40 protein-coding genes (1 of these 40 cut by a window edge) are annotated in these 42704 nt (G+C 61.9%); 31 read left to right on the forward strand and 9 right to left on the reverse strand.

The window, feature by feature from the left end; genetic code table 11:
- From IAE40_RS05850 to IAE40_RS05885, 8 genes are all read left to right on the forward strand, one after another.
- A protein-coding gene (locus tag IAE40_RS05850; protein ID WP_054894265.1) for an electron transfer flavoprotein subunit alpha/FixB family protein crosses the window boundary here: on the forward strand, positions 1–189 show its 3' end. The gene continues 741 nt to the left of window position 1, outside the view; 189 of the gene's 930 nt are visible here — the last part of the coding sequence; the start codon falls outside the window, past its left edge; its stop codon occupies positions 187–189.
- A gap of 83 nt (positions 190–272) precedes the next feature.
- On the forward strand, positions 273–1094 hold the full coding sequence (locus tag IAE40_RS05855; RefSeq protein ID WP_200602823.1) for a substrate-binding periplasmic protein: 822 nt from the start codon (positions 273–275) through the stop codon (positions 1092–1094).
- A gap of 9 nt (positions 1095–1103) precedes the next feature.
- Positions 1104–1457, forward strand: a complete 354-nt coding sequence (locus IAE40_RS05860) for a DUF4398 domain-containing protein (protein WP_054894263.1) — start codon at positions 1104–1106, stop codon at positions 1455–1457.
- Entirely contained in the window at positions 1454–2269 is an 816-nt protein-coding gene (locus IAE40_RS05865; RefSeq protein WP_054894262.1) for an OmpA family protein, read from the forward strand. The genes IAE40_RS05860 and IAE40_RS05865 overlap by 4 nt, the downstream gene beginning before the upstream one ends.
- 179 nt (positions 2270–2448) lie before the next feature.
- The gene (locus tag IAE40_RS05870; RefSeq protein WP_054894261.1) at positions 2449–3891 is read left to right on the forward strand and encodes an aminotransferase-like domain-containing protein; all 1443 of its coding nucleotides are present in this window, start codon (positions 2449–2451) and stop codon (positions 3889–3891) included.
- A gap of 60 nt (positions 3892–3951) precedes the next feature.
- The gene (locus tag IAE40_RS05875; RefSeq protein ID WP_200602824.1) at positions 3952–4422 is read left to right on the forward strand and encodes a hypothetical protein; all 471 of its coding nucleotides are present in this window, start codon (positions 3952–3954) and stop codon (positions 4420–4422) included.
- A gap of 107 nt (positions 4423–4529) precedes the next feature.
- Positions 4530–4784: a YkgJ family cysteine cluster protein gene (locus tag IAE40_RS05880; protein WP_054894259.1), complete on the forward strand. Its 255-nt coding sequence runs from the start codon at positions 4530–4532 to the stop codon at positions 4782–4784.
- Positions 4785–4812: 28 nt separating this feature from the next.
- Positions 4813–5421, forward strand: a complete 609-nt coding sequence (locus tag IAE40_RS05885) for an START domain-containing protein (RefSeq protein ID WP_372822373.1) — start codon at positions 4813–4815, stop codon at positions 5419–5421.
- A gap of 71 nt (positions 5422–5492) precedes the next feature.
- Here IAE40_RS05885 and gltA read toward each other — a convergent pair whose 3' ends face one another.
- Positions 5493–6782, reverse strand: coding sequence for a citrate synthase (gene gltA / locus IAE40_RS05890; protein WP_054894257.1), 1290 nt, complete (start codon positions 6780–6782; stop codon positions 5493–5495).
- Positions 6783–7133: 351 nt separating this feature from the next.
- Here gltA and sdhC point away from each other — a divergent pair, with 351 nt between their 5' ends.
- The 11 genes from sdhC (at position 7134) to IAE40_RS05945 (ending at position 21119) form a co-directional block, all read left to right on the forward strand.
- The gene (gene sdhC, locus IAE40_RS05895; RefSeq protein WP_023628897.1) at positions 7134–7520 is read left to right on the forward strand and encodes a succinate dehydrogenase, cytochrome b556 subunit; all 387 of its coding nucleotides are present in this window, start codon (positions 7134–7136) and stop codon (positions 7518–7520) included.
- Complete coding sequence (sdhD, locus tag IAE40_RS05900) at positions 7514–7882, forward strand: succinate dehydrogenase, hydrophobic membrane anchor protein (RefSeq protein WP_054894255.1); 369 nt, start codon at positions 7514–7516, stop codon at positions 7880–7882. Before sdhC ends, sdhD begins: the two co-directional genes overlap by 7 nt.
- 3 nt (positions 7883–7885) lie before the next feature.
- The gene (gene sdhA, locus IAE40_RS05905; protein WP_054894254.1) at positions 7886–9658 is read left to right on the forward strand and encodes a succinate dehydrogenase flavoprotein subunit; all 1773 of its coding nucleotides are present in this window, start codon (positions 7886–7888) and stop codon (positions 9656–9658) included.
- Between the two features lie 11 nt (positions 9659–9669).
- Positions 9670–10374 carry a succinate dehydrogenase iron-sulfur subunit gene (locus tag IAE40_RS05910; RefSeq protein WP_012315348.1) on the forward strand — a complete coding sequence of 235 codons (705 nt, stop codon included), beginning with the start codon at positions 9670–9672 and terminating at the stop codon, positions 10372–10374.
- Between the two features lie 244 nt (positions 10375–10618).
- Positions 10619–13450, forward strand: coding sequence for a 2-oxoglutarate dehydrogenase E1 component (locus IAE40_RS05915; RefSeq protein ID WP_063545586.1), 2832 nt, complete (start codon positions 10619–10621; stop codon positions 13448–13450).
- Between the two features lie 42 nt (positions 13451–13492).
- The gene (gene odhB, locus IAE40_RS05920) at positions 13493–14716 is read left to right on the forward strand and encodes a 2-oxoglutarate dehydrogenase complex dihydrolipoyllysine-residue succinyltransferase (protein ID WP_200602825.1); all 1224 of its coding nucleotides are present in this window, start codon (positions 13493–13495) and stop codon (positions 14714–14716) included.
- A gap of 95 nt (positions 14717–14811) precedes the next feature.
- The gene (gene lpdA, locus IAE40_RS05925; protein ID WP_054894251.1) at positions 14812–16248 is read left to right on the forward strand and encodes a dihydrolipoyl dehydrogenase; all 1437 of its coding nucleotides are present in this window, start codon (positions 14812–14814) and stop codon (positions 16246–16248) included.
- A 170-nt stretch (positions 16249–16418) separates the two neighbouring features.
- Positions 16419–17585 carry an ADP-forming succinate--CoA ligase subunit beta gene (gene sucC / locus IAE40_RS05930; RefSeq protein ID WP_011534748.1) on the forward strand — a complete coding sequence of 389 codons (1167 nt, stop codon included), beginning with the start codon at positions 16419–16421 and terminating at the stop codon, positions 17583–17585.
- The gene (gene sucD, locus IAE40_RS05935; RefSeq protein ID WP_016393102.1) at positions 17585–18469 is read left to right on the forward strand and encodes a succinate--CoA ligase subunit alpha; all 885 of its coding nucleotides are present in this window, start codon (positions 17585–17587) and stop codon (positions 18467–18469) included. Before sucC ends, sucD begins: the two co-directional genes overlap by 1 nt.
- A 388-nt stretch (positions 18470–18857) precedes the next feature.
- The gene (brnQ, locus tag IAE40_RS05940; RefSeq protein ID WP_054894250.1) at positions 18858–20171 is read left to right on the forward strand and encodes a branched-chain amino acid transport system II carrier protein; all 1314 of its coding nucleotides are present in this window, start codon (positions 18858–18860) and stop codon (positions 20169–20171) included.
- Positions 20172–20369: 198 nt separating this feature from the next.
- Positions 20370–21119, forward strand: coding sequence for a DUF599 domain-containing protein (locus IAE40_RS05945; RefSeq protein WP_200602826.1), 750 nt, complete (start codon positions 20370–20372; stop codon positions 21117–21119).
- An 82-nt stretch (positions 21120–21201) separates the two neighbouring features.
- Here IAE40_RS05945 and IAE40_RS05950 read toward each other — a convergent pair whose 3' ends face one another.
- Positions 21202–21477, reverse strand: a complete 276-nt coding sequence (locus IAE40_RS05950; protein WP_054894248.1) for a hypothetical protein — start codon at positions 21475–21477, stop codon at positions 21202–21204.
- A 155-nt stretch (positions 21478–21632) separates the two neighbouring features.
- On the opposite strand from IAE40_RS05950, the gene IAE40_RS05955 reads away from it, so the two are divergent.
- The 4 genes from IAE40_RS05955 to IAE40_RS05970 all read left to right on the forward strand — a co-directional run bounded on the left by IAE40_RS05955 (position 21633) and on the right by IAE40_RS05970 (position 25482).
- Complete coding sequence (locus IAE40_RS05955) at positions 21633–22109, forward strand: PaaI family thioesterase (RefSeq protein ID WP_200602827.1); 477 nt, start codon at positions 21633–21635, stop codon at positions 22107–22109.
- A complete protein-coding gene (locus tag IAE40_RS05960; RefSeq protein WP_054894246.1) occupies positions 22106–22564 on the forward strand; it encodes a PaaI family thioesterase in 459 nt (152 codons plus the stop codon). The genes IAE40_RS05955 and IAE40_RS05960 overlap by 4 nt, the downstream gene beginning before the upstream one ends.
- An 88-nt stretch (positions 22565–22652) precedes the next feature.
- Positions 22653–24560, forward strand: coding sequence for a molecular chaperone HtpG (htpG, locus tag IAE40_RS05965; protein WP_200602828.1), 1908 nt, complete (start codon positions 22653–22655; stop codon positions 24558–24560).
- 196 nt (positions 24561–24756) lie between these two features.
- Complete coding sequence (locus tag IAE40_RS05970; RefSeq protein ID WP_200602829.1) at positions 24757–25482, forward strand: dienelactone hydrolase family protein; 726 nt, start codon at positions 24757–24759, stop codon at positions 25480–25482.
- A gap of 129 nt (positions 25483–25611) precedes the next feature.
- Here IAE40_RS05970 and IAE40_RS05975 read toward each other — a convergent pair whose 3' ends face one another.
- On the reverse strand, positions 25612–26475 hold the full coding sequence (locus tag IAE40_RS05975) for a pirin family protein (RefSeq protein WP_200602830.1): 864 nt from the start codon (positions 26473–26475) through the stop codon (positions 25612–25614).
- 118 nt (positions 26476–26593) lie between these two features.
- Between IAE40_RS05975 and IAE40_RS05980 the strand changes: the two genes are divergently transcribed.
- A complete protein-coding gene (locus tag IAE40_RS05980; protein ID WP_197891662.1) occupies positions 26594–27598 on the forward strand; it encodes an amidohydrolase family protein in 1005 nt (334 codons plus the stop codon).
- Between the two features lie 78 nt (positions 27599–27676).
- On the opposite strand, the gene fabB is transcribed toward IAE40_RS05980, so the two are convergent.
- The 5 genes from fabB to IAE40_RS06005 form a co-directional block, all read right to left on the reverse strand.
- A complete protein-coding gene (gene fabB / locus IAE40_RS05985) occupies positions 27677–28897 on the reverse strand; it encodes a beta-ketoacyl-ACP synthase I (RefSeq protein WP_054894239.1) in 1221 nt (406 codons plus the stop codon).
- 11 nt (positions 28898–28908) lie between these two features.
- A complete protein-coding gene (gene fabA / locus IAE40_RS05990) occupies positions 28909–29424 on the reverse strand; it encodes a 3-hydroxyacyl-[acyl-carrier-protein] dehydratase FabA (RefSeq protein WP_054894238.1) in 516 nt (171 codons plus the stop codon).
- A gap of 213 nt (positions 29425–29637) precedes the next feature.
- Positions 29638–31554: a response regulator gene (locus tag IAE40_RS05995; protein WP_200602831.1), complete on the reverse strand. Its 1917-nt coding sequence runs from the start codon at positions 31552–31554 to the stop codon at positions 29638–29640.
- Positions 31551–32441, reverse strand: coding sequence for an ABC transporter substrate-binding protein (locus tag IAE40_RS06000; protein WP_153774959.1), 891 nt, complete (start codon positions 32439–32441; stop codon positions 31551–31553). Before IAE40_RS06000 ends, IAE40_RS05995 begins: the two co-directional genes overlap by 4 nt.
- A complete protein-coding gene (locus IAE40_RS06005) occupies positions 32441–34552 on the reverse strand; it encodes a TonB-dependent receptor plug domain-containing protein (RefSeq protein WP_153774979.1) in 2112 nt (703 codons plus the stop codon). The genes IAE40_RS06000 and IAE40_RS06005 overlap by 1 nt, the downstream gene beginning before the upstream one ends.
- A gap of 238 nt (positions 34553–34790) precedes the next feature.
- Here IAE40_RS06005 and IAE40_RS06010 point away from each other — a divergent pair, with 238 nt between their 5' ends.
- Genes IAE40_RS06010 through sixA form a run of 3 tightly spaced genes read left to right on the forward strand, consistent with a single transcriptional unit; the run spans position 34791 to position 36656 of the window.
- Positions 34791–35816 (forward strand): NAD(P)H-dependent glycerol-3-phosphate dehydrogenase, encoded by a 1026-nt coding sequence (locus IAE40_RS06010; RefSeq protein WP_112898747.1) that lies wholly within the window; start codon positions 34791–34793, stop codon positions 35814–35816.
- Positions 35817–35853: 37 nt separating this feature from the next.
- Positions 35854–36201, forward strand: a complete 348-nt coding sequence (locus IAE40_RS06015) for a DUF4389 domain-containing protein (protein ID WP_054894233.1) — start codon at positions 35854–35856, stop codon at positions 36199–36201.
- A complete protein-coding gene (gene sixA, locus IAE40_RS06020) occupies positions 36198–36656 on the forward strand; it encodes a phosphohistidine phosphatase SixA (protein WP_153774957.1) in 459 nt (152 codons plus the stop codon). The genes IAE40_RS06015 and sixA overlap by 4 nt, the downstream gene beginning before the upstream one ends.
- 91 nt (positions 36657–36747) lie before the next feature.
- Here sixA and IAE40_RS06025 read toward each other — a convergent pair whose 3' ends face one another.
- Positions 36748–38700, reverse strand: coding sequence for a hypothetical protein (locus IAE40_RS06025; RefSeq protein WP_200602832.1), 1953 nt, complete (start codon positions 38698–38700; stop codon positions 36748–36750).
- Positions 38701–38925: 225 nt separating this feature from the next.
- Between IAE40_RS06025 and IAE40_RS06030 the strand changes: the two genes are divergently transcribed.
- From IAE40_RS06030 to IAE40_RS06045, 4 genes are all read left to right on the forward strand, one after another.
- Positions 38926–39714 carry an alpha/beta fold hydrolase gene (locus IAE40_RS06030; RefSeq protein WP_153774955.1) on the forward strand — a complete coding sequence of 263 codons (789 nt, stop codon included), beginning with the start codon at positions 38926–38928 and terminating at the stop codon, positions 39712–39714.
- Positions 39711–40565: an alpha/beta hydrolase gene (locus IAE40_RS06035; protein ID WP_200602833.1), complete on the forward strand. Its 855-nt coding sequence runs from the start codon at positions 39711–39713 to the stop codon at positions 40563–40565. The genes IAE40_RS06030 and IAE40_RS06035 overlap by 4 nt, the downstream gene beginning before the upstream one ends.
- Before the next feature lie 107 nt (positions 40566–40672).
- Positions 40673–41467 (forward strand): DUF4892 domain-containing protein, encoded by a 795-nt coding sequence (locus IAE40_RS06040; RefSeq protein ID WP_153774953.1) that lies wholly within the window; start codon positions 40673–40675, stop codon positions 41465–41467.
- A 12-nt stretch (positions 41468–41479) separates the two neighbouring features.
- Complete coding sequence (locus IAE40_RS06045; RefSeq protein WP_200602834.1) at positions 41480–42526, forward strand: AI-2E family transporter; 1047 nt, start codon at positions 41480–41482, stop codon at positions 42524–42526.
- Positions 42527–42704 lie beyond the last annotated feature (178 nt).

Genomic DNA, 42704 nt, shown 5'->3' on the forward strand with positions numbered 1-42704 from the left:
ATCGTCGCGCCGCAGCTGTACATCGCCGTCGGTATCTCCGGCGCGATCCAGCACCTGGCGGGCATGAAGGACTCCAAGGTGATCGTCGCGATCAACAAGGACGAAGAAGCCCCGATCTTCCAGGTTGCCGACTACGGCCTGGTTGCCGACCTCTTCGAGGCGGTGCCGGAGCTGGAAAAGCTGGTCTGATCCGAGCGCTTCACTTATAAAGAAGCCCGACCCTCGTTACAGGGGTCGGGCTTTTTTTTGCATGGCTGGCAAGGAGCAAGGTAATGGCGTTTGGCAGAACGGGTCGGTTGCTGACCTGCATGGTGGCCTTGATATCCTCGCAGGCGATGGCCGCCGGCAAGTGTGAAAAGCTGGTGGCCACTGGCAGCCCGGATGCGCCGCCGTACTCCTGGCAGGACCCGAAAGACCCCCGGCACCTGATCGGTGCCAATGTCGACCTGTTGCGCCAGGTGGCGGGCGAGTTGGGGGTGAGGGTCGAGGTGCTGCATGCCGGGCGCCGCGAGCAGGCGCTGGAAGAGGTGCGCAGCGGGCGCATGGACCTGTTGTTGGACACGCCGATGCAAGTCGGCCAGTTGACCGCGCTGGACTACATCCATCCCCCCCTGCAGCTCAACGAATACCTGGTCTGGACCCGCCATGATTCGGCATTGGATTTCGACGGTCCGGCGGATCTGGCCCGCTATCAGGGCAGTCTTTCGGAGAAAGCCCGGTTGACCCCGGCGTTCGAAGCGTTCGCCAAGTCCCAGCTCAAGCTGGTGTCTGCGCAGAATCTCACCCAGGCCTTCCAGAAGCTGGTGCTCGGCCAGGTCGACTACGTATTGGCGGGGCGCTATTCGGGGATGGCCATGACCCAGAGCCTGGGCATGAGTAACGACCTCGTCGCACGCGGCCTGCCGGTGGATCGTCCGGGGCTGTACCTGGCGGTGTCGCACAATTCGGCCTGTAACGATGCCTGGCTGCGTGGGCAACTGGCGAAAAAGCTGACAGAATTGCCGATCTCTGGCGCCTCCGAGGCGGTGCTGCAGCGGAATGTGGAGCGCTGGAAAGCGCAGATGCAGATGACCGGGGACGCCCCCAAACAGTAGGAAGAATGCGTGAGAATCCAACCACTGATCCTGGTCCTGGCTGTTGCAGCCCTGGCCGGTTGTGCCAACGATCCGGCTCCTCATGAGCAGATGCGCCTGTCCGAGCAGGCGCTGGAGCAGGCCAAGGCTGTCGGCGCGACTGAGCAGGTCGAGGCGTTCAAGCTGGCCGAAGACAAGTTCGCCCGAGCCAAGACCAACATGGTCAGCGAAGACTTTCGTGATGCGCGCATGCGCGCCGAGCAGGCCGAGCTGGATGCACGCCTGGCCGAGGCTCAGGTGTTGACCCAGAAAAGCGAAGAACAGTTGAAGGTGACCGAGTCGCGTATCAAGCGCCTGCGCAAGCAGCTGGAGGTGCAGCCATGAGCCGTACATTCAAGCCCGGCGCTGCCCTGGTCGTGTTGGCGTTGGCCGTCGGTCTGCAGGGTTGCGCGAGCCAGCGCAGCGAGTCGGCGTTGGACGATGCCACGGCTGCGTTCCAGAAGGTCAAGGACAACTCCGACGTGCTGCGCAGTGCACCGCGCGATGTGATCCGTGCCGGTGAGTCGCTGGCGCGTGCAGAGCGCCTGGCCAGCTATGTCGGCAGCGGCACCGATGTGCGTCACTATGCCTACCTCAGCCAGCGCTACAGCGAGATCGCCCGCGAGCACGCCAATCTGGCACTGAACCAGGAGCGCCTGGCCAAGCTCGATCTGGAGCGCCAGCGTCTGCAACTGGCGCTGCGTGAGGCGAAGCTGGCCAGCGTCCAGCAGCAGGGCAAGTGGGTCGAATCGCAGATCGCCGCCCTGGCATCGGAGCAGGCCGATCGCGGCCTTGTAATGACGCTGGGGGACGTGCTGTTTGACACCGGCGAGGCTGAGCTCAAGAACTCCGCCAGTCGCACGGTGCTCAAGCTGGTGCAGTTCCTGCAGCTCAACCCTCGCCGCGTGGTGCGGATCGAGGGCTACACCGACAGCACCGGGGCGTCCGAAGACAACCTGAAGCTGTCCCGTGACCGTGCGCAGTCCGTGGCGGACATGCTGGTCGACCTGGGCATCGATGAAAAGCGCATCGAGGTCGAGGGGTATGGCGATCAGTACCCGGTCGAGGTCAACGCCTCGGAGCGGGGCAGGGCGCAGAACCGCCGTGTGGAGATCGTGTTCTCCGATGAGAAGGGCAAGCTCGCGCCGCCGCGCTGAGTGCTGTTCGGGTGCTGCCTGGCACCCGCGCTGACGGTTCGTCTGTTCGCCGCTGTCAAGCAAGTGTAATGTCGACTATTCTCGGAACTGTCCCAGTACACTTTGCAACTGTTACGGTATTCTGTCTCGACTGTGAGTCGTACAAGAACAACGAACCCGTCCGCGCTTCGAGAATCACCATGACCAACCTGCTGTTGTACCAGCGCATTGCCCAGCAACTGGCCGATGACATCCGTCGCGGTGTCTACCAGCCAGGCGAGCGCGTGCCTTCCGTGCGCAAGATGAGCGCCCAGCTCAATGTCAGTCATGCCACGGTGCTGCAGGCCTACGCCAACCTCGAGGATCAGGGGCTGATCCGTGCCCGCCCGCAGTCTGGCTACTATGTCCACCAGACGCCCGCCCTGACCGCGCAGACGCCGGATATCGCCCGGGTCGAGCGCCCTGGGTTGGTCACCCGGGCCAGTATCATCCAGCAAGTGCTCACTGAAGCGCGCCGCGATGGCGTGTTCCCGTTTGGCGCTGCTGTTCCCCATGTGGACTACCTGCCGGTTCGGGCCCTGCACCAGCAGATCGCCAAGGTGACGCGGTTCCACAGCCCGCGTGCCTTCAGCTACATGTTCAGCCCGGGGTTCGAGCCGCTGCGCCGGCAGATCGCCATTCGCATGCGTGACGCTGGCGTGCTGGTCGACCCGCGCGAGGTGATTGTCACCCATGGCTGTGTCGATGCCTTGCAAATGGCGCTGCGCGTGTTGACGCGTCCTGGCGACCTGATCGCCGCCGAGTCGCCGACCTACTATGGGCTGCTGCAGTTGGCGGACTTGCTGGGCCTGAAGGTGATCGAGATTCCCAGCGACCCGTCCACCGGCATCAGCCTCGAAGCGCTGCAATTGGCTGCCAACCAGTGGTCGATCAAGGCCCTGGTGCTGACGGCGCGCCTGAGCAACCCTCTGGGCGGGACCATTCCGGAAGAGCGGCAGAAACAGTTGCTGCGCCTGGCGTCAGACTTCGATATCCAGATCGTCGAGGACGATATCTATGGCGAACTGATGTTCGAGCAGGGGCGAACCAAGGCGCTGAAGGCGTTCGACCGGCTGGATCGAGTGATTTACTGTTCGAGCTTCTCCAAGACGCTGTCGCCAGGGGTTCGGGTCGGCTGGATGATTCCTGGGCGCTACCAGGACGAGATCCAGCGCTTGCAGACCTTCACCACGCATTCGGCCTGCAGTGTCACCCAGATGGGTGTGGCGGCCTATCTCGAGAATGGCGGCTACGACCGCCACCTGCGCTTCATTCGCCAGGAGTACCGCAAAAATCTCAGTGCCTATCAGCTGGCGGTGCAGCAGCACTTCCCGGACGGCACGCAGATGACTCGGCCTACGGGTGGGTTCATTCTCTGGGTCAGCCTGCCGGGGCGAGTCAATACCCAGGAGTTGCATGTGCGGGCGCTGGAGCAGGGCATCAGCATCGCGCCTGGTCTGATCTTCAGCAACACCGAGCAATTCAACCACTGCATCCGCCTCAATTGCGGGATTCCCTGGAGCAAGGAGGCAGAGCGGGCGGTGATGACCTTGGGGCTGCTGGCCCAACAATTGTGTCGAGAGTCCGCTGTCTCGATTTTGTAGCTTGTCATAAGGGCGGGGAACAGGGAGCATAGGCATTTTGATGCCATGCTCTTGATGCCCATGAATGCGTTTCGCCCGATTGCCCTGATCCTGTGTCTTGCGCTGCCCTGGTTGCCGGGTGCGTCGGTGCAGGCTGCGCAGGTGCAGGCCAAGAGCGAAGTCTCCCAGAGCAAGACCGCCAAACCGGCGGTCAAGACCCCGGCGAAGACGGCCAGTAAACCTGCAAGCAAGCCTAAGCCAAAGCCGAAGAGCAAGCCGGTCAGCAAGGCGGCGAGCAAGCCACTGCCCAATCCCAAGCTCGATCTGAGCCTGCCGACCGAGATGGTGAAGAACCTCAAGCCGGATGTCGGCAATGCCTCGTCGACGCGCAAACCCCTGCTGCCATCGATGTTCCCCGAAAAGCCCGCGTCCGATGACAGTCCGTTCCAGCTCAACGGCCGGCTGATCAGCAACGAAATGCAGTTGCAGTTGCGCAACGACAGTCGCCGTGATGTCGAGGGTGCCGCCATCGATTTCGAATTTCGCAACTGACTGCCGAGTCACCGCGGATTTCATCGGTTCGGTAATTTCAAACATATGTTTGAGCGGTTAGTATCCAGGGATGTCCGTCCCGTTCAGTTCCAGGGAGTCCAGTTGTCATGAAATGCCGCGAGGGCTGCGGTGCCTGCTGCATTGCCCCGTCCATCAGTTCGCCGATCCCCGGTATGCCTCAGGGCAAGCCGGCGGGCGAGCGTTGCCTGCACCTGTCCGTGGACTATCTCTGCGCCTTGTTCGGCAAGCCCGAACGGCCAAAGGTCTGTGGCGGGTTCAAGGCCGAGGTGGATGTCTGCGGCAGTGATCGCGACGATGCGATCAGGATCATTGGCTGGCTGGAGCAGATGACGGCGGCGTGACGTTTGGATCTTCGACAAAAGGAACAAGATGATGAGATCGATCAAGCGCGTTGTACTGCTGTGTGGCATGGGTGTCTTGCTGGCGCCGGCGGCCTGGGCCGAGAGCTGGCAGGTGGCCAAGGACGAGGAGGGCATCAAGGTGTCCCTCAGCGAGGTGTCGGGTTCCAAGTACAAGGCCTACCGTGGGGTGACCGTCATCAAGGCGCCGCTGGCCAAGGTCAAGGCGCTGCAGGAGGATGTAGCCGGCGCCTGCGCCTGGGTGCATGAGTGCAAGTCGCAAAAGCTGCTCAAGCATGAGGGCGACCAGAGCTGGACCTACACCCAGTTCAATACGCCCTGGCCGGTGACGCCGCGCGATTCGATCCTGCACGTGACCACGGTGCAGGAAGCCGACGGTAGCCTGACCCGCAAGCTCGAGGGCGATCCGAAGTACCTGCCGGAGGAGAAGGGCTTCGTGCGCGTGGCGCAGGTCGAGGGCTTCTGGAAGCTGGTGCCCAAGGGCGACAGCACCGAGGTGACTTATCAGGTGCACACCGAGCCAGGTGGTAGCGTGCCTTCGTGGTTGGCCAACAAGTTCGTGGTGGATGCGCCGTTCAATACGCTGAAAGGCTTGCGTGAGCGGGCCGAGAAGAACTGAGGTTCTCTCGTCGAATGGCCCAATGAAAAAGGCTGCCCGAGGGCAGCCTTTTTGCGTTCAGCCTGGGCGGCTTACTTGCGGTCTTTCAGTGCGGTGATGTCGCGCTGCGGCTCGCCGGTGTACAGCTGGCGCGGACGACCAATCTTGTACGGGCCGGAGAGCATTTCCTTCCAGTGCGAGATCCAGCCCACGGTACGTGCCAGGGCGAAGATCACGGTGAACATGCTGGTTGGAATGCCGATCGCCTTGAGGATGATCCCCGAGTAGAAGTCGACGTTCGGGTACAGCGAGCGCTCGATGAAGTACGGATCGGTCAGGGCGATCTCTTCCAGGCGCATCGCCAGTTCCAGCTGTGGATCGTCCTTGATGCCCAGCTCGCGCAGGACTTCGTCGCAGGTCTGCTTCATCACGGTGGCGCGCGGGTCGCGGTTCTTGTAGACGCGGTGGCCGAAGCCCATCAGCTTGAACGGATCGTTCTTGTCCTTGGCCTTGGCGATGAACTTGTCGATGTTCGAGACATCGCCGATTTCATCGAGCATGGTCAGGACTGCTTCGTTCGCACCGCCGTGGGCAGGGCCCCACAGTGCGGCGATACCGGCGGCGATACAGGCGAACGGGTTGGCACCCGAGGAGCCGGCCAGGCGCACGGTGGAGGTGGAAGCGTTCTGCTCGTGGTCGGCGTGGAGGATGAAGATCCGGTCCATCGCCTTGGCCAGCACCGGGCTGATCGGTTTGATCTCGCACGGGGTGTTGAACATCATGTGCAGGAAGTTTTCTGCGTACGACAGGTCGTTGCGCGGGTACATCATGGGTTGGCCCATGGAGTACTTGTACACCATCGCTGCAAGCGTCGGCATCTTCGCGACCAGGCGCACGGCGGAGATCTCGCGGTGCTGCGGGTTATTGATGTCCAGCGAGTCGTGATAGAACGCCGAGAGGGCGCCGACCACGCCGCACATGACGGCCATCGGGTGGGCGTCGCGGCGGAAACCGTTGAAGAAGGATTTCAGCTGCTCGTGGACCATGGTGTGGTTCTTCACGGTGCTGACGAACTGGGCCTTCTGCTCTGCGTTCGGCAGTTCGCCGTTGAGCAGCAGGTAGCAGGTTTCCAGGTAGTCCGATTGCTCGGCGAGCTGTTCGATCGGGTAGCCGCGGTGCAGCAGCACGCCCTTGTCGCCGTCGATGTAGGTGATCTTCGACTCGCACGAGGCGGTCGCCATGAAACCGGGGTCGAAGGTGAAGTGACCGGATGCCCCCAACCCGCGGACGTCGATAACATCGGGACCAACGGTGCCGGTTAAAATGGGCAGCTCTACGGGGGCTGCGCCCTCGATGACCAACTGCGCTTTTTTGTCAGCCATGTGGCCTCCTATTAATGCTTGAAATCATCAGACAGACCCCCCACGCAGGGCCCGCACCACTATAGAGGGATAAATTCGAATGTCAATTTGCCTAAAGGCTGGTTGAAACACCCTCCAAGCCCATGATTTTCACGAAATTGCCGCCCGTTTACGCCTTTTGTTCGCTAAAGGCAATGCGCTATTCGGGCTAGCCCCTTACGTTGTCATAAGCAGCCTAACTGTCTATACTCGGCAGCCGACTCCCAGGGGCTTTCCAGCCCGCCCTGCTGGGTGTCGTGTTCTCTTCGGTGGTGGGTACCTGACCAGTACACTTACCAACAACTTTGCCCTGTTCGCTAGGGGCTCTTCAGTGTGAAAAAAGCCGTGAAAAGCCAACGACCTGTAAACCTAGACCTAAGGACCATCAAACTCCCGATCACCGCGTACACGTCCATTCTTCACCGTATTTCCGGCGTCATCCTGTTCCTCGGCCTTGCCATCATGCTGTACGCATTGGGCAAGTCGCTGGGTTCCGAGGAGGGCTTTGCCGAGGTGAAGGCGTGTCTGACCAGTCCGCTGGCCAAACTGGTGACCTGGGGCCTGCTGTCCGGCCTGCTGTATCACCTCGTCGCAGGTGTTCGCCACCTGATCATGGACATGGGTGTCGGTGAGACGCTGGAAGGCGGCAAGCTGGGCTCGAAAATCGTGATCGTCATCTCCGTGGTGCTGATCGTTCTGGCGGGAGTTTGGGTATGGTAACTAATGTCACGAACCTGTCGCGTTCGGGCCTCTATGACTGGATGGCGCAGCGCGTCTCGGCGGTCGTTCTCGCGGCTTACTTCATCTTCCTGATCGGCTACCTCGCGATCCACCCGGGCATCGACTATGCCCAGTGGCACGCTCTGTTCTCCAACAACGCGATGCGGATCTTCAGTCTGCTGGCACTCGTTGCCCTGGGCGCTCACGCCTGGGTCGGCATGTGGACCATTGCCACCGACTACCTGACGCCGATGTCGTTCGGCAAGTCGGCGACTGCGATTCGTTTCCTGTTCCAGGCGGTATGCGGCGTTGCGATGTTCGCTTACTTCGTCTGGGGTGTGCAGATTCTCTGGGGTATCTGATTCATGGCTAACATTCCAACCATTTCCTTCGACGCCATCATCATCGGTGGCGGCGGTGCGGGCATGCGCGCAGCACTGCAGCTGGCTCAAGGCGGCCACAAGACCGCAGTAGTCACCAAGGTGTTCCCGACCCGTTCGCACACTGTATCCGCCCAGGGCGGCATCACCTGCGCCATCGCTTCGGCCGACCCGAACGACGACTGGCGCTGGCACATGTACGATACCGTCAAGGGTTCCGACTACATCGGTGACCAGGACGCTATCGAGTACATGTGTCAGGAAGGCCCGGCTGCGGTTTTCGAGCTGGACCACATGGGCCTGCCGTTCTCGCGTACCGAAACCGGCCGTATCTACCAGCGTCCGTTCGGTGGCCAGTCCAAGGACTTCGGCAAGGGCGGCCAGGCTGCGCGTACTTGCGCCGCGTCCGACCGTACCGGTCACGCCCTGCTGCACACCCTCTATCAGGGCAACCTGAAGGCGGGCACCACCTTCCTCAACGAGTACTACGCCGTTGACCTGGTCAAGAACCAGGACGGCGCTTTCGTCGGTGTGATCGCGATCTGCATCGAAACCGGCGAAACCATGTACATCAAGTCCAAGGCCACCGTTCTGGCCACCGGCGGTGCGGGCCGTATCTACGCCTCCACCACCAACGCCCTGATCAACACTGGCGACGGTATCGGCATGGCCCTGCGTGCAGGCGTGCCGGTGCAGGACATCGAGATGTGGCAGTTCCACCCGACCGGTATCGCCGGCGCCGGTGTACTGGTCACCGAAGGTTGCCGCGGTGAGGGTGGCTACCTGATCAACGCCCACGGCGAGCGCTTCATGGAGCGTTACGCGCCGAACGCGAAGGACCTGGCTGGTCGCGACGTGGTCGCCCGTTCCATGGTCAAGGAAATCATCGCCGGCAACGGCGTGGGCCCGAACAAGGACCACGTACTGCTGAAGCTGGACCACCTGGGCGAGGAAGTGCTGCACAGCCGCCTGCCAGGCATCTGCGAGCTGTCCAAGACCTTCGCCCACGTCGACCCGGTGGTCGCGCCGGTTCCGGTCGTGCCGACCTGCCACTACATGATGGGCGGCGTTGCCACCAACATTCATGGCCAGGCCATCACCATGGACGCCGAAGGCAAGGATCAGATCATCCCAGGCCTGTTCGCTGTGGGTGAAGTGGCGTGCGTATCGGTTCACGGTGCCAACCGCCTGGGCGGTAACTCGCTGCTCGACCTGGTGGTATTCGGTCGCGCTGCCGGCCTGCACCTGGAAAAGGCACTGAGCGACGGCGTCGAGTACCGCGACGCGAGCGACACCGATGTCGACGTTGCCCTGAACCGCCTGAACAAGCTCAACGAGCGCACCACTGGCGAAGATGTCGCAAGCCTCAAGCGCGAGCTGCAGAGCTGCATGCAGAACTACTTCGGTGTATTCCGTACTGGCGAATACATGCAGAAGGGTATCGAGCAGTTGGCCGGCCTGCGTGACCGCATTGCCAACGTCAAGATCAACGACAAGTCCCAGGCCTTCAACACCGCGCGTATCGAAGCGCTGGAGCTGCAGAACCTGCTGGAAGTTGCCGAAGCGACCGCCATCGCAGCCGAAGCCCGTAAAGAGTCCCGCGGCGCGCACGCCCGTGAAGACTTCGAAGACCGTGACGACGAGAACTGGCTGTGCCACACCCTGTACTACCCGGGTGAGAAGCGCGTCGCCAAGCGTGGCGTCAACTTTGCGCCGAAGACAGTTCCTGCCTTCGAACCAAAAGTCCGGACTTACTAAGGGTGGCCGCTATGTTGAAAGTCGAAGTTTATCGTTACAACCCGGACACCGACTCGGCGCCCAAGATGGAGTCGTTCGACGTCGATACCGGTGGCAAGGACCTGATGGTGCTGGACGTACTGGCGCTGATCAAGGAGAAGGACGAGGGCTTCTCGTACCGTCGCTCCTGCCGTGAAGGCGTTTGCGGTTCCGATGGCATGAACATGAACGGCAAGAACGGCCTGGCCTGCATCACCCCGCTTTCGGGTGTGGTCAAGGGCAACAAGCTGGTCCTGCGTCCGCTGCCAGGTTTGCCGGTCATTCGTGACCTGGTCGTCGATATGAGCATCTTCTACAAGCAGTACGAGAAGGTGAAGCCATTCCTGCAGAACGACACTCCGGCTCCGGCCATCGAGCGTCTGCAGTCGCCGGAAGATCGCGACAAGCTGGACGGTCTGTACGAGTGCATCCTGTGCGCTTGCTGCTCGACCTCCTGCCCATCGTTCTGGTGGAACCCGGACAAGTTCCTGGGCCCCGCCGCGTTGCTGCAGGCCTATCGTTTCCTGGCCGACAGCCGTGACACCAAGACGCAAGAGCGTCTGGCGTCGCTGGATGACCCGTTCAGTGTGTTCCGCTGCCGCGGGATCATGAACTGCGTGAACGTCTGCCCGAAGGGTCTGAACCCGACCAAGGCGATCGGCCACGTACGTAACATGCTGCTGCAGAGCGGCACCTGATTCAAAAATGTTGCACCAGCAGTAAGCCGAAGCGCGGGTGGTGAGCCCGCGCCGAGGTAAAACCCGAGCAAGGGCCCAAAAAGCCCGCGCTCATTACCTATGAAGATATGAGACCAGCAGGGGCTTCCGGGCTGGTACCCGGAAAATCTGCAGGATCCAGGTGGCGTGGTTAGTCGCTGTGTTCGGACTTTTCCAGGTTTGCGTGGTTCTTGCCGATCCGTCCCCTAACCGAGGGTGACCAAGCATGCAAGAAAGCGTGATGCAGCGCATGTGGGAAAGCGCCCACCTTTCAGGTGGTAACGCTGCATATGTGGAAGAGCTCTACGAGCTCTACCTGCACGACCCTAACGCTGTGCCAGAAGAGTGGCGCACCTACTTCCAGAAGTTGCCCGCCGACGGCAGCACCGCTACCGACGTATCGCACTCTACGATCCGCGACCATTTCGTACTGCTGGCAAAGAACCAGCGCCGCGCCCAACCGGTTTCCGCCGGGAGCGTGAGCAGTGAACACGAGAAGAAGCAGGTTGAAGTGCTGCGACTGATCCAGGCCTATCGTATGCGCGGCCATCAGGCTGCCAAGCTCGACCCGTTGGGGTTGTGGCAGCGCCCTGCGCCTGTAGACCTGTCGATCAATCACTACGGCTTGACCAATGCCGACCTTGATACGACCTTCCGTGCCGGCGACCTGTTCATCGGCAAAGAGGAAGCGAGCCTACGCGAAATCTTCGAGGCGCTGCAGAAGACATATTGTCGCACCATTGGCGCCGAGTTCACCCACATCGTCGATTCCGAGCAACGCAGCTGGTTCCAGCAGCGCCTCGAAAGCGTTCGTGGCCGTCCTGATTTCTCCGTTGACGTGCAGACTCACCTGCTCGAGCGCGTTACCGCGGGTGAAGGCCTGGAGAAATACCTGGGCACCAAGTACCCGGGTACCAAGCGCTTCGGTCTGGAAGGCGGCGAAAGCCTGATTCCGATGCTGGACGAAATGATCCAGCGTTCCGGCTCCTACGGCACCAAGGAAGTCGTGATCGGCATGGCCCACCGTGGCCGTCTGAACGTGCTCGTCAACACCTTCGGCAAGAACCCGCGCGAGCTGTTCGACGAGTTCGAAGGCAAGAAGATGAACGAGCTGGGCTCCGGTGACGTGAAGTATCACCAGGGCTTCTCCAGCAACGTCATGACCCCTGGTGGTGAAGTCCACCTGGCAATGGCGTTCAACCCGTCCCACCTGGAAATCGTCTCGCCAGTGGTAGAGGGTTCGGTTCGTGCCCGCCAGGACCGCCGCAACGACACTGTCGGCGACAAGGTCCTGCCGATCTCGATCCACGGCGACGCGGCCTTCGCAGGCCAGGGCGTGGTCATGGAAACCTTCCAGATGTCGCAGACCCGCGGTTTCAAGACCGGCGGTACCGTGCACATCGTGATCAACAACCAGGTCGGTTTCACCATCAGCAACCCGCTGGACGCGCGCTCCACCGAGTACGCCACCGACGTGGCCAAGATGATCCAGGCGCCGATCCTGCACGTGAACGGCGACGATCCGGAAGCTGTGCTGTTCGTGACGCAATTGGCCATCGACTACCGCATGCAGTTCAAGCGTGACGTGGTGATCGACCTGGTCTGCTACCGTCGTCGCGGCCACAACGAGGCCGACGAGCCGAACGGCACCCAGCCGCTGATGTACCAGCAGATCACCAAGCAGCGCACCACCCGTGAGCTGTACGCCGACGCGCTGATTCAAGCCGGTCGTATCGACGCCGAGCGCGCTCAGGCCAAGATCGACGAGTACCGCAACGCGCTGGACAATGGCCTGCACGTGGTCAAGAGCCTGGTCAAGGAGCCTAACCGCGAGCTGTTCGTCGACTGGCGTCCGTACCTGGGCCATGCCTGGACCGCGCGTCACGACACGCGCTTCGACCTCAAGACCCTGCAGGAGCTGTCGGCCAAGCTGCTCGAGCTGCCGGAAGGTTTCGTAGTCCAGCGCCAGGTTGCCAAGATCTACGAAGATCGCCAGAAGATGCAGGCCGGTGGCTTGCCGATCAACTGGGGTTACGCAGAAACCATGGCCTACGCCACTCTGCAGTTCGAAGGTCACCCGATCCGCATGACCGGCCAGGACATCGGCCGTGGCACCTTCTCGCACCGTCACGCGGTGCTGCACAACCAGAAGGACGCCAGCACCTACGTTCCGCTGAAGAATCTGTTCCCGGGCCAGCCGAAGTTCGAACTGTACGACTCCTACCTCTCGGAAGAAGCTGTACTGGCCTTCGAATACGGCTACTCCACCACCACGCCGAACGCGCTGGTGATCTGGGAAGCTCAGTTCGGTGACTTCGCCAACGGTGCGCAGGTGGTGATCGACCAGTTCATCACCAGCGGCGAGCACAAGTGGGGTCGTCTGTGCGGCCTGACCATGCTGCTGCCACACGGCTACGAAGGGCAGGGTCCCGAGCACTCCTCGGCGCGTCTGGAGCGCTACCTGCAGCTGTGCGCCGAGCACAACATTCAGGTGTGCGTACCGACCACGCCGGCGCAGATCTACCACCTGCTGCGTCGTCAGGTCATCCGTCCGCTGCGCAAGCCGCTGATCGTGCTGACGCCAAAGTCGCTGCTGCGCCACAAGCTGGCCATCTCGACGCTGGAAGATCTGGCAGAAGGTTCGTTCCAGACCGTGATCCCGGAAATCGATGCCATCGATCCGGCCAAGGTCGAGCGCCTGGTGCTGTGCAGCGGCAAGGTCTACTACGACCTGCTGGAAAAACGCCGTGCCGAAGGCCGCGAAGACATCGCCATCGTGCGTATCGAGCAGCTGTATCCGTTCCCTGAGGACGACCTGGTCGAGATCCTGGCGCCTTACACCAACCTCAAGCATGCAGTGTGGTGTCAGGAAGAGCCGATGAACCAGGGTGCCTGGTACAGCAGCCAGCATCACATGCGCCGTATCCTGGGCCGCCACAACAAGGCGCTGGTCCTGGAGTACGCCGGTCGCGACGCTTCTGCCGCGCCAGCCTGTGGTTACGCATCGAAGCACGCCGAACAGCAGGAAAAGCTGCTGCAAGACGCGTTCACTGTCTAATGCCTTCGCGCACCTGAAACCGAATTTAAGGAAACACTGATAATGGCTATCGAGATCAAAGCCCCAACCTTCCCGGAATCGGTTGCCGATGGCACCGTTGCCACCTGGCACAAGAAGCCGGGCGAAGCCGTCAAGCGTGACGAGCTGATCGTCGACATCGAGACCGACAAGGTCGTCCTGGAAGTCCTGGCCACCGCCGATGGCGTGCTGGGCGACATTGTCAAGGGCGAGGGCGACACCGTCCTGTCCGACGAAGTCCTGGGTTCGATCGTTGAAGGTGGCACTGCTGCTGCAGCTCCTGCTGCCGCCGCCGCTCCTGCTGCCGCTCCGGCCGCTGCTGGCGCCGACGCTGGCGAAGACGACCCGGTTGCCGCCCCTGCCGCGCGCAAGCTGGCCGAAGAGAACGGCATCGACCTGGCGACCGTTTCCGGTACCGGTAAAGGCGGTCGCATCACCAAGGAAGATGTGGTGGCTGCAGTCGCCAACAAGAAGTCGGCCCCTGCCGCACCTGCTGCCAAGCCGGCTGCTGCTGCCGCTGCTACGGTTGTCGTCGCTGCTGGCGATCGCACCGAGAAGCGCGTGCCGATGACCCGCCTGCGCGCCAAGATCGCCGAGCGTCTGGTCGAAGCCCAGTCGAGCATGGCCATGCTGACCACCTTCAACGAAGTCGACATGACCGAAGTCATGGCCCTGCGTTCGAAGTACAAGGACCTGTTCGAGAAGACCCACAACGGCGTACGCCTGGGCTTCATGTCGTTCTTCGTCAAGGCTGCCACCGAGGCGCTGAAGCGCTTCCCGGCAGTCAACGCTTCGATCGATGGCAACGACATCGTCTACCATGGCTACGCGGACGTCGGCGTTGCCGTCTCCAGCGACCGTGGCCTGGTGGTACCGGTGCTGCGCAATGCCGAGTCGATGTCGCTGGCCGAGATCGAGAACGGCATCGCCACCTTCGGCAAGAAGGCCCGTGACGGCAAGCTGTCGATCGAAGAGATGACCGGCGGTACCTTCACCATCACCAACGGTGGTACCTTCGGCTCGATGATGTCGACCCCGATCGTCAACCCGCCGCAGGCCGCGATCCTGGGTATGCACAACATCATCCAGCGTCCGATGGCGATCAATGGCCAAGTGGTCATTCGCCCGATGATGTACCTGGCGCTGTCCTATGACCACCGCCTGATCGACGGCAAGGAAGCGGTAACCTTCCTGGTGACCATCAAGAACCTGCTGGAAGATCCGTCCCGTCTGCTGCTGGACATCTAATCACGCAGCTGCACGCTGCAGGCGACAGGCTCCCGACCGGAGCAGGTCGCCTTGCCGCGTGCGGCTTGTAGCTTGAAGCTGATAAGGAATCTTTTATGACCCAGAAATTCGACGTAGTGGTGATTGGTGCGGGTCCTGGCGGCTATGTTGCTGCCATCAAGGCTGCCCAACTTGGTCTGAAGACTGCCTGTATCGAGAAGTACACCGACGCCGAGGGCAAGCTGGCCCTGGGCGGCACCTGCCTGAACGTAGGTTGCATTCCTTCCAAGGCGCTGCTGGACAGCTCCTGGAAATACAAGGAAGCAAAAGAAAGCTTCAACGTCCACGGCATCTCCACTGGCGAAGTGAAGATGGACGTCGCCGCGATGGTTGGCCGCAAGGCTGGCATCGTCAAGAACCTGACCGGTGGCGTTGCCACCCTGTTCAAGGCCAACGGCGTTACTTCGATCCAGGGCCACGGCAAGCTGCTGGCTGGCAAGAAAGTCGAAGTCACCAAGGCTGACGGTACCACCGAAGTCATCGAAGCCGAGAACGTGATCCTGGCCTCCGGCTCGCGTCCGATCGACATTCCGCCGGCTCCGGTCGACCAGAACGTCATCGTCGACTCCACCGGCGCCCTGGAATTCCAATCGGTACCCAAGCGCCTGGGCGTGATCGGCGCTGGCGTCATCGGCCTGGAGCTGGGCTCGGTCTGGGCTCGCCTGGGTGCTGAAGTGACCGTGCTGGAAGCGCTGGACACCTTCCTGATGGCTGCCGACACCGCCGTCTCGAAAGAAGCTCAGAAGACCCTGACCAAGCAAGGCCTGGACATCAAGCTGGGCGCGCGCGTCACTGGCTCCAAAGTCAACGGCGACGAAGTCGAAGTCACCTACACCAACGCCGAAGGCGAGCAGAAGATCGTCTTCGACAAGCTGATCGTTGCGGTCGGCCGTCGTCCTGTGACCACTGATCTGCTGGCTGCCGACAGCGGTGTGAACATCGACGAGCGTGGCTACATCTTCGTCGACGACTACTGCGCCACCAGCGTGCCGGGCGTCTACGCCATCGGCGACGTGGTTCGCGGCATGATGCTGGCACACAAGGCCTCGGAAGAGGGCATCATGGTCGTCGAGCGCATCAAGGGCCACAAGGCTCAGATGAACTACGACCTGATCCCTTCGGTTATCTACACCCACCCGGAAATCGCGTGGGTCGGCAAGACCGAACAAGCATTGAAAGCCGAAGGCGTTGAGGTTAACGTGGGCACCTTCCCGTTCGCGGCCAGCGGCCGTGCGATGGCTGCCAACGACACCGGTGGCTTCGTCAAGGTCATCGCCGATGCCAAGACCGACCGCGTACTGGGTGTTCACGTGATCGGCCCATCGGCTGCCGAGCTGGTTCAGCAAGGCGCGATCGCAATGGAATTCGGCACCAGTGCCGAGGACCTGGGCATGATGGTCTTCAGCCATCCGACCCTGTCCGAAGCGTTGCATGAAGCAGCGCTGGCTGTGAATGGCGGTGCCATTCACGTGGCCAACCGTAAGAAGCGTTAATTATAAAAACCACGGCGGGCTGCCCGTCGTGGGTCTTGCGTGCAAGATCCACCGCGGAATGTCCGCCGGACCGGGCCACCGGAAAAATCCGGGGTTAACGGTCACAGGTGGCGCGGCTCTGGAAACAGCGCAGCGCCGAAGCGCAGTACCTAACGAAGACGGTAAAAAGCATGAATCTTCACGAGTATCAGGGTAAACAGCTGTTCGCTGAGTACGGCCTGCCAGTTTCCAAGGGTTTCGCTGTAGATACCCCTGAGCAAGCCGCAGAAGCCTGCGACAAGATCGGCGGTTCCGAGTGGGTTGTCAAAGCCCAGGTCCACGCTGGTGGTCGCGGTAAAGCGGGCGGCGTCAAGCTGGTTCGCAGCAAGGAAGACGCCAAGGCGTTCGCTGCGCAGTGGTTGGGCAAGAATCTGGTTACCTACCAGACTGACGCCAACGGTCAGCCAGTCTCCAAGATCCTGGTCGAATCCTGCACTGACATCGCCAAAGAGCTGTACCTGGGCGCTGTAGTGGATCGTTCGAGCCGTCGTATCGTGTTCATGGCTTCCACCGAAGGTGGCGTGGACATCGAGAAAGTCGCTCACGAAACTCCTGAGAAGATCCTCAAGGCTACCATCGACCCGCTGGTCGGCGCTCAGCCGTTCCAGGGTCGCGAGCTGGCATTCCAGCTGGGCCTGGAAGGCAAGCAAGTACAACAGTTCGCCAAGATCTTCGTAGGTCTGGCCAAGCTGTTCAAGGATCACGACCTGGCCCTGCTGGAAGTGAACCCGCTGGTGATCAAGGCCGACGGCGACCTGCACTGCCTCGATGCCAAGATCAACATCGATGCCAACGCCATGTACCGTCAGCCTAAGCTGAAGACCTTCCACGACCCGTCCCAGGACGACGCCCGTGAAGCCCACGCTGCCAAGTTCGAACTGAACTACGTAGCGCTGGAAGGCAACATCGGCTGCATGGTCAACGGTGCCGGTCTGGCCATGGGTACCATGGACATCGTCAACCTGCACGGCGGCAAGCCAGCCAACTTCCTCGACGTTGGCGGCGGCGCTACCAAGGAACGCGTTACCGAAGCGTTCAAGATCATCCTGTCCGACAGCAATGTCGCGGCCGTTCTGGTCAACATCTTCGGTGGTATCGTTCGTTGCGACATGATTGCCGAAGGCATCATCGGTGCAGTGAAAGAAGTCGGCGTGAAAGTACCGGTCGTTGTCCGCCTCGAAGGCAACAACGCCGAACTGGGCGCTAAAGTACTGGCAGAAAGCGGTTTGAACATCATTGCGGCAACCAGCCTGACCGACGCTGCTCAACAAGTTGTCAAAGCTGCGGAGGGCAAGTAATGAGCGTCCTGATCAATAAAGACACCAAAGTCATCTGCCAGGGCTTCACCGGCTCGCAGGGCACTTTCCACTCCGAACAAGCCATCGCCTACGGCACCAAGATGGTCGGCGGCGTCACCCCAGGCAAGGGTGGCACCACCCACCTGGGCCTGCCGGTGTTCAACACCGTCAAGGAAGCTGTGGAAGCAACCGGCGCTGACGCTTCGGTCATCTACGTTCCGGCTCCGTTCTGCAAAGACTCGATCCTGGAAGCGGCCTTTGGCGGCATCAAGCTAATCGTCTGCATCACCGAAGGTATTCCTACCCTCGACATGCTGGACGCCAAGGTCAAGTGCGACGAGCTGGGTGTCACCCTGATCGGCCCTAACTGCCCAGGCGTCATCACTCCGGGCGAGTGCAAGATCGGCATCATGCCAGGTCACATTCACTTGCCAGGCAAGGTCGGTATCGTTTCCCGTTCCGGCACCCTGACCTACGAAGCGGTCAAGCAGACCACCGACGCCGGCTTCGGCCAGTCGACCTGCGTCGGCATCGGCGGTGACCCGATCCCAGGCTCCAACTTCATCGACATCCTGAAGCTGTTCCAGGAAGACCCGAAGACCGAAGCGATCGTCATGATCGGTGAGATCGGCGGTTCGGCTGAAGAAGAAGCTGCTGCCTACATCAAGGCCAACGTCACCAAGCCTGTCGTTTCCTACATCGCTGGCGTTACCGCACCTGCGGGCAAGCGTATGGGCCACGCTGGCGCCATCATCTCCGGCGGCAAAGGCACTGCAGACGAGAAATTCGCTGCACTGCAGGACGCTGGCGTGAAGACCGTGCGTTCCCTGGCTGACATCGGCAAGGCCTTGGCCGAGCTGACTGGCTGGGAAGCCAAGAAGTAAGTAACACGCTATACCCCCCACGCGCACAGAGGCCACCTTCGGGTGGCCTTTGTCGTTCTGGGTCGTCCCGCGATGGGCCCGGAAATGACAACTCAGATTATTCGATCGGGCCCATAGGATTTTTCCAGCAGACGATGGTTTCAATCCGAGGATAATCCAGCCATCCTCGGTCACGCAGACGACAAACACATACGCACATCGGACAACCAGCACCATTGCAGTGCGTTTGCCCGGTAAATTCTGTAACCTACGCGTTCACTCTGTGCCCGTACCCCAAAAGGGAACGACACGCTAAACGGGTCTGGCTCATCAAGCCGGGCAGCATTTCCCTCATCCATGTGGAAATCCCTTCTCGAATCCCGATTTCAGCAGTGTGGTACTTCCTTAAATGAAAGTGTTAAAAGGCCAGGATATCCTGGCGCTTGGCTTTATGACGTTCGCGCTTTTCGTCGGTGCGGGCAATATCATCTTCCCGCCTATCGTTGGCCTGCAGTCCGGTCCGCACGTGTGGATGGCGGCGCTGGGCTTCCTGGTCACCGCCGTGGGTCTGCCAGTCATTACCGTGGTTGCCCTGGCGAAGGTCGGTGGCGGGATGGATGCCCTGAGCAGCCCGATCGGCAAGTTCTTCGGCGGCCTGTTGGCGGCAGTCTGCTACCTCTCGGTCGGCCCGCTGTTCGCTACCCCGCGCACCGCGACCGTTTCGTTCGAGGTGGGTGTGGCGCCACTGACCGGTGAAAGCCCGCTGGCGCTGTTCATCTACAGCCTGGTGTACTTCGCTGTGGTGCTGGCCGTGTCGATGTATCCGGGCAAGCTGCTCGATACCGTCGGTCGCTTCCTGGCACCGTTGAAGATCATCGCCCTGGCGGTGCTCGGCATTGCTGCCTTCGCGCTGCCAGCGGGCTCGATTGGTGACGCGCAGCCGGCTTACGTCGCAGCTCCGTTCTCCCAAGGCTTCATCAATGGCTACCTGACCATGGATACCCTCGGTGCCCTGGTGTTCGGCATCGTCATCGTCAACGCCATTCGCTCGCGCGGTGTGGAATCGCCCAAGCTGATCACTCGCTATGCCATCATCGCCGGCCTGATCGCCGGTGTAGGCCTGGCCCTGGTGTACATCAGCCTGTTCCGCCTCGGCGCCGGCAGCCATGAGATCGCTGCGAATGCGAGCAACGGTGCTGCGGTTCTGCATGCCTACGTGCAGCACACCTTCGGCTCGCTGGGCAGTGGTTTCCTGGCCGTGCTGATCGCGCTGGCCTGCCTGGTCACTGCCGTGGGCCTGACCTGTGCCTGTGCCGAGTACTTCAGCCAGATCCTGCCGCTGTCGTACCGCGCCCTGGTGGTGATCCTGGCAGGCTTCTCGTTGCTGATCTCGAACCTGGGCCTGACCAAGCTGATCATGTTCTCGATCCCGGTGCTGACCGCCATCTACCCGCCATGCATCGTGGTCGTGGGCCTGAGCTTCGTGAAGGACCTGTGGAACTCGCCTGTACGCATTCTTGCGCCGGTCATGCTGGTTTCGCTGCTGTTCGGCATGGTCGATGCGATCAAGGGCAGCAGCCTGGCGCACATCCTGCCGGACGCGGTGGCGCACTTGCCGCTGAGCGAGCAGGGCCTGGCCTGGCTGGTACCTTCGGTGATCGCTCTGGCCGCCGCGGTGGTCTGTGATCGTCTGCTCGGCAAGCCACGCGAGGCGCTGGCCTGATGGGTTGAAGCCTGCAGCAGGTGCTGGCCACAAGCCCATTGGCACTTGCTGGGTGTTTGAACCCGAAGCCCCGTATCCGAAAGGATACGGGGCTTTTTGTTGGCAATGAGGTTTTCAGAGCCCAAGTGTGCCTTTCGGCGATGGCCAGCGTCGAATTCGGACTCTAATCTCTCTATGCACCGGCCTCGGAAACCCTGCATGACCTTCATCCAAAGCAATCTCCACAACCTGCTGGCCATCGCCTGGTTCGCGCTATGCTGGGGCGGCTACACCCGCTACGCCACCTGGAAGGGGCGCGACACTGCGTGCCTGGCCAGCGTCCTGCATCTCTACCGGGAAGATTGGATGCGCCGTATGTTGCTGCGCGACAACCGCATCGCCGACGCCAGCGTGATCGGCAACCTGGAGCGCAATGCCTCGTTTTTTGCCTCGAGCACCCTGATCATCCTGGCAGGTATCCTCACCGTGCTCGGCGCCTCCGATCGCGCGCTGTCGCTGCTGGCCGACCTGCCGCTGGTGCAGCAGGCCTCGCAGGGGATGTCGGAGATCAAGCTGCTGTGCCTGGCGCTGGTGTTCGTCTATGCCTTCTTCACCTTCAGTTGGTGCATGCGCCAATACAATTTCGCTGCGGTGTTGGTGGGTTCGGCGCCGATGATCGGTGAGCGGCAGGTCAGCGAGCTGGAGCGCAAAGCCTTCGCTTCACGCGCGGCGAGGGTGCTTTCGCTGGCGGCCAACCAGTTCAACCTGGGGCTGCGCTCGTATTACTTCGGCATGGCCATGCTCAGTTGGTTCGTCAGTCCGTGGATGTTCATGGTGCTGAGTATCGGAGTCGTATTCATTCTGTACCGAAGGGAGTTCCACTCCCATGTACTGGAAGTGATGGTCTTCACACCCACCGAAAGTGTGCACAGCGAAGCGGGCAAGGACACTTCGGTACATATGAATTGATAGACACTGACTGAAGCGTTTCATCAGTTAGTTGCAGGCACAAAAAAACCCGACGCAAGTCGGGTTTTTCCGTTCAGCATAATTACTGCTTGGCAGGTTCGGCCGGAGCAGTGGAAGGTGCCGGAGTGGAAGGCTGGGCTTCCTCGGCGGCTTTCTGCTGCGCTTCGGCCTGATCTTTGGCGGCTTCGGCGTTTTCCTTGGCGGCCTCGTTCACTTTATCCTGAGCCTCGCCCATCTTCTCCTGGGCTTGCTCGGCATGTTGCTGTGCGTCCTGGGCTTTGTCTTCGCTCGCCTTGTCGCAAGCAGCCAGGCCCATGGCAGCGGCCAGCATCAGAGCAAAAGCAAAAGGTTTACGCATGGGGTGTTTCTCCTTGGTGGAATAACTTACTTGAAACCTTCGAGTCCATCCGCCAGCCATAAGTTCAACGCAGGTTGCAGATATATAACACCCCGTTCTATATCGACTTTTCCGTTGATTTGTGAAATGTCGAGTCGGCAAGGAGTACGCGGACCATGAGTGAGACTGCCTTGATGGCGATGGCTGGACGTTTTCTTTCAGCGCTCAGGCATTGCCAGGTGTTGCAGATGCGTGTCCATCACGCTGATGCCGAGGGCATGACCCTGGTACTGCCCTGGTCGGCAGCGATCGTTGGCAATCCACAGACTGGCGCTGTCCATGGCGGCGTGCTGACCACGCTGATGGACACCACCTGCGGCATGGCCACCCTATGTGTACTGCCGCAGTTCGAAGTCTGCCCGACCCTGGACCTGCGTATCGACTATATGCATCCTGCGCAGCCTGGCAAGGACATCCATGGCCATGCCCAGTGTTATCGCGTCACGCGTGATGTGATCTTCACCCGCGGCACGGCCTATCAGGACGATCCTGCTCAGCCGATCTGTCAGGTGGTCGGCACCTTCATGCGTCTTGGGCAGGAAGCCCGTGGTGGTATCCGTTTCGGCAGCGGCCTCAAGGAGGGCAGGGCATGATTCCCGAGGAAGTTCGCAAGCAGCTGACTCAGGCCCATGCCCGCGGCGACTATGCGCCGTTGCTGGCGCTGATTCCCTATGCCGGGCTGATCGGCATCGAATGCGAGCGCCAGGGCGATGATCTGCTGTTCCGCCTGCCGGCCAATCAGGACAACATCGGCAACCCTTTGCTGCCGGCCATCCATGGGGGCGTCATTGCGGGTTTCATGGAGCTTTCGGCAGCGCTCTATCTGCTGATTTTCAGCGAGAGCCTGAGCATTCCCAAGATCATCGATTTCTCCATCGACTACCTGCGCGCCGGGCACTACCGCGACACGTATGCCCAGTGCCAACTATGGCGCCAGGGCCGTCGAGTGACCAACGTGGCGATTACCGCCTGGCAAGGCGATCGCGACTCGCCTATCGCCACTGCCCGGGCGCATTTCAAGATCGAACCGCATAAGCCCTTGAAATAGTCGGACCTGCCCCCATCTGCTGAACATCTGCCCGGCCATGCGCAATTGCCGTCGGGTGCAATGACCAACAGATCGGAGTTTGAAGACGATGAGTGTGGAGACTCAAAAAGAAACCCTGGGCTTCCAGACCGAGGTCAAGCAACTGCTGCACCTCATGATCCATTCGCTGTACTCGAACAAGGAGATCTTCCTGCGCGAGCTGATCTCCAACGCCTCTGACGCTGCCGACAAGCTGCGTTTCGAAGCCCTGGCCAAGCCTGAGCTGCTCGAAGGCGATGCCGATCTGAAGATTCGCGTCAGCTTCGACAAGGATGCTGGCACCGTGACGCTGGAGGACAACGGTATCGGCATGAGCCGCGCCGATGTCATCGCGCACCTGGGCACCATCGCCAAGTCCGGCACCGCCGACTTCATGAAGAACCTCACCGGCGACCAGAAGAAGGACTCGCACCTGATCGGTCAGTTCGGTGTGGGCTTCTACTCTGCCTTCATCGTCGCCGACAAGGTCGATGTCTTCAGCCGTCGTGCCGGCGCACCTGCAGCCGAAGGCGTGCACTGGTCGTCCAAAGGCGAGGGCGACTTCGAAGTCGCCACCATCGACAAGCCGCAGCGCGGCACCCGCATCGTCCTGCACTTGAAGAAGGACGAGCAGGAGTTCGCCGACGGCTGGCGTCTGCGCAACGTGGTCAAGAAGTACTCCGACCACATTGCTCTGCCGATCCAGCTGCCCAAGGAGCAGGCTGCTGCCGCCGAAGGCGAAGAACAGCCGGCCGAGGAATGGGAAACCGTCAACCGCGCCAGCGCCCTGTGGACCCGTTCGCGTACCGAGATCAAGGACGAGGAATACCAGGAGTTCTACAAACACATCGGCCATGACTTCGAGAACCCGCTGGCCTGGAGCCACAACAAGGTCGAAGGCAAGCTCGAGTACAACTCGCTGCTGTACGTACCGGCCCGCGCCCCCTTCGACCTGTACCAGCGCGAAGCGCCGCGCGGCCTGAAGCTGTATGTGCAGCGCGTGTTCATCATGGACCAGGCCGAGTCGTTCCTGCCGCTGTATCTGCGCTTCATCAAGGGTGTGGTCGACTCCAACGACCTGTCGCTGAACGTGTCGCGTGAAATCCTGCAGAAAGACCCGATCATCGACTCGATGAAGTCGGCCCTGACCAAGCGCGTATTGGACATGCTGGAGAAGCTGGCCAAGAACGAGCCCGAGCAGTACAAAGGCTTCTGGAAGAACTTCGGCCAGGTGCTGAAGGAAGGCCCGGCGGAAGACTTCGCCAACAAGGAGAAGATCGCAGGCCTGCTGCGCTTTGCCTCCACCCACGACGACAGCGGCGAACAGAGCGTCAGCCTGGCGGACTACCTGGCCCGCGCCAAGGAAGGCCAGGACAAGATCTACTACCTCACCGGTGAGTCGTATGCGCAGGTGAAGAACAGCCCGCACCTGGAAGTCTTCCGCAAGAAAGGCATCGAAGTGCTGCTGCTGACCGATCGCATCGACGAGTGGCTGATGAGCTACCTGAGCGAGTTCGAAGGCAAGGGCTTTGTTGACGTCGCTCGTGGCGACCTGGACCTGGGCAAGCTGGATTCCGAAGAGGACAAGAAGGCCCAGGAAGAAGTCGCCAAGGACAAGGAAGGGCTGGTCGAGCGTCTGAAGAGTGCGCTGGGTGAAAGCGTGGCTGAAGTGCGCGTTTCCCACCGCCTGACCGACTCGCCGGCGATCCTGGCCATTGGCGAGCAGGACCTGGGCTTGCAGATGCGCCAGATCCTCGAGGCCAGCGGGCAGAAGGTGCCGGATTCCAAGCCGATCTTCGAGTTCAACCCGACTCACCCGCTGATCGAGAAGCTCGACAGCGAGCAGAGCGAGGACCGCTTCTCGGAGCTGTCGCACATCCTGTTCGACCAGGCGGCCTTGGCTGCCGGTGACAGCCTGAAGGATCCGGCGGCGTACGTACGTCGCTTGAACAAGCTGCTGGTCGAGCTGTCGGCCTGAGTTCGAGCTTCATGAAAAAACCCGCTTCGGCGGGTTTTTTTGTGCCCGTTCACACTTATCAATTACAGGCTCGCTTTTTTCTAATGTGACCTTTCTGGTAATCATGAAGATCGTCAGCATCGGCTAGCCTTTTGCACCGGGGTCCGTACACACTAGGGTTGTGATACGGAACAGTTCCAGGTTCAGGAGGAGTTTGATGAGCAAGGTAATCGTCGAGTCGCTGGTCTATCACGTTTCCGGCAGAGGCTATGAAAGCCGTCTGGTTTACGAGCCGGGGGCGTTGGGGCGACCAGGGCTGGTGATGGCGCCGAATTGGATGGGCATCGGCGAAGGTGCCGAGCGAATCGCCAAGGAAGTGGCCGAGAAGGGCTATGTGGTGCTGATCGCCGACCTGTATGGCCAGGGCGTGCGTCCGTCGAACGCCGATGAGGCCGGTGCGGCGATGATGCCGCTGAAAAATGACCGCGCCGAGCTGCGCAAGCGCATGCAGGAAGCCCTGGCGCAATTGCTCGGGCAGTCCAAGGCGCTGCTGGCGCCGGGCAAGGTAGGTACCTTTGGTTTCTGCTTCGGCGGCTGCTGCGCCCTGGAGCTGGCACGTACCGGCGCTGATCTGAAAGCGGCGGTGTCGTTCCACGGCACCCTGGACACGCCGAACCCTGAAGATGCCAAGCGCATCAAGGGCTCGGTGCTGGTGCTCCACGGTGCTTCCGACCCGCTGGTGCCCCAGGAGCAACTGCCGACGTTCGAGGCTGAAATGAACGCTGCCAAGGTTGATTGGCAACTGTTGAGCTATGGCGGTGCGGTACATTCGTTTACCGACCCGAATGCCAACGTGCCGGGCAAGATGCAGTACGACCGTCGCACCTCGGAGCGGGCCTTCCGCGCGATGCACAATCTGCTGGAAGAAGTGTTTTCACACTGACGGTGTATTGGGGCTGCTATGCAGCCCTTCGCGGTCAAGCCCGCTCCCACAGGTGCAGCGCTGCTTGTCAGGGTTGCTCCATCCTTGTGGGAGCGGGCTTGCCGGCGAACGGCCGCAAAGCGGCCGAACCTAGCGAGGTAGCTCGATCCGGGAGGTCTCCCCCGGCACCTGCGGCCAGTCACCTGCCGCCCAGCGTGCCCGGGCCTGTTCGATCAACTGCGGATCACTGGCAACGAAATTCCAGTTCATCCGCCGAGGTCCGTCCAGCGGCGCGCCGCCTATCAGCACCAACTGGCACTCGCCTTCGGCATACAGCTCCACTGCTTCGCCCTCTGGCAGCACCACCAGGCTGCACGCCTCTACCTCGTCGCCGTTTAGCACCAGCTCGCCGTCGAGCAGGTACAGTGCTCGTTGTGCGTGCTCGTTCGGCACGATCAGCGAGGTTGCCGCCTGCATCTGCACCTGGGCGTAGAGGGTAGGAGAGAGCACCGGTACTGGCGACTCCAGGCAGAATCCGGTACCGGCGATCAGGCGGATGCGTACCCCCAGGTTGTCACTCACCGGTAAGCTGCTTGCGGGGTGGTAGCTGTAGCTCGGGTCGCCTTGTTCGTGCGTCTTGGGCGATGCCAGCCATACCTGCAGGCCGTGCAGCCGCGAACCCTCGTCGAGGGCTTGTGCCGGTGTCCGCTCCACATGGGCCACGCCGCGTCCGGCAGTCATCAAACTGACGTCACCTGGCAGTACGTGCTGGTTCGAGCCCAGGCTGTCCTTGTGCAGGATTTCCCCTTCGAACAGGTAGGTCAGGGTCGACAGGCCGATATGCGGGTGCTGGCGGATGTCCATGCCGCTGCCGGGGGCGTAGTCGGTTTCCAGCATGTGGTCGAAGAACACGAAGGGGCCGACGCTGCGGCACTGAGCCGATGGCAGGGGGCGCAGGATCGGTTGGCCCTCCACCGATTCGGCGCGTGGGCGGATGATCAGGGGGCTGCTCATGGTCGGGCTCCGGGCGGGCAGGGGATGCGCCTAGCATAGCGGGTCGCGGCGGCGTGCTGAACCGTCTTGCAGGTGCGCGGGTCTACCCTGTTCCTGACTGGAACAAGGAAGCTGCTCCATGATTGCTAGAGTGCTGGCCTGCATATTGTTGTCTGGATGCTTGTGTCAGGCGACGCAGGCGCGCGACTACCGCTACAGTGACGCCCATCTGCATTACGTCGACTTCTTCCAGGAAACCGAAGGCATGCCTGCACTGCTGAAAGCCATGGACGAGGCCGGCGTCGAGCACGCGATGATTTCCGGTATCCCGGTGGCGAAGAAATGGCATGAGGATGAACCCAAGCGCCCACGCTATTACGCGGGCGACGATGCTGATGCCTACTGGTTCAGTGCTACCGATATCCATGTAGTGGCAGCGGTGCAGAAGTTGTCGGCCGAACAGCAGAAACGCTTTCATCCATTCCTGTCGGGTTTCAACCCGGTGGACAAGAACGCGGTCAGTCACATTGAGCGCATGCTCGACTTGCATCCGGGGTTCTGGCAGGGCATCGGTGAGGTGTTCACCCGGCATGATGACCTCACTGCACTGACCAGCGGTGACACACCGCGAGCCAACAACGAAGCGATGACACGCATCTATCACCTGGCAGCCGAGCGTGACTTGCCGGTGCTGGTGCATTCGAACATCACCTCCAAGCGTGAGCGTAACCCGTTGTACCTGGCGGAGATCGAGGAGCCGCTGCGCAATCATCCCCATACGCGTTTCATCTGGGCCCATGCCGGTACCAGCATGGAGATCCATCGTCACCAGACGCAGATGGACTTCATCCTGCCAACGCTTGCGCGCATGCTCGAGGCTTATCCGAATCTGTACATCGACCTGTCGTGGAGTGTACTGAAGCCCTATCTGCTGGATGAGCAGGGCCAGCCCCGCAAGGCGTGGCTGGCGCTGGTCGAGCGCTTCCCCGATCGATTCATGCTGGGTTCGGATGTGGTGGGCAAGTTCGGCAGCGTCGGCGAGCAGATGCACGGATTCGAGCCGTTTCTGGATGCGTTGCCTGAAGCCGTGGCGCGCAAGGTGGCGAGGGATAATTTCCTTGCGGTGCTGCCCAGGCAGCGTTGAACTGCCGACCCTTTCGCAGGCAACACAAATGAAAACGCCCCGAACCAGTCGGGGCGTTTTCGTTGTCGCAGCAGCGTCTTACTTGCCAGTCCAGCGCTTGAGCACCAGGGTGGCGTTGGTGCCGCCGAAGCCGAAGCTGTTGCTCATGACCGTGTCGATCTTGGCGTTTTCTTCGGTCTGACGCAGTACCGGCAGGTCGGCGACCTCTGGGTCCAGTTCGTCGATGTTGGCGGAGCCGGCGATGAAGTTGTTTTCCATCATCAGCAGGCAGTAGATCGCCTCGTGCACGCCAGCGGCGCCCAGCGAGTGGCCGGACAGGCTCTTGGTCGAGCTGATCTTGGGTGCCTTGTCGCCGAACACTTCGCGCACGCCTTTCATTTCAGCGACGTCGCCGACCGGCGTCGAGGTGCCGTGGGTGTTCAGGTAATCGATCGGGGTGTCGACGGTGGACAGCGCCTGCTGCATGCAGCGGATCGCGCCTTCGCCGCTTGGGGCGACCATGTCGTAACCATCGGAAGTCGCACCGTAGCCGACGATTTCGGCGTAGATCTTGGCGCCACGGGCCAAGGCGTGTTCCAGCTCCTCGACCACTACCATGCCGCCACCGCCAGCGATGACAAAGCCATCACGGTCAGCGTCGTAGGCGCGCGAGGCCAGCTCAGGGGTTTCGTTGCGCTTGGTCGACAGGGCGCCCATGGCATCGAATAGGAACGACTGACTCCAGTGCTCTTCTTCACCGCCGCCGGCGAAGACGATGTCTTGTTTGCCCCACTGGATCTGCTCCAGCGCGGTGCCGATGCAGTGTGCGGAGGTGGCACAGGCCGACGAGATCGAGTAGTTGATGCCCTTGATCTTGAACGGGGTAGCCAGGCACGCCGATACGGTGCTGCCCATGGTACGGGTGACACGGTACGGGCCGACACGCTTGACGCCTTTCTCGCGCAGGGTGTCCAGTGCTTCCATCTGGTTCAGGGTCGAAGCGCCGCCGGAACCTGCAACCAGGCCGGTGCGTGGGCTGGACACCTGCTCTTCGGTCAGGCCTGCGTCCTTGATCGCGTCCTGCATCGCCAGGTAGGCGTAGGCGGCGGCGTGACCGACGAAGCGATAGACCTTGCGGTCGATCAACTCTTCAAGGTTCAGGTCGATAGAGCCGGAAACCTGGCTACGCAGCCCCATTTCCTTGTATTCCGGGTTGTAACGGATACCCGGACGGCTGTTGCGCAGGTTTTCGGTGACGGTAGCTTTGTCATTGCCCAGGCACGAAACGATGCCCAGACCAGTGATAACGACGCGGCGCATGCGAATAACCCTTAGAAATTGTCAGTGGAGGTGAACACGCCGACCCGCAGGCCTTCGGCGGTGTAGATCTCGCGACCGTCGACGCTGACCGAGCCATCGGCGATGGCCATGTTCAGCTTACCTTTCAGGACGCGCTTGATGTGGATGTTGTAGGTGACTTTCTTGGCGGTAGGCAGCACCTGGCCGAAGAACTTCACTTCGCCCGAACCCAGTGCGCGACCGCGGCCCGGCAAGCCTTGCCAGCCGAGGAAAAAGCCAACCAGCTGCCACATGGCGTCGAGGCCCAGGCAGCCCGGCATCACCGGATCGCCTTCGAAGTGGCAGGCGAAGAACCACAGGTCTGGAGTGATATCCAGCTCGGCGACCAATTCACCTTTGCCGAACTTGCCGCCTTCCTCACTGATGTGGGTGATGCGGTCTACCATCAGCATGTTCGGGGCGGGCAGTTGCGCATTACCGGGGCCGAACAGCTCACCGCGACTGCAGCGCAGCAGGTCTTCCCGAGTAAAGGCGTGTTGTTTGGTCATGCGAGCTCCTCAATAACCCCCTGTGGCAGGGGATGAATCTTCCCGGCCAACCCGAAATCCTAGAGAGTCCGGGCGGCAGCCTACAGGTAGACTATTGCGTTGTGGTGAAAGTCACAGCGCACCTGGCAAAAGAAGTACAGGTGTGCACTGAAAGTTTTATTTTCAGGGCCAACGACGGCCCTGTCCAGTCTTTAAGACTGCCGCACTTTATCATTAATCGCCAGTCGCGGCTGTCCGGCCGGGCAACCAGCGCTGCAGAATGCGTTGCAGATCGGTGCGTTTGAACGGTTTGCTCAGGTAATCGTTCATTCCTGCAGCCAGGCAGCGTTCACGATCGCCCTGCAGAGCATTGGCGGTCAAGGCGATGATCGGCAGTTGCGCGCCGTGCTGGCGGATGCGGCGTGTGGCTTCGTAGCCGTCCATCTGGGGCAGGCGACAGTCCATCAGGATCGCCGCAAAACTTTGCTGGCCCGCCATTTCCACCGCTTGCGCGCCGTCCAGTGCCACGCTGACCTCGAAGCCCAAGCTGCGCAGCATGGCTTCGATGACGCTCTGGTTGACCGGATTGTCTTCCACCAGCAGGACGCGCTGGCCGTCGCCACCCAGCAGTGCGTCATGCTCGTGACCGAGCAGGCGCGCTGCTGGCTTGCTCGACAGCATCAAAGGGACTTCCAGGGTGAAGGTCGAACCCATGCCCTCGCGGCTTTCGCCGCGCAACTTGCCGCCCATGCGCTCGGCCAGAGTGCGGGCGATGGACAGGCCCAACCCGGTGCCGCCGTAACGCCTTGAAATAGAACTGTCGGCTTGCTGGAAGGCGATGAACATCGTTTCCAGGCGATCGCTGTCGATACCGATGCCGGTATCGCGGACCGCGCAGGTCAGCCAGAGCAGCTGACGGTCGAGCATTTGCCAGCGGGCCTCGATCTCCACTTCGCCGCGCTCGGTGAACTTCAACGCATTGCCTACCAGGTTCAACAGGATCTGGCGGATGCGTGTCGGATCGCCGATCACTTGCAGGCGGTCCATGCCCGGCGGCAGGTGCAGGTGCAGGGCCAGGTTGCGCTGTTGAGCGCTGTGCTGGAACGATTGCACGCTGCTGGCAATCAGCTCGCCAAGGTTGAAATCGATGTGCTCCAGTTCCAGGCTGGTGCGTTCGATACGCGAGAAGTCGAGGATGTCGTTGATCACCTTGAGCAGGTGGCCGGTGGACTCGCTGGCCACGGCCGTGTATTCGGCTTGCTCACCGGTCAGCGGGGTGGTTTCCAGCAACTGCAGCATGCCGAGTACGCCGTTCATCGGGGTCCGCAGCTCGTGGCTCATCATCGCCAGGAAGTCGGACTTGGCGCGGTTGGCCTGCTCGGCCTCCTCGCGCGCCTGGGTCAACTGGGCAATGGCCTGGCTCTGCTCGTGGCTGGCCTGGTCCAGGGCGCTGGCAAGGTTGTTGATGTGGCGTGCCAGATGGCCCAGTTCGCTATCGTCGACCACTGGCAATGGGGCGTTGAACTCGCCCTGCTGGATGGCCTCGACCGCATGCCCCATGTCACTGATCGGCTTGGACAGGCTCCTGGCCAGGCGCCGGGCGAGAAGAAAGGTGAACAGCAAGGCGAACAGCGCGAGAATGCCGGCCTTGATCACGATCTCCTGTTGGCGTTCGCTGAAGGCGTCGTCGGACATGCCGACGATCACTCGCCCCAGGTAATCGTCGCCAATGCTGGGGGGCGTCTTGCCTTCCTGCAGGAAGTCGTTGTCCAGGCGGATCTGTTGCAGGCGAATGGGCGCCTGGAACACCTCGACGCGCTGGGCGCGGCTGACGCTTTCACCCGACTGCTCGACGTAGACCAGGATGTGGTTGCGGCTGTCCTGCACCTCGAGAAAACGCACGTGAGGGATGCTCAGGGTCGCCCGCATCAAGCTTTCGAGCACCTCGTTGTTGCCTGAGATCACCCCGTATTCGGAGGCTGGCGCCAGTTGGTTGGCGATCAGTTGACCGGTGTGGTTGAGCTCCTGCCGCAAGTCCTGGATACGCACGAAGGTAAAGAAGCTGATCAACAGCAGGGTCAGCAGCAGCGCGGGCCCCAGGCTGATGATCTGGGTGCGTGTGTGGATGTCCCAGCTCAGGCGCTTGGTCATGGGGTGGGTTCTCCTTCGGCCAGGGCCAGGGCGGCGGCGTTCGGATCGATGGGTTCCAGGCCCAGGGCGCGGGCGACCTGCTGGTTGCCGCTGACCCCGTAGTGTTCGGGATAGAGACTACGGGGCCAGTGTGCCGGTGGCTGGTCGAGCAAGTCGTCGAGTACTGCCAGCCAGTCGTCCTGGTCGCTGTAGGTGCTCGCCAGGGCGCCAGCGCGAACGAAGCCGGCGTTGGGGCCGATCAGCGCCATCTGTCGGCCATAGCTGCTGAGCAGGACGTTCTTGGCGGTCTTGGAGTTGTACAACTCGGGATCGTCGATTCCCAACAGAACGTCGCTGTTGCCCAGCAGGTGCTGCAACGGGCGGCTGTCACGCAGGTCGGCCCAGTCCTGGGCGACGATCTCCAGACCCAGGCCACGCGCAGCCTGGCGCAGCTCATCGATCAGAAAGCGGCTGCCGGGGCCGTACAGCACGCCAATGCGTCGCGCTTGCGGTAGCAGGTAGCGGGTCAGGCGCAGTTGCCGTGGCAGTGGCGGGTCGCTCCACAGCAGGCTCAGGTAGGAGGGGCGCGACTTTCCCAGGCGCTGTTCGGCCTGCACGCGGCTGACCCGCAGGACCAGCGCCGCAGGACCTGCGGTTTCGCCCATGCGCCAGTCGAGTGCGACGTTGTCCAGCAGGATCAAGCGGGTCTCGGGTTTGAGCAACGCTGGGCGGGGCAGTTGCGCCACGGTCTGGAAGCGCACGTGGTCGTGAGGGCGGCGTGCCTCCAGTGCGGCGACGAAACTGCGCACACCGGGCTGGTCTTCGCTGCCCACCAGCAGGATTTCGCTGGCCGAAAGCGCGCCCATCGGCCACAGGCACAGCAGCAACAGGCGCAGCAGGCGCAGCATCAGAACTCCAGCTCCGCGCTGAAACTCAGGCGATGGCGGCTGTCGTAGCGGTTCTGCTCGATGGTGGTGGGCTGGTCGTCCAGCCGCTGCTGCCACAGCGCGGCGAGCTCCAGCGAGCTGCCATACACCCGCAGGCGCTTGGCCACGCGCAGGTCTATACGCTCGTAGCGGTATTGGTTGAGGGCGTCGTCACCATAATAGAAGAGGGCACTCGACCATCCCTGGCCCCAGTCGCGCATCCAGCCGGCCGAGCCGCTGTTGCGTGCGCTGAGGCGGCGGTCGTCGGGGTTGCTGGCCCAGGCGTCGACGTAGGCATACGTCAGGCGCAGACGGTCGCGCATGCTCAGGCGCCAGTCCAGTTGTGTCTCGGTGCCGCTGAAGCGGGACTTGTTGGCATTGCTGGCGATGTACTGGTTGTTCTTCAGCGGCTCGCTGATCATCCCGGTGATTTCGTCGTAGAACAGCTTGACGTCCAGGCTCAGGTCGATGTCCGCGAAGTAGCCGTTGTAGCCCAGCTCGCGCGAGCGCATGCGCTCCTGGTCGAGGTTGCCCGGGCCACGGGTCTTGACGAAGTATTCACCGTTCTGCAAACCCAGCGCGTTGGGCGTGAGGTTCTTGACCGTGTAGCTCCAGTTGACGTTGTTCTCGAACATGTCCGGCGAACGTACGGCCTCGGAGTACACCGCACGCAGGCCGTGGCGCGGGGTGATCAGGTAGTTGACCGCCACGCGCGGAGTCAGCGAGCTGCCGGACAACTCGCTGTCCTCGAACATGGCCCCACCCTGGAGGATCCAGTGTTCGTCGGCGCGCCATTCGAGCTGTCCGAACAAGCGCCAGGTGCGGTCGTCGAGGCTGCCGTTGAAGTAGGTCTGCGAGTCGGCACGGTCATAGCGGTAGTTGAAGCCGCTGAGCAGGCGCAGGGTGTCGGTGAGGCTCAGGGTATCCTGGATTTCCAGGTCGTAGCGGGTTTCGCGTGTGCTCTGGTCGACATCACCGCAGACTTCACGGTTACCGCCGTTGTCCCACTGGCTCTTGATCTGGTTGCGCAGGCTCTGCAATACCGGGTCGTTGTTGTTGGGCGGGTTGTTGGCGTTGCGCGCCACTTGTTCGGCGTAGTCTGGATTGAGTTGCCACAGCCGGGTCAACTCGGGGCTGAAAGCCAGCGTCGCATCGCAAGCACGCCATACCTGCTGGCGGTCGAACTGCTGCGCCGAGCCCTGTACGTACAGGCTGTGCTCGGGGCTGAAGTCGATGTTCCAGCGCACCGAGCCCGCGTAATCCTTGGCGTTGAGGTCGGCGTTGTCGCCACGCCCGGTGATGAAGGGGAACACCGGGGTATAGGTGTAGGGGCGTTGGTTGCTGCCTTCCTTGGCCGCCAGTTGCCATTCGAGGGTCTGGTCGGGCGCCAGGGTGTGGCTGGCGCTGAGGTTGAAGCGGGTCAGCCGGCGGCTGTCGCGGTAGTCCTGGCCGTACTGGTTCTTGTCGAAGCCATCGTCCTGCATGCCGGACATCGACAGGCGCAGATCGCCGCCTTCCCAGCCGAAGCCCTGGCTGGCATAGAAATCGTTGATGCCATCCTGGCCCTGGGTGATCTTCAGTCGCGTGCCGTGGCTGTCGGCGGGGCTGCGGGTGAGGATGTTGACCACGGCCATCAGGGCGTTGGCACCATAGCTGACGGTATTGGGGCCGCGGAACACCTCGATGCGTTCGATATCCTCGATCGCCAGCGGGATATCGCTCCAGTCCACGGTGGCGAGGCCTGCGCGGTACACCGAACGGCCGTCGATCAGCACCTGCATGCGCCGGGCGTCGTTGACGTTGCTGCCATGGTAGTTGACGGTCGGCTGGTTACCGGCGCCGTAGCCGATCATCATGCCGGGCACCAGGCGCAAAAGCTCGGGGATGTCTCGCGCGCCGCTGGCGCGGATCAGTTCGCTGTCGAGCACGGTCATGCTGCCGGGCACTGCGGCCGGGGATTGTTTCAGACGTGTGGCGGTCAGAACCTGCGGCAGGTCCTGGTTGTCGATGAACAGGTCATCGGCCATGGCCGAACCCCCGAGCAGGGCGGTCAGCAACAGCAGGCGGGGTGCAGGAGGCGTGCCTGGGAACACGTGACGGCCTTGTGTGCGGGATAAACCAGGCATGGTAACCGACCGTGGGGGTTTTTCCAGTGATCTGCGCTGGATTTGCCACCCTCTTTCGGATAAATCCCTTCTGGCAAGGCATGCGTGCGCGCGCCGTGCAGGCGGCTTTGCCTGTGAAGAGGCTGGTGCCGACACTGGTTCTGTAGCAGACGAGCCGTATAATGCCTGCGTCGCCACTCAACTTAATGGCTTTAACGGATTGAATATGACTGAACAGCAACCTGTTGCAGTTCTGGGAGGCGGGAGCTTCGGCACCGCCGTGGCGAACCTGCTGGCTGAAAACGGCAATCCGGTGCGTCAATGGATGCGCGACCCGGAGCAGGCCGAGGCCATGCGCGCCAACCGCGAGAATCCTCGTTACCTCAAAGGCATTCGCCTGCATGATGGCGTCGAGCCGGTCAATGACCTGCTGGCGACCCTGCAATCGAGCGACCTGGTGTTCGTCGCGCTGCCGTCGAGCGCCTTGCGCAGCGTACTCGCGCCACATGCCGAGCTGCTGCGCGGCAAGTGCCTGGTCAGCCTGACCAAGGGCATCGAGGCGCAGACCTTCAAGCTGATGAGCCAGATTCTCGAAGAGATCGCACCCCAGGCGCGTATCGGCGTGCTGTCCGGGCCGAACCTGGCCCGTGAGATCGCCGAGCATGCCTTGACCGCCACTGTGGTTGCCAGTGAGGACGAGGCGCTGTGCCAGCGCGTGCAGGATGTCCTGCACGGGCGCACCTTTCGCGTCTATGCCAGCGCCGACCGCTTCGGTGTGGAGCTTGGAGGCGCGCTGAAGAACGTCTACGCGATCATCGCCGGCATGGCCGTGGCGCTGGAGATGGGCGAGAACACCAAGAGCATGCTGATCACCCGGGCGCTGGCCGAAATGACCCGCTTCGCCGTGAGCCAGGGCGCCAACCCCATGACCTTCCTGGGGCTGGCAGGGGTGGGTGACCTGATCGTCACCTGCTCCTCGCCCAAGAGCCGCAATTACCAGGTCGGACATGCCCTGGGGCAGGGGTTGAGCCTGGAAGAGGCAGTCAGCCGCCTGGGCGAAGTGGCCGAAGGGGTGAATACCTTGAAAGTGCTCAAGGCCAAGGCTCAGGAAGTGCAGGTCTACATGCCGCTGGTGGCCGGGCTGCACGCGATTCTGTTCGAGGGGCGAACCCTGGCCCAGGTGATCGAGCACCTGATGCGTGCCGAGCCCAAGACCGACGTCGATTTCATTTCCACCAGCGGTTTCAACTGAGCCGTCAGCGGCTCCAAATCAGAGCAAGGAGCGACACATGAACGATACGCCCGAGCGCGCCCAGCGCGAGTCGATCATCCTGCGGGTGCTGTGGATGCTGGTGTTCCTGGTGGTCTGGCAACTGGCCGAGCTGCTGCTTGGCGGGCTGGTGCTGGTGCAGCTGATCTACCGTCTGGTGTATGGCGCGCCGAGTGCCAGCCTGATGAACTTCGGCGACAGCCTCAGCCAGTATCTGGCGCAGATCGGTCGCTTTGGCACCTTCCACACCGACCAGAAACCCTGGCCGTTTGCCGACTGGCCTGGCCCCCGTGCCCCTGAAGGCGAGGCGCCGCATGCGGTTGCCCCGGCGCCGCACCCGGTGCGCGACGAGGAGCCCAAGCTGTGAAGCTGTGGATCCTGCGCCATGGCGAGGCAGAGCCACGGGCCAACACCGACGCCGAGCGTCGCCTCACGGCCCATGGTCGCGAGCAAGTGCTGCACAGCGCCGCACGACTGCTAGGCCAGCCGTTGCAGGCGATCATTGCCAGCCCTTTTGTGCGCGCCCAGCAGACGGCTGCGCTGGTGCATGACACCCTTGGTTTCATCGAGCCGGTACGCACCGTGCCGTGGCTTACGCCGGAAAGTCGGGTGGAGGAGGTCATCGCAGAGATCGAGCGGTTGGGGCTTGAACATGTGCTGTTGGTCAGTCATCAGCCATTGGTGGGCGCGCTGGTGGGAGTGCTGGAGCATGGGCATTTGCAGCAGCCAGCACATATGAGCACTGCGAACCTGGCAGAACTTGAAGGGGATTTGCCACCTCTCGGTGTGATGACATTGCTGAGACAGCGTGTCGCCCCCTGATTTTATCTTCAGGTCCTGCGCTTGCGTGGTGGGAGGCCGATAACGACGATGCATTCGGCCTTCTGTGTACGTAGTATGGATCCAGTGCGCCTCAGCGACTGAATATTCCCCAACCCACAGCTGTATCTCCACCGATATTCGTTGCACGCAAGGACACCCTGTTGCCGTTGGCAACGTCTATCGCATAGCGTCTGCCTGTTCCCGCCGAGTCCGCACTCCACGCCCGATCATTGATGCCTGGGTTGTTGTTGTAGCAAGCGCGCATCGCATCCCATTCTGCAAGCGTAGGTAATGTTCCACCTCTCTGCGCGGCCAGATCTCGGCACCAATACCACACATTGAACGAGCCCAGGCCTTCAACCCGCCTGACATTGGATACGGTCACCGGATAGCTGGCACGGGCACCGGCGGTATCGGTTACGATCACCTCCGCCGTCCCGCTGCCATAAGACACCGCTAGCCCCGTGGAAGCATTGACTTCGACCACGTTGCCGTTGCTCGTTGAGTAGGTATACGGTGGTTTCCCGCCGGAGGCGGTGCGCTGCACGAATGCATTGGGGGGTGGGTTGGTCACTGGGTTGGCGTTGCGGTGGATACTGCCATTGAGCGTCGCGGGCGACGTGTCGATAGTCAGGGGCGGAGTCACCACGTTGATCCGCAGGTTCACGGCAGGCGAGGGGACCGCCGCCCCTCCAGAGACTCGAGTGACCAGGTACTGCACAGCCACCGTTCTGCCCGCATTGGCGTCTACCTGAGCCTTGGGAACAGAAAACGTGAGCCGACTTACGCTGCCAACAGTCTGCGGGGCGCCAGCGATTCCCGCAAAAGTCACCGACACCACATCACCGATGGCCATGCCACCGTAGACTTCGACCAGGACGGGCAGGCCGGTGGAGGGGACGGCTTGAGGTGGTAGTACATCGCCTGGTGCCAGGGGAATGACCGGTCTTGCAAGGACCAGCTCCTGGATCCTGTGTACGGTCCATACATCAGACTCAGGATTGCCTGCGTAGAGGCCCCGGACTTTGAAGTCATAGGTCTTCACGCCCAAGCTTGTCAGTGTGCTTGTCCAACTGCCGTTCGCTGCGACAGGCTCGGGGCTTATCACGCTGGCGCCGTCGAGCACTTCGACCTGCTGGTTGGCTGATGCCTGACCGCTCAATACCAGGTTCGGCGAGGTCGTCGAGCTGCCGTGCGGCACCTCTAATCCGTTGTTGTCTTTCACGGAAACGATGGTGGGCCTGACCGCGATGATCTTCTCGAGCGTGTAGAGCACGTCCGGGAAAACTCGGGCCTGTCCCTCGTTGTTGCTGGCGTCGAATGTTACCGACACCGTTGCCGTGAGGCTGGAGCCATGCTTGAGCGCCTCCAGTTCGCTGCGTTGCAAGATCAGGTCCAGTCCTGCGGCTACCTGGTCCGCGGTGACCTCTGCGCCTCGGGCCAGGTAAAAGGTATGGGTCGAGCCATTTTCGAGGGTCCCGTCCAAGCGGACCCATACTCGTTGACCCACCGCGATCAATGGCCATGGTTCAACCTTGACCTGTGCATCACCGGTGAAGTTGTTGAGGTCGAGTACCTTGGTGGTTGCGTTGGCCTGGGGGATCACAGGCGCAGGCAAATGGGCTTGCGCCAGGGTTCCTACCGCCAGCAGCAGTGGCAAGGATAATTTCGCGGCCTGGCCACTGCGTACTACTGCGTAGCGCAGGGTGACCGTCTTGCCCTGGCTGGCAGCCACCACGCTGACAGGCGCCTGGAAATCGACATACCCAAATAGACTTCCGGGTTGTTGGTCGCTCTGCCAACTGTCTGCAGCAGTATTCCCGGCCCAGTCCGCCGCCAGAATGTCACTGGGTAGCATGGTCGGATACTGTGCCCTTACGGTAGCGCCGTTGAGCGCGTCGATGGGATCGAGCCTGTCACCCGTTGCCTGCAGTACGGAAGGTTTGGGGTAGTCTGTCTCGGCGCTGCGTGTGACCTTGAAAGTTAGAGGCCGCGAGACCGGGTTTTGTGTATGCAGTTGCTGCTTGCCCTCAGCGGTTGACATCGCCAACTCCTCAGGTTTCCGGGGGTTTATGGCTCAGTGTGAACCAGGCAAGAAACGGGTGAAACTGATAGAAATACTAGGTATCGCTTTGGCGCAACGGGGCTTTGCGTCGCCTCGATAGCGCGACGTGACCTGATAGCCCTTGCCGATGACCTTTCAGAACGTTGCCGCCAACCGGCAGGTTGCTGACAATGGGCTATCACTCTCCAGTCGGACCAGGCGGTCATGTCGCAGCAGATCTTCTTCGCCCATGCCAACGGTTTCCCTTCAGCCACCTACGGCAAGCTGTTCGCGGCCCTGGCCCCGGACTACCAGGTCTGTCACCTGGAGCAGCATGCCCACGACCCGCGCTTTCCAGTGGATGACAACTGGCAGAACCTGGTCGATGAGCTGCTGCACCATCTGGCGCAGCAGCCGGCGCCGGTCTGGGGTGTCGGTCATTCCCTCGGTGGTGTGCTGCACCTGCACGCCGCCCTGCGCCGACCCGAGCTCTACCGCGGTGTGGTGATGCTCGATTCGCCGGTGCTGACCCGCGCTGACCAGTGGCTGATCCGCACCGCCAAGCGCTTCGGTTTCATCGACCGCATCACGCCAGCCGGGCGAACCGAAGGACGGCGCGAGGCGTTTCCTGATCGCGACAGCGCACGCAGTTATTTCGCCAGCAAGACGCTGTTCCGCCAGTTCGATCCCGATTGCCTCGAAGCCTATCTCGAGCACGGGTTGCAAACGGTGGAGGAGGGCGTGCGTCTGCGCTTCGACCCCAGCACCGAGATGCGCATCTACCGCAGCATTCCCCATGTCAGCCCGGCCCCTGCGCGTCAACTGCAGGTGCCACTGGCCATGGTGCGTGGCGATCGCAGCCGGGTGATCCGCAAGCACCACGCCCTGGCGGTGCGTGCGATGCCGCGGGGGGAATATCACAGTGTTCCGGGCGGGCACATGTTTCCACTGGAGCGGCCCACCGATACTGCCAGCCTGATCAAGGGCCTGTTCGATCGCTGGAGCCAGGTATGAGCGCGCAGGTCGAGGAGATTCGCCTGAGCCTGGGGCATATCGAACTGGCCGCACACCTGTTCGGTCCTGCCGACGGCCTGCCGGTGATCGCTCTGCACGGCTGGCTCGACAACGCCAACAGCTTCGCCCATCTGGCCCCGCGCCTGAAAGGCCTGCGCATTGTCGCGCTCGACCTGGCCGGGCACGGCTATTCACAGCATCGTCCAGCCGGGGCGAGCTACAACCTGGCCGATTATGCCCATGACGTGCTGCGGGTAGCCGAGCAACTGGGCTGGGAGCGCTTTGGCCTGCTCGGGCATTCGCTGGGGGCGATCATCTCGGTGCAACTGGCGGGCGCACTGCCTGAACGGATCAGCCATCTGGCGTTGATCGATGGCGTCATCCCGCCTACGGTCGCCGAGCAGGATGCCGCCGAGCGCCTGGGTATGGCACTGCAGGCGCAACTGCGCCTGGATGGCAAGCGCAAGTCGGTGTACCCGCGCCTGGAAGAGGGCGTGCAGGCGCGGATGAAGGGCATGGTCGCAGTCAGCCGCGAAGCCGCCGAGCTGCTCGCCCAGCGTGGGCTCATGCCGGTGCCTGGCGGTTACAGTTGGCGTAGCGACAGTCGCCTGACCTTGCCGTCGCCAGTGCGCCTGAACGAGGCGCAGGCCATGGCCTTTGTGCGCCGGGTGAGCTGCCCGACCTGCCTGGTGATCGCTGAGGACGGCATGCTGGCGCGCCACACAACTCTGCTGGAGCAGCTACCCTTCGAGCAGGTGGCCTTGCCCGGTGGTCATCATCTGCACCTGAACGATGCGCAGGGCGCGGCCCTTGTCGCAGACTGTTTCAATCGCTTCTTTGGCTTTGCTTGACTTGCACTGGACAAGTGTCGAGGCTTGGCGGGTTGAACAGGGAGACAACCATACATGCCAGACATTCACGATCTTCGCCACGGCGCCCGACGCCGCAAGGACGGCCGATGAGCGCGCCGTTCCTCGTTCGCAGTGCCATCGCCGCCTGCCTCACACTCGCCAGTCCGCTGCTGTGGGCCGGGAGCCTGCCGGTGCCGGCCGATGCCAAGGTGGTCGACCAGCGTCCGGTCGTGGAGGGGGAGAGGGTCTACCCCATGGGCCCGGTACGCAAGATCAGCGGTCGCCTGCGCGTCGAGGGCAAGGTCGAGAGCCGTGGCCAGGTCAGCTCGGTCACCTACGAACTGCCGGTGGAGCGTACTGCCCGCGAGGCCTTTACCAGCGCACGTGAGGAGCTGCAGCGCGACGGTGGCTATCCGCTGTTCTGGTGCCAGGGCCGTGACTGCGGCGAGGCCAGCATCTGGGCCAACGATGTGTTCAACAACGCCCGTCTCAATGGTGGCGACGAGCAGCAGGCCTTCATTCTTTTGCGCCGCTCGGCCGAAGAGGCCGATACGCTGGTCGCCCTGTACAGCGTCACTCGCGGCAATCGCCGCGCCTACCTGCATGTCGAGGAATTCGTCGCTGACAGCCCGCTGGGCGAAGTGCTGCCGACACCCGCCACGGTGCTGCGTGAGATGCGCGATACCGGCAAGCTCGACTACCCTGACCTGAGCGCACCACAGCCTGCGTGGGTTTCGCTGCTGGCCCGCAGCCTGAACCTGGACAGCACCCTGCGTGCCAGCCTCAGCGGCCAGGCGGCCGAAGCCTGGCGCGAGCAACTGGTCAAGGCCGGTGTACGCAGTGCCCGTCTCGAAGTGGGTACGGCGCCTACCGAGGGCCTGCATCTGGAACTGATTCGTTGAACGAGGGCCATCATGGCCAACAATGACCGTCTGCTGGTCCAGATTCTGTTGCTGGCGCTGTTGGGCGCCGCCTTGTGGGTCATGGCGCCGTTCATCTCGGCGCTACTCTGGGGGGCGATCCTGGCCTTCGCCAGTTGGCCGCTGATGCGCTTGTTGACGCGCCTGCTGGGTGGGCGCGAAACCCTCGCGGCCAGCATCCTCACGACGGTGTGGATCCTGGTGGTCGCGTTGCCGCTGGTGTGGCTGGGCTTCAACTTGGCCGACCATGTGCGTGATGCCACCAACTTCGTGCGTGACGTGCAGTTGGAGGGTTTGCCGGATGCGCCGGAGTGGGTGCGTGGCATTCCCTTCATCGGCGAGCGCCTGGTCAACTGGTGGGAGTCCCTCGACCAGCAGGGTGCGGCGCTGATTGCCTCGGCCAAACCGTACCTCGGCCAGGTCGGCAATTGGTTCCTGGCGCGTAGCGCCCAGATCGGCAGCGGCGTGCTGGAGCTTACGCTCAGTATCGTCTTCGTGTTCTTCTTCTACCGCGACGGCCCACGCCTGGCCGCGTTCGTGCAACGCTTGCTGCAGCGCCTGGTGGGCGAGCGCGCCGAGTACTACATCGACCTGGTGGCCGGTACCGTACAGCGCGTGGTCAACGGTGTGATCGGTACCGCCGCAGCGCAAGGGCTGCTGGCGTTGATCGGCTTCATGATCGCCGGCGTGCCCGGGGCAATCGTGCTGGGCCTGGTGACCTTCATGCTCAGCCTGATCCCGATGGGGCCGCCACTGGCCTGGATTCCTGCCACCGGCTGGCTGGTGTGGAAGGGCGAGTATGGGATGGCGGTGTTCCTCGGGATATGGGGCACCTTCATCATCAGCGGCGTGGATAACGTGCTCAAGCCGTATCTGATCAGCCGAGGCGGCAACCTGCCGCTGGTGATCGTGCTGCTTGGCGTGTTTGGCGGGTTGATCGCATTTGGCTTCATCGGCCTGTTCATCGGGCCGACCCTGCTTGCCGTCGGCTACAGCCTGCTGCTGGACTGGAGCCGGCATTCGGGGCAGGTTCAGCGCTGACTGCAGCGTTCTCTTCGCGGGCAAGCCCGCTCCTACAGGCACCGCGATCTGCTGTAGGAGATTCTGTCTTGCTCAAAATTTAAAGACCAGCCGAATCCCTGCAGGAGCGGGCTTGCCCGCGAAGAGGCCGGTATTGATGATCCAGAAACCAAACTTTACGCATTCTTTATTCCCATCC

Source organism: Pseudomonas sp. S44 (genome assembly GCF_016624805.1).
Lineage (GTDB): Bacteria > Pseudomonadota > Gammaproteobacteria > Pseudomonadales > Pseudomonadaceae > Aquipseudomonas > Aquipseudomonas machongensis.

Bases quoted from the DNA above. Each gene is read 5' to 3' on its own strand.
- IAE40_RS05855 (WP_200602823.1), top strand. From the start codon at position 273: ATGGCGTTTGGCAGAACGGGTCGGTTGCTGACCTGCATGGTGGCCTTG.
- IAE40_RS05865 (WP_054894262.1), top strand. From the start codon at position 1,454: ATGAGCCGTACATTCAAGCCCGGCGCTGCCCTGGTCGTGTTGGCGTTG.
- IAE40_RS05870 (WP_054894261.1), top strand. From the start codon at position 2,449: ATGACCAACCTGCTGTTGTACCAGCGCATTGCCCAGCAACTGGCCGAT.
- IAE40_RS05875 (WP_200602824.1), top strand. From the start codon at position 3,952: ATGAATGCGTTTCGCCCGATTGCCCTGATCCTGTGTCTTGCGCTGCCC.
- IAE40_RS05880 (WP_054894259.1), top strand. From the start codon at position 4,530: ATGAAATGCCGCGAGGGCTGCGGTGCCTGCTGCATTGCCCCGTCCATC.
- IAE40_RS05885 (WP_372822373.1), top strand. From the start codon at position 4,813: ATGATGAGATCGATCAAGCGCGTTGTACTGCTGTGTGGCATGGGTGTC.
- gltA (WP_054894257.1), bottom strand. From the start codon at position 6,782: ATGGCTGACAAAAAAGCGCAGTTGGTCATCGAGGGCGCAGCCCCCGTA.
- sdhD (WP_054894255.1), top strand. From the start codon at position 7,514: ATGGTAACTAATGTCACGAACCTGTCGCGTTCGGGCCTCTATGACTGG.
- sdhA (WP_054894254.1), top strand. From the start codon at position 7,886: ATGGCTAACATTCCAACCATTTCCTTCGACGCCATCATCATCGGTGGC.
- IAE40_RS05910 (WP_012315348.1), top strand. From the start codon at position 9,670: ATGTTGAAAGTCGAAGTTTATCGTTACAACCCGGACACCGACTCGGCG.
- IAE40_RS05915 (WP_063545586.1), top strand. From the start codon at position 10,619: ATGCAAGAAAGCGTGATGCAGCGCATGTGGGAAAGCGCCCACCTTTCA.
- odhB (WP_200602825.1), top strand. From the start codon at position 13,493: ATGGCTATCGAGATCAAAGCCCCAACCTTCCCGGAATCGGTTGCCGAT.
- lpdA (WP_054894251.1), top strand. From the start codon at position 14,812: ATGACCCAGAAATTCGACGTAGTGGTGATTGGTGCGGGTCCTGGCGGC.
- sucC (WP_011534748.1), top strand. From the start codon at position 16,419: ATGAATCTTCACGAGTATCAGGGTAAACAGCTGTTCGCTGAGTACGGC.
- sucD (WP_016393102.1), top strand. From the start codon at position 17,585: ATGAGCGTCCTGATCAATAAAGACACCAAAGTCATCTGCCAGGGCTTC.
- brnQ (WP_054894250.1), top strand. From the start codon at position 18,858: ATGAAAGTGTTAAAAGGCCAGGATATCCTGGCGCTTGGCTTTATGACG.
- IAE40_RS05945 (WP_200602826.1), top strand. From the start codon at position 20,370: ATGACCTTCATCCAAAGCAATCTCCACAACCTGCTGGCCATCGCCTGG.
- IAE40_RS05950 (WP_054894248.1), bottom strand. From the start codon at position 21,477: ATGCGTAAACCTTTTGCTTTTGCTCTGATGCTGGCCGCTGCCATGGGC.
- IAE40_RS05955 (WP_200602827.1), top strand. From the start codon at position 21,633: ATGAGTGAGACTGCCTTGATGGCGATGGCTGGACGTTTTCTTTCAGCG.
- IAE40_RS05960 (WP_054894246.1), top strand. From the start codon at position 22,106: ATGATTCCCGAGGAAGTTCGCAAGCAGCTGACTCAGGCCCATGCCCGC.
- htpG (WP_200602828.1), top strand. From the start codon at position 22,653: ATGAGTGTGGAGACTCAAAAAGAAACCCTGGGCTTCCAGACCGAGGTC.
- IAE40_RS05970 (WP_200602829.1), top strand. From the start codon at position 24,757: ATGAGCAAGGTAATCGTCGAGTCGCTGGTCTATCACGTTTCCGGCAGA.
- IAE40_RS05975 (WP_200602830.1), bottom strand. From the start codon at position 26,475: ATGAGCAGCCCCCTGATCATCCGCCCACGCGCCGAATCGGTGGAGGGC.
- IAE40_RS05980 (WP_197891662.1), top strand. From the start codon at position 26,594: ATGATTGCTAGAGTGCTGGCCTGCATATTGTTGTCTGGATGCTTGTGT.
- fabB (WP_054894239.1), bottom strand. From the start codon at position 28,897: ATGCGCCGCGTCGTTATCACTGGTCTGGGCATCGTTTCGTGCCTGGGC.
- fabA (WP_054894238.1), bottom strand. From the start codon at position 29,424: ATGACCAAACAACACGCCTTTACTCGGGAAGACCTGCTGCGCTGCAGT.
- IAE40_RS05995 (WP_200602831.1), bottom strand. From the start codon at position 31,554: ATGACCAAGCGCCTGAGCTGGGACATCCACACACGCACCCAGATCATC.
- IAE40_RS06000 (WP_153774959.1), bottom strand. From the start codon at position 32,441: ATGCTGCGCCTGCTGCGCCTGTTGCTGCTGTGCCTGTGGCCGATGGGC.
- IAE40_RS06010 (WP_112898747.1), top strand. From the start codon at position 34,791: ATGACTGAACAGCAACCTGTTGCAGTTCTGGGAGGCGGGAGCTTCGGC.
- IAE40_RS06015 (WP_054894233.1), top strand. From the start codon at position 35,854: ATGAACGATACGCCCGAGCGCGCCCAGCGCGAGTCGATCATCCTGCGG.
- IAE40_RS06025 (WP_200602832.1), bottom strand. From the start codon at position 38,700: ATGTCAACCGCTGAGGGCAAGCAGCAACTGCATACACAAAACCCGGTC.
- IAE40_RS06030 (WP_153774955.1), top strand. From the start codon at position 38,926: ATGTCGCAGCAGATCTTCTTCGCCCATGCCAACGGTTTCCCTTCAGCC.
- IAE40_RS06035 (WP_200602833.1), top strand. From the start codon at position 39,711: ATGAGCGCGCAGGTCGAGGAGATTCGCCTGAGCCTGGGGCATATCGAA.
- IAE40_RS06040 (WP_153774953.1), top strand. From the start codon at position 40,673: ATGAGCGCGCCGTTCCTCGTTCGCAGTGCCATCGCCGCCTGCCTCACA.
- IAE40_RS06045 (WP_200602834.1), top strand. From the start codon at position 41,480: ATGGCCAACAATGACCGTCTGCTGGTCCAGATTCTGTTGCTGGCGCTG.